This window comes from Psychrobacter sp. BI730 (assembly GCF_013414195.1).
In the GTDB taxonomy this organism is placed as follows: Bacteria; Pseudomonadota; Gammaproteobacteria; order Pseudomonadales; family Moraxellaceae; genus Psychrobacter.
On the sequence record NZ_JAATTV010000014.1, the window covers coordinates 57,672 to 109,312 of the forward strand.

Below are 51,641 nucleotides of genomic sequence, written 5' to 3' on the forward strand. Positions count from 1 at the left end.
TGCGCGTTTTCGGCATTGATACGACACTCAAAAGCGTGTCCGATAATGGCGATATCACTTTGCTTGTGTGCTAGCGTGAGCCCTGCCGCCACTCTGATCTGTTCTTGCACAATATCGACGCCCGTCACCATCTCAGTGATGGTGTGCTCAACTTGCACACGAGTATTCATCTCGATAAAGAAGAATTCACCGTTTTCATATAAAAACTCAAACGTGCCTGCGCCTCTATACTGCATTTGCTCGCAAGCTGTGACACAGGCTTGACCGATTTTCTGGCGCTGCTCTTCAGTAATACCAGGTGCTGGCGCTTCTTCAATGACTTTTTGATGACGACGCTGCATAGAGCAATCACGCTCGCCTAAATAAATCGCATTACCGTGAGTATCGGACATGACTTGCACTTCGATATGACGCGGTGCTTGTAGGTATTTTTCAAGATAGACAATGGAACTACCAAAATTGGCTTTGGCTTCTGTCTGTGTCATAGAGATAGCGGAGAGTAAGTCGGCTTCTTTTTCGACCACACGCATCCCACGACCGCCGCCGCCGCTTGCCGCCTTGATAATGACTGGATAACCGACCTCATTGGCGATTTTGATAACTTGCTCTGAATCAGCAGGCAATGCGCCATTCGATCCAGGTACACAAGGCACGCCAGCCATCGTCATTTGTTTTTTGGCTTCAACTTTGTCGCCCATGTTTCTGATATTGTCAGCCGTTGGACCAATAAACGTGAGACCTGAATCTTCAATCAAGGCTGCAAAGTCAGCGTTTTCAGACAAAAAGCCATAGCCTGGATGGATGGCTTGCGCGTTGGTAAGCTTTGCAGCAGACACAATCGCTCGTTGGTTAAGATAACTGTGTGTGGCATTGGCAGGCCCGATGCATACTGCTTCATCGGCTAGGCGCACGGGTAACGAGTCTTTGTCTGATTCAGAATGCGCAATGACTGATTGGATGCCTAGCTGCTTACAAGCTCGGATAATACGTAGAGCAATCTCGCCGCGATTGGCAATTAAGATTTTTGTGAACATGTTTATTCCCTTAAAAATATAGTGTCAAATACAGTGTTTGTGCAGCGTCTATACAATATTGAGCGGCTATTGAGTGGCTTTAACTGTTTGGCTCTATAACAAATAAGGGCTGGGCGTACTCTACGACATCACCTTCATCGACCAAAATCTCTTTAAGCGTACACGCAGTTTCTGCTTTGACCTCGTACATCATTTTCATGGCTTCAATGATGCATAGTGTCTGCCCTACTTCCACCTTATCTCCTACCTGAAAAAACACTTCTGCTGTCGGCTCAGAGCGAAGATAAAACGTACCTAGCATAGGCGCTATTACTTGGGATTTCTCCACCTCTGTATTCGCAGTTTTATCACTACGATCACTGTCTACATTGGTATTATTATCCGTACTATTTTGAGTGGTTTCGGTTTGAGACTCTGAATGAGACGCCCTTGGGTTGGGAGTATGAGCGATATAATTGCCACTACTTTGGTTGTCGTCAGATTGGCAAACGATAGAAATACGTGCATCACCATCAATGACTTCTAAAGATTTTATATCGGCGCATTCTGCAAGTTTGATCAGTTTTTCCAGATCCGTGAAATTGATATTCATATGATTGGCTATTCCGTTAGAGTAAAAGTGAACAATTATTTTTTATAAAAAATTCGTACTTAGTGATGTATGTAAAGTGTGATTGTTGAATGATATGTGACAATTTATTGATTGGCTTATTGAAATAATGGTTTGAAATTAATTATCTCTATGCGTATTAAAAATACTGTTGTCATCAGAAATTATAGAACTGCCAAGTCTTCATCTCTTGGGTCGCAGATAAACATATGTCCTGGTGAATGCGTTATCATCAGCGCAGGCTTACTAGTCATAGCGATACTTTGCGGCGTCACACCGCAAGCCCAAAATACAGGGACTTCGCCTTCTTTTATGATGGATGCATCACCAAAATCAGGCGCATTAATGTCGGTTATACCGATGACACTAGGGTCTCCGATATGAATAGGCGCGCCATGGACTTGCGGAAATCGAGAGGTGGCTTGGACGGCTCTGGTGATTAATGGATAAGGTATTGGCCGCATGCTAACCACCATTTTCCCATGAAACTGTCCTGCAGGCTCAGTTTCTATGTTTGTGATATACATTGGCACATTGTGATTGTCTTCGATATGTCTGATAGGAATAGACGCATTTAGCATGGCAGACTCAAAGGAAAAACTGCATCCTAAAAGAAAGCAGACCAAATCCTCTCTCCAGTAGTCTTTCAGATCTGACACCTCAGCCACTAATTCGCCAAATTTGTATATCCGATACTTTGGGACATCAGATCTCAAGTCTGCGCCTTTTGCCATGAGACGTGGCTCTGCGCTACCGACATCTGTTACATCTAAAATAGGACAAGACTTTGGGTTTCTTTGTGCAAACAATAAAAAATCATAGGCCAAATTTTTGGGCACTATGACTAAGTTTGCTTGTATGTGACCTTTACACATACCGGAAGTCGGCTTGTTAAGTTCATTGTTACTGATTAACGCTCTGACCTCTGTCGGCGTCATATTTGCTAAATCTAACATTATTACAACCTCTTACGCTTTATTATTTTTAGCAGATAAAAGTTTATGATTTGTTTTATATTGGTATGGCTATTTATAATTTTATTTCATATATCGAGAACTATGATTATCGTTATGTAACTTATCAGAACACCTTCGATATGACAAGATATGAATACAGAAATATGTGATGAACATGATGAGTGATATTCTTGAACGCACAGTTAAGGATGCAAATTGAACTATGAACAATGTCAAAAAAAAGGGCTCAAGCGTCGAGCGAGTTTTGCAAATCGTAGAAGTATTGGCCAAATCCGCTAAACCTATGGGCGTTATTGACTTAGCAGAAACATTGGACATCCCTGTAGCTAGTATGTACCGATTGTTAAATCAGCTACAACCGCTTCAATTTGTCCAATTAGATTTGCATGGAAAAGTAACCTGCGGAAAAAGAATGCATGACCTAGCTTTAGACCTGTGGAAAAACAGTCCTTTTAAAGCGGAAAGGTTGGCGATATTACAACAGCTTTCAGCCAAAATTGGTGAGTCGGTAGGGATTGCGGTGTTGCAAGACTTAGAAGTGGTGTATATCGATCGTGTAATATCTGACTGGCCTGTCCAAATACAGTTACCTACCGGAACCAATATACCTATCTGGGCCTGTGCCAGCGGCAAATTATTGTTGACGCAGTTGGCAGACAATAAGTGCGAGCGTATTGTAGAAAAACTATCGTTACAGGCGCTCACGACCTATACTCAGACTGACAAAAAACAACTCATGACGTCCATTGCTGAAGTGCGTAAGACACAGATAGGGACGGATAATGAAGAATTTATTCCTGGTATGGTCGCCTGTGCTATCCCGATTCCGAATGGTGAACAGCCCGCATTTGCTACGGTATTTACTCATAGTCCTATCGTCAGAAAATCTTTGGATGAGCTACTGAGCTATGTGCCTGTCATGCAAGAGGCAGCCAATGAGCTATCTGTTATTTTCAATCAGGAATATAATGAGTAGCCTGTCATAATATTCTATGACGATTGTATCTCAAACCTCTTAGGTGTTGATACGAATATGAATGTAATGAGGTTGTAGATAGCACACTTCCCTTACATCAACGCTCACTTCCTACTTTTATCCTCTCAACCAAGAAATCGACGGCGGCTTTCACTTTTGGTACGAGATAGCGCTGCTTTTGATACAGCAGATATACGGCCATATCAGCGTGCTGCGTGATTGCTAATGGATGCTCAAATTTAATCTCTTGCAATGCGCCTGACTCAAGGTATGAGGATAGTGCCCACCGAGTGGACATCAAAATCCCTTCACCATTACAAGCCTTCTTGGCAAGCCATGGTCCATTGTTTGAAATTGCCACTGCTGGCCCTGAGACATCATGCCACTGATCATCCACATAGCAGAGCCAAGGCGTTGGCCCGTTTGGGGCTTTGAAATACAGGCCTTTATGTTCCTTTAATTCCATCACATGACTAGGTGCGCCATGCATCTCTAAATAACTGGGCGACGCAACCGGTATAAACCCATTGTCCATTAGCCTAATGGCAAGCACGCGCTCATTTGGCGCATAACCACCGCGAATCGCAATATCGACATCGTCACGTCCCAATGCGGATAATTCATCGCTGAGACTGACATCTAGCACAATCTCTGGATACAACTCACCAAACTCATCCAACAATGGTAGCAGTATCTTTTCACCAAAACCCACCATAGAGCTGATGCGTAAACACCCCATTGGCGTCGTTTGATAACTGCGTACTGTTTCTTTACTTTGTTCGAGCTGATCCAATACTTGCTGCATATCGTCATAATAGACCTGCCCTACTTCGGTCAATTTAACGATTCGAGTCGTACGCTTTAACAGTGTCACGCCCAAGCTCTTTTCTAAATCAGATACTCGTCTTGATAGTGAGGATGGCGGCACTTTGAATGCATTTGCCGCCTTAGTAAAACTTCCCGTTTCTACGACTTTGCTAAAATACTTGATGGCACGTAATTGATCCAACTGACCTCTCCATTTAGATAAATATGTGAGCATTTTCGCTTTATTATTGTCTTAAAAGCAATAGTGATTCACGTTATTCCTTATATATAACCACATTAAAACCAGTAATAATGTGTTTAACTTAGGGCGTGCTTGATATTCGACCATGGCACTGACAGAGACTATTTTTTAGACAGTTCGACGTTAAAAATAGTAAGTTTAGTCATTCTAAGCGTCTATGTTTTAACAATGAAGTGGCAAAAAATAGTCCTGTCTCCTTCTGTTTATATTGGAGCTGATGCTAAAACTGCCCCATACTGTGTTGTAAATCTAGTTAAGGCACGAGCATTACCGTCGTTTTACGCCTTGTCTGGAACCGTTTTAGCAATCAGCAGTGCCTATTTGTGAATATCAAACACGCCCTAAACGTTGCAATGAAAACACGATTAAAAATAACTTTTACGTCAACAATGGAAGAATGACTTATGATTACTTTGCACGGCTTTGCTGCAAGCAACTATTACAACATCGTAAAACACGCTCTTTTATATAAGGGTATCCCGTTCCAAGAGGACCTTTTGTACGCTGGTAGTGATGATCTGCTGACCGTCAGCCCAGTGGGTAAAGTACCTGCAATCACCATGCCTGACGGTTTTAATCTGTCAGAATCTAACGTGATTTGTGACTTTTTGGAAGAAACATATCCTGAAAAGCCGCTATATCCTACCGATGCAGCAGAACGCGCGACTGTACGTCAGATTATGAAAATAGCAGAGCTGTATTTTGAGCTACCAAGTCGTCGTCTGATTCCATATGTATTTTCTGGTACTCAAGCACCTAACGCAGTCAAAGAGGAAGTCCGTCAAGTATTGGGCCGCGGTATTATTGCTATGAATCGCTTATGTCAATTTTCGCCTTGGATTGCAGGCGAGCAATTCACCATGGCTGACATCTATGTGCATCACGTCAACACTATTGTCAACGCTTTTGGAGCGACTCAGCTTGAGTGGGATGTACTGGCAGAAGTGGACGGTATGAAAGAATGGAACAAAGCCATGAGTGAAACCGACATTGCAAAAAGCGTTCAGGCAGACAGTCAAGCAAACATGCCTGAGTTTATGCAACACGTTAAAGCTCTAATCCAAGCCGCAAACGCTAAATAACTTGTGGCAATGTGAGCAATAAAAATGAGCCACATTAAGAAAATTACTAAAATTCAATAACCTAAAGAACGACCAATGCCATAAAGGGATTGGTCTAAAAATCCAACTATTTGCAGGGGCAAATCTTATGACCGATAAAAATAAACAACTGGTTTCAACCATCAGTGATGACAACAAATTAACCCTGTCTTTAAAAGATATCGAGATGCCGCAACCCGGTGCTGACGAAGTTGTCGTTCGCATGGAAGCCATGCCATTGAACCCCTCTGATTTTGGTGTGATGTTCAGCGCCGCTGATATGTCAACCGCTGTACAATCAGGCACTGATGACAGCCCGATCATTACTGCTGATGTGCCTGCGAAATTCATGCCATCACTCAAAACGCGGGTAAACAAAGACACGCCTGTCGGTAACGAAGGCGCTGGTACAGTCGTCGCAGCAGGCTCATCAGAAGCCGCACAAGCACTCATGGGCAAAATGGTTGCAGTGATTGGTGGCGGTACATATCGTCAATACCACTGTGTCAATGTAAGGAGCTGCATAGAAATGCAAGACGGCACGACAGCTACCGAGGCCGCATCGTCTTTTGTAAACCCGCTCACCTCACTGGCAATGGTCGAAACCATGCGCGCTGAAGGCCACAAAGCCATCGTACATGCCGCAGCAGCATCTAGCTTGGGTCAAATGCTAAACCGTATCTGTATGGCAGACGGTGTTGATTTGGTGAATATCGTCCGTAAAGACTCGCAAGAAAAGCTATTGCGCGATATGGGCGCAAAATATGTGGTGAACTCAAGCAGTGAGACGTTCCTTGCTGATTTGACCGCCGCAATTACTGAAACAGGCGCTACGATTTCGTTTGACCCTATCGGTGGCGGTAAGCTCACCAGCGATATTCTAAACTGTATGGAGGCAGCTATTACTCGTGACGTAGAAGAATACAGCGTCTATGGCTCAAATACCTTTAAACAAGCTTATATTTATGGCGCCTTAGACCGTGGTCCGATCACCTTAAACCGTAACTTTGGTTTTGCGTGGGGCGTAAATGGATTCTTATTGTTCAATGCACTTGGCAAGCTTGGTAGTGAAACGGTTCAGTCCATGCGCAAACGCGTGGCAGAAGAAATCACCACCACCTTTGCGAGCAGCTATACGCATGAAGTGACCCTAGAAGAAGCGCTACAGTTAAAATCAATCGCCGCTTATGGCAAACAGGCGACTGGTGAGAAATACTTAATCAAGCTTCAAGTCTAATAGTTGTTTGAAGCATCATCTAGAAGCAGCCTTGTAATAATAGAAAAGCAGATATCTATGATGTCTGCTTTTTTATGTCTGACTAAAAGTCATCGTCACTTCGTATTTACTCACAATTTGCATAAACTTCATCAGAAAAACCATGCAATACCTATACTCGAACAAGGCAACCAGATGCCAAAAGTAATCAATTAACATTATTACTAAACTTTTGGTTGCATCTACTCCTTATTACGCCTAGTATTTCGTCCCTTCAAATAACTCTATTTCTCAAAATATAGCGGATTCAGTTTGAAAGAGAGACAATGCAACCGAGCGCAGATGTAACTGTCATACTTCAAGTGAGGTTAATGCTGTCACTCTTCTATAGAGAATTGACTATAGAGTCTTAATAGATGTACCTATTCACTATAAAGAGGGACTTATTATGTCAATTGACGCAATCACAATTATTGACGGCGGCTTGGGTCGAGAGCTAGCCAAACGTGGCACACCATTTCGTCAGCCTGAGTGGTCGGCGTTGGCAATGATAGAAGCGCCTGAGATCGTCCGTGACGTGCATCGCGCCTTTATCCAAAGCGGCGCAGCGGTCATTACCACTAACAGCTATGCGCTAGTACCTTTTCATATCGGCGAGGAACGTTTTGCGGCGCAAGCACAAGTTTTGGCAGCAGCGTCAGGTGAAATGGCACGTGCAGCAGTGACACTAGAAGGCGCAGCAACCAAAGTAGCTGGATCTATACCGCCACTGTTTGGCTCCTACCGTGCAGACTTGTTTGATGCTGACCACGTAGAGGATATCGCTACCCCACTGATCAAAGGTCTAAATCCGTATGTCGATTTTTGGCTCGCTGAGACTCAGAGTCTAATCGCCGAGTCTATCGCTGTTCGTGAGCTACTTAATACGCTAGATACAGACAATAAACCGCTATGGGTTTCATTCACCCTAGAAGACAGCGAGCATCTCGATGTACCGCGTTTGCGCTCAGGTGAGACGGTAAAAGAAGCCGTTACCAAAATGGCAGATATCAATGTAGAAGCAATCTTATTTAACTGCTGTCAGCCAGAAGTGATTGATCAAGCGCTTGATGTAGCGCAAAGCGTGTTGCAAGACAAGAATGCCATGCACATCAAACTTGGCGCGTATGCCAACGCTTTTCCACCACAGCCAAAAGACGCCACCGCTAATGATGGCCTCGATGAAGTGCGCGATGACCTAACCCCGCCTGCATACTTGGTTTGGGCAAAAAAATGGCAAACCCAAGGCGCATCACTGATTGGCGGTTGCTGCGGTATTGGCCCTGAACACATTCAGGCATTGAGCCAGCATTTCACAGGTACTTTAACAACAGATACTTTGACGACAGGCACCTCAACAAAATAGAGATCGCACGATGCAAAATGGACAAAAAATTGGGCTAACCATGCTCACTGCCATCGTGTTTAGCTCGATGGTCGGTGCGGGTATTTTTAGCCTACCGCAAAACATGGCCGAAGTGGCAGGCGTGAACGCCATCATTACGGCATGGATCATCACAGGCGTAGGTATTTTATTCCTCGCGGGCTGCTTTTTGCATTTATCACGCCTCAAGCCTGAACTGGATGGCGGTATTTATACCTATGCCAAAACAGGGTTTGGCGATTTGGCAGGCTTCTTTTCAGCATGGGGTTACTGGCTGTGTGCGACGATTGGTGTAGTTGGCTACTTGGTCGTGGCGTTTGCCGCGCTGGGCAGCTTTATTGATACACCAACCAGTATTGTTTTTGGTGAAGGCAACACGCTGTGGGCGCTGGTCGGTGAGTCTATCATTTTATGGCTGGTGCATTATTTGGTACTGCGCGGCGTTAAGCAAGCGGCCTTTATCAATTTGCTGGCAACCTTGGCAAAAAGTTTACCGCTCATTGCTTTTATTGTGTTTGCCTATTATGCCTTTGATATGCAGACCTTTAATGCTGACCGCGCGGGAACGACTTTGGACGTGCCCTTTATGGAGCAGGTCAAAGGGACAATGCTGATCACCCTATGGGTATTTACGGGTATCGAGGGCGCGATTGTCTTATCGCAACGTGCGAAGAGGCGCGCTGATATCGGCCGAGCCACTTACATCGGTGTATTGTTTGCGTTGGTACTATATGTTGCCATTACCCTGCTCTCTCTCGGGGTCATGAGCCGTGTAGATGTGGCAGCGCTTAGTAACCCATCGATGGCGGGCATCATGGCGCAGATGACGGGCGATGTGGGTAAATGGGTCATTAGTATTGGGCTTATCGTTTCGGTATTGGCCTCTTATCTGAGCTGGATTCTTTATTCTGCTGAAGTGCCGTTTACCGCGGCGAAGTACAATGCGTTTCCGCGTATCTTTACCAAGCAAAATGCCCAAGGTACGCCAACGGCATCATTACTACTAACCAGTTTGACCGTGCAGCTGTGCTTACTGATGATCTTTTTGACCGGTAAAGGCTACAACACCTTAGTAATTATCTCCACCTCGATGATTTTGATTCCTTACTTTTTGGTCGGAGCGTATTTGGTCAAAGTATCATTTGCACAGTCAGAACGCTGGAGCATCAAAGCCATCGGTTTGGGCGCGAGTGTCTACGGTATTTGGCTAATTTATGCTGCTGGCGTGGACAACCTATTACTATCACTCTTGCTATATATACCTGGCTTAGCGATTTTTTATTACAGCCGCTATCAGTCAAGAGCACTGCCGAAACAGACACATTAATTATTGTTTTTACGTTGAGCAAAGGAGCGGATATAGCTTTTAGTATATTTTTAAAATAACTGTGATACATAAAAACAAGTCCAAAAAACAACGACTTTTTGGACTTGTTTATTCAGTTGTAAGGCATATCAGTAGTTATCATTCAGGTAGTTGCATGAATCTCAAGCACTGAGTATTGAGCAGGGAAAGCCACTACATAGTCGTCTTTATGCCATAGCTAAAACTTAGTCAATAACGCTTCAAAATCCTATAAAAAGATATATCTTATTGCCGAGACTCTAATTCGATCATCTCAGGGTAATCATTGGCGTACTGGTAACCATCTAATCTATTGCAGACTTTGACCGCGACCGAATAGATAAAGTTGATTTATTATGCGAATCAACGCTAACGTTTGCTCCAGACTATTATCTCGTTCGCAAGAAGAATTCGTTATCAACATCGACTGTCGACGATGTCTGGAGCTGGTGTGTCACTCATTTAGCACTGGCTTAACACTGACTTGATTTAGTCAGGGCTAGCTAAGCATCAACATAAATAACCTAATCTCAAACTTATTAACGTAGTTAGCTTCTGAAACTAACTACGATTTCAGTCGTGTTTTTCTATCCTACTACAGTCGTGCTTCAGCATAATGATGCAGACCTTCCTGCTTTTTTATCCTCGTCTTCTTTCCTCGTTTTATCCTTTTACTAACTACCCTAACTCAAAAATAAAAAACAGTTACCTACCCCCTTCTCAATCAAAAAACGCCCTATTTTTACGTGATTAAAATACTAAGTTTTTATGTCACATTACGTACAACTTACACAGTTAATTTATCACAAACAATTATCGGCTAAATCATTACTTAATTCTGTATTAGCATGCATTGGTATTCATTAAATGACTGAAGATACAAGTACTTACATTACCCATAAGCATACTATTCTTTATATAAATTTCACTTGTTGTACATGCTTAAGGACCAGACATGACTGCTAACACACAAGAAGCTTTGACTAGCGCAGCACTCAGTTTTCAGTTGATGACGCGAGCTGAGCCTCCAGAGTTGGTTATTGCCACAATAAAGTCGTTATTAGCAGTAAAAGAAGCATGCGATGAGATATTGATTATCGATAATAATAATAAAGAGACGTCGTTATATAAGCCGTTAGCAGCATTTTGCCAAAGCTTAAACGCTGATTTGAATGTCCATTTTTATCATATTGATCGTGTCGAAGGATTCAAAGCGGGTGCTTTAAACTTGGCACTTGGGTTAATGTGTCCAGACTGTAGTCACATTGTGGTGGTCGATAGTGATTACCAAGCATTACCACATGCTAGAGCCTCTATTACGCAGGCTATCGCTCAATATCCTGAGTATACCCTACTTCAGTTTCCGCAGTTTTATCGTAATGAAGGACAGCTCGATGCGCATAGCGAGTTGAATCACTATTTTAACCATCATTTGTATCGTCCTTTTAATCGCAATCGCGCCTTATCAACGGGTACTTACGCAGTCATTCGACGCTCAGATCTTTTGAGCATAGGAGGCTGGTCAGGTGCTTCTATCACTGAAGATGCTCAAATGGGCGTGCTTATGCATCGACAAGGTTTTCGCAGTCAGTTTGTGCCAGAAGTCATTGCCACGGGTTTGCTGCCCAACACACTAGATGACCTAATATGTCAACGCCGACGCTGGATCTACGGCAATATGCAAGTGCTCACGGATTACCTGTCAGTCCCGTACCACTCTCCAGTTCAGTATGTCTCGCAATCTAAAAGTATGAGTGAACGCCTAGCATATATACGCGCTCATCTGTCTCAACTGAGTGCTTGGGTCAATTTTACAGGGTTCTTTATCCTTTTGCATATCTGTTCATTATTGGTGATGGTTGATATGCTTTTAATAAATAACGCTGAAGTGTCGATGCTTGCACCTTTATATCTGGTTTATGCAGGCTATGCATTTTTTATCCTTAGACGTCTATGGGCTTACTGCCGTGATCAATCGCCTCTCAATAAACAAATAGATGACGACCATCAGCCACGTTTTGGCAGAAAAGTACGAGCATGGTTGATGCACTTAAACTTTTGGGTGATTGGCGCCTTGTCATGGCTGCCGGTACTGTGGGGACGAGAGAAACCTTTTGTCTGTACGCCAAAACAAAACTATATCCAAAGTCGTCGTTCATTATTTCTTAAGAATATAGCAGCGTTACCAAAACTGCTGTTGGTGCTAAATATCATTACAGCCATAGTTGTAGCGCCATTTTCACCGCTCTATTCGCCAGTACTATTTATCTGTGCAGCGGTAGTTTGTATTCTCAAACTAAGCGCAGCCAAGGTAGCAATGGATAATTTCTCTGATGCTCGAGCAGACATACCAAGTATGAGTAAGGTTCTGAGACAGACTCTAAAAGTAGCCCATGAAAAGAAGACGACTATCACGACATCTTATGCAACGTCTTTATTTAAAGATAAAAAACCATCGACTCGTAAGAATCAGTACTGATAAAACTAGTACTTATAAAGATAGCGGTTTATATAAGCCAATTTTGAAACAAGGTCATTCTATTGTCTTTTATCGTTTCTATACTAGGTTCCCTATACACCACTCTACTAACCAAAACGCTTATAGCCATGGTGCTTATAACTATAAAGGTCTTAAAAACATGATTAGGTCTTCGAATTCACCGCTACGTATTGCCATTATCGCGCATTCACTGTATCCCATTGCCCAGCCTTACGCGGGTGGTCTAGAAATGATTACCCAATTGATTTGTGATGAGCTAGTGGCGCAAGGCCATGAGGTATTGCTTTACGCTCATAAAGATAGCGAGACGAAAGCAACGTTGGTGCCATTATTGACTCGTCATGAGTTTAACAAGATGGTCTATGATAATGAGCATGAAACGGTCGCCATGGGCCGTGAAGAGATGTATCAATATCTCACCTATCAGATAGCCTTACGGGATATTATCGAACGTGATGAGCGCGGTGAAATTGATATCGTACATAACCACAGTTTGCATCATATTCCGATGATGACAGGCCAAGCATTTGGCGAAAGGTTTTTTACCACTTTTCATACGCCTATTTTTCCACAGTTACGTTTAGCGCTTTTAACACTGCGCGCTGGTACAACCACTCAATTTACAGCGATTAGTAAGCACCAACAGCAGTTATTCGCTGAGTTTGTCCCTTCACAAGTGGTGTATAACGGCATTGATGTCGAATCCTTTACTGCCAATACAGAATCGCTTGGCAATACTAATGATAGCGATGACGAGGTATATTTTTGGTATGGACGTATTTGCCCTGAAAAAGGCACTCATTTAGCCATGCGGTACTGCATGGAAGCTGGGAAAAAACTTATCATAGCAGGACCTAAAAGCAACGAAGACTACTTCAATCAAAAAGTAGCCCCTTTGTTATTTAAAGACAGTAAGAGTGGCGATGACAAACTATTCAGTTATGTAGGTCATGTCACCAAGGACGAGATTAACAATTACTTGTGCCGAGCAACTGCCATGCTATTTACCAATACTTGGGACGAGCCATACGGATTGACCTTAGCTGAGAGTTTGGCATGTGGCACACCAGTCATTGGTTTTGATGCAGGAGCCAGTGCCGAAATTATTACTCCAGAGACAGGAGTCATCGTACCTAAAAAAGACAAAGCCGCCTTTATCAATGGCTTTGCTACGATTAAAAATATATCACGCCAAGCTTGCCGTGACCGTGCTTTGCAGTTTTGTTCAGTGTCAGCCATGGTAGACGGCTATCTGGAACTGTACCGAGCAGCGTTAAAAAATAGAACTGTGTTGATAGAAAATAATTCAGAAAGCTACATCAACAGTATCAACAGCTATGAGCTGTCTGATTTAACAAAAGACTCCCTGCAATTTTTCAATCAAGCGCCAGTTGAAACTGATAGCAGTCTTGTTAGCTTTTCTGAGGGATCATAATGATGCGTATCGGATATTATGCGCATCATCATGGCTCAGGACATTGCCGACAGGCAGACAAACTGGCTGCATTGCTACCTAATGATGCAAGAGCGCAATTAACGGTATTTACGAGCTTAGATATAAATAGCTATCGTTTTACCGCTATTGATGAACAACAAATCGTACGTTTAAATGCAGAAGATGAACGACCCAACGACATATTAGCAGGTCGTGCAGGAGAATATTGGCAACCAGCCAGCCTACATTACTCGCCCGTAGGCAATGGCGACATTCAAAAACGCAGTCACCAAATACTAGACACTATCTTTCAATGTAAGATTGATCTGATGATTATCGATGTCAGCGTCGAGGTGGCAATGCTCTGCCGTGCGGCAAGTATTCCTTACCTTTACGTTAGGCTTCCTGGTATTCGCGATGATGCGCCACATTTGGGTGCATTTGCTGGCGCACTTGCCTTACTAGCGCCTTATCCTAAAGCGTTAGAATCTGCCCAGACATCTGAGTGGATCTGTGATAAAACGCTCTATCTTGACTTTATCTACTCTCAAAAATCTGAGTCATATACTTATGAGAGCTTTATAGATATCTTGGAAAAATTAAGCGTTGATCAAGAAACTTTTGTTCCTGAAACTACAAGCTTACCATCTGACAAGGCTAAGTTAACAGACAAGTCCAAAGCTACAACACCTATTATCACCGTCATTAAAGGCTACGGTGGACACAAAGCGATTGACGAAAAATTACCAGAGTTGCGCTCACTGCTACCTGATACATTAATTGTCTCTCTCGGGCCTATAGACGATGACAAACGATGTTATGTCGATATCTCAGCTGAGGTAGATGACGTCACACCATTCATTTGTCATAGCGATTATCTAATGATGGCTTGTGGCCTAAACGCTGTCGCGCAAGCATATCATTACGATACGCCGCTCATAGTAGTGCCTGATGATAGACCTCATAATGAACAAGCCGTCATGGCTGAAGCGTTAGTTACTCAAAATAAAGCGCTAAATTGGCAGCAGTTTAAAACCTTAATGAGCGTCAATGACGGTCAACCTGAATCTATTGCCCAAACAATTCATAGCCGAAGCAAGCAACACCCTACTACATCGGTTGATAGCATTGAAGAAAAGAGCAGTGAGGAAGATAGCAGCGAGGAAACCAACATGGCTACGACAACAGGCGCTCAAGTGTTTATGCATAGCATCACTGATTATCCCACTACTAAGCTTTGGTTTGAAAACTGGTTGCTTCTTCGACTCAACTTAACACCTGAATCAACAATTAAATACTGACTTATTAAATACTGATTTATTAAAAGTAACAGGCAACCTGATAGCGAGGTAAAGATAAACGATGACCATTCAGCCAACAAGTAACGCTAGTACGACTTCTGATTCTGTACCGATGACCGTCATTACGACTTGCTATGGTCGTAATCGTCATCTCTATAACCTACTTAGTAGTCTAGAAAATAGTAGTGTGAAGCCAGCCGAAGTCATTATCGTCAACGACGACGCCGATCACAATCGGTTAGCTGAATTCTCATTAAACATTGTGAAGTTACCGACTACGGTTAAATCGACTGTGAATGATGGTGGTGATACTACAACTACAGAGTTTGATATCGGACATAACCGTAATCTTGGGGCATTGCAGGCAACTCACGATATGCTAATTTTTTTGGATATTGATTGTATCGTAGCGCCTACGTTTATTGAGCAAATGTATAAGAAGCTTCTGCAATATCCTAATGCGCTTTTGATGGGTCAACCGCGCTATCTAACGCGACCTTTATCACCAGAAGAAAGTACGCAATTAAAAATCAACCATCTGCCTGTCTCTATTTTAGACGAGCTGTCTGTCTATAACCCTTATCGTTATAATTTTGATGAAGCTGACTCATATCCTACTGAAACAGAGCAAACAGCTATCAAACAGACTGATGATTACGGTGCATTCTGGAGTCTATGCTTCGCTCTCAATCGACAGACTTTTGATAAAATTGGCGGTTTTGACACCCAATATACAGGTTATGGCGCAGAGGATACCGATTTTGCTTTTACAGCACGTCGATTAGATATCGATTTTTACCTTACTGCCGATATCGCTTATCATCAGCAATGGCACTGTTGGCCCATGGCAGGATGGCTGTCCCAATTTTCCGACATGAGGCTAATTGATTGGACAGAGGAACAGTCGTTACCGATAGCTATACTACGAAATCCTAGTGACAACGAGATAAAGCGCGCTCATTGTCCCGACGCTCCTTATGTTTAACTACTTTTAGCTAAACATAACTTAGTTAATCAATATTCTAGTACCGATGAATAGTCACTCCTATAAGTGGTCGACTCATTTCCTGACGTTCAAAATCCCAGTTATGCCCGTGCCAAAAGTGAGCAGTTTTATCATTGTCATTGAAACCAATCATTACTATCTCTAACGGTAGTTTCGTGTTTTGAATATGCTGTAAGTATGCTCGAGCTACCAGCATCAGCCGATACAATAGAAAACCTGATGAAGGTGCTGACGAATGAATATCGGTAAAGCATGGATAGTCAGCAACGACTTTATGATGCTCTGATAGCACACTGTGATAGGTAGGGCTTGATAATAGTTTTTGCATGTTCGAAGGAATATCTAAGATGCGATGAGCAGTGATAGGATCGTCATTAGGGCTTGGGTCATCAGCCAATGTTGGAAACTGATAAGGCTGGTTGCTCGTCAATACCCCTAGCGGGGCGGTCTCGGCCATTTGCTCCACTACTGATATATGATTGCTTCTAGGCGGTAGGCCAAAATGCAGCTTACTGTCACCAATCTGCCGAAAAAACAGCAGCTTAGGCAGTAAACTAGCTAACTGATGGCTGGCAAAGAAATCAGCGTGAATAAAGTGATTAAATAACACCAAGACATCATCGGGCTGTAACAACATCTCAAGCTGAGCCGTGGTGACAGCAGGATTATTTGTAATTAGCACGACTCGTTTAGCTTGCTCTAGTGCAGTTTGTATAACGACTGGTAGTGTTAAGAAAGCAGACTTCGCTGTGCTTATATCATCAAATGTATATTTGCTATTCTCTGACAGTGCGATACTCTGTTTAAGTATTGGTTTTTCTGTATTGGACTCTATATTAGACATAGCAACCTTAGTTAATGTGAACTTTTGATTGCTACTTTAGCATTATTAGCGATTTTTATAGAAAAATTGACGATGTTAGTATGCCTATTACTTTTGCCTTAAATAAGTAAAGCCCTTAAAACTTATACTTGATCAAATTTTTTCACGCTTATATATGAAGCCTTCTTCATCATAAATTTGATAAGTAACATCTAATAACGTTTCCAGTAATTCAGACTTATCGAAATGCCTGACACTCATCACGATTGGCGAAGTTAATATCCCCTCTTCAAATGGGATATAGGTTATCTCTTGATGACGTAAATGCTCAAGTGTCTTTGGTACGATAGTCAACCCTTCTCCTGCTGCTACTAACCCTAGGGCAATATGCAATTCACGTACTTCCATGAAATAATTCGCCTTCAAATTACGATTTTCAAATAGTTCTAATACGTAATCAATGAAACTCGGCCTCGGTGCTGTTGGATAAAGTAAGAGGTTTTCATTTGTTAAATTGATCAAGCTTAAACTGTCGCGTTTTTCTTTTGATAATGGGTGTTCGATAGGAACAGCAACTACTAAATCTTCCTCTCTAAGCACCATTCGCCTAATAGAAGCATCTTCAAATAATAACCTGCCAAAACCTACATCTATCTTACCTTCTGTCAATGCTTGCATTTGTTGCCAAGAGTTTAGCTCATACAATTTAACTTCGATATTCGGATGAACTTCTCTGAAACGGGATATTACTCTCGGCAATATGCCATACAATATAGATGATACAAAGCCTATTGAGAGCGAATTATCAAAATTTCCCTTACGAATAGTCATAGTACGCAGATCGTCTGATTTTTTTAAAATTTGAATAGCATGATCATAAAAAAATTCGCCAGCCTCAGTGAGTTTCAAGGGACGATTCTCCCTATCGATAAGCGTAACGCCAATCTCTTCTTCCAACTGTTTTATCTGCCGGCTAAGTGGTGGCTGCGAGATGTATAAACGAGCAGCTGCTTTATTGAAGCTTTTTTCTTCTGCCACGGCTATGAAATAGCGTAAATGCCTGAGTTCCATTATTCTTCCTTGATTGACTTCCTATTGTTTCTATCCTAAGTCGTTCTAATTTCTTCCCTTTTATCCATCACCTACTTCATATACAAAACATCCATACCTAAAGAACATAACATACCACCTACCTTTCGACAAAATACCTAAAAAGTATTAAAAAAGACTAAATAGGTCTTAGACATGTCGATATTTAACACCTATAGTTCTTATTAAGCATAAGGAAGCCAAAATTTTATACTAAGGACAGATATGATTCGTTCAATTAATACTTTACTAGTACCAATACCTACTATTCGAGCGCATAAACTGGCTTGTACCGTGATGAATGAACAAGTATTGGTTCTGGTGCATATCCAAACCGAAGATGGCTACGAAGGTTGGGGCGAAGCAACGACGATTGGCGGCTTAAGTTATGCTGAAGAAAGTCCTCATAGTATCAAAACTAATATCGATACTTACTTTACCCCTCTCTTGATGAAAGAAAAGCCTACAAGCACAGCAAAAGCAATGCAGCTATTGAATACCCACATCAGCGGCAATCGTTTTGCAAAATGCGCGATTGAAACTGCTCTACTCGACATCGAAGGCAAAAGACTCAATCTACCTATCAGCGAGCTCATCGGCGGTCGCGTCCGTGATCGTATCGAAGTGGCATGGACGCTTGCTAGCGGAAATACTGATACCGATATCGCTGAAGCTCATCAAATGATTGAACAGAGAAAGCATCGGATTTTTAAATTAAAAATAGGCAGCAACCCTATCCTTGATGATGTCGCCCATGTGTTAGCTATTAAACAAGCCTTACCTGATTGCCGCATCACCGTTGATGTCAATCAAGCATGGACAGAGCTTGAAGCTATGAAAGGTATAAATTTATTACAGAATGGCAGTGTTGATTTAATCGAGCAACCAGTATCAATGCGTAATACATCAGCGCTGAAGCGTTTAACTGAGCACTTTGACGTGGCTATTATGGCTGACGAAGTCGTGCAAGATCCACATAATGCGTTCCAATTGGCAGCGGATCATTGTGCTGATGTCTTTGCTGTAAAAATCAATCAAGCTGGTGGATTAAAAGCTGCCTGCCTTATCGGACAAATGGCACATCTAGCAGGTATCGAGCTTTATGGCGGGACGATGCTAGAAGGACCCATTGGTACTGCTGCATCAGCGCATGTGTTTTCTACTTATCCTAGCTTGAACTTTGACACGGAGCTGTTTGGCCCGTTGCTATTAACAGAGAATGTTTTAGTTCAACCGCTTGATTATCAAAATTTTGGTTTGACTATTCCAACTGGTGCTGGCCTAGGTATCGAGGTAGATAGCGACAAAGTCTATCACTATGCCAGACAAGCAAACTTATCATCCTCAAATCCTATAACGTGAGGAACTTACTTAAGCGACTCTCACGCTGGGGCTTGATAGTGCTCTGCCAAAAGCTCCGTAAAATAAATGCTGATGTAGATCAAATATCAGCCATATGACTAACCATAAAATATAAGGACATAATTATGTTATATCACGTCAGAATGGATGTGTTGTTACCGACAGATATGAATGCTGATCAAGTTAATGAGCTTAAGCAAGCTGAAAAAGCGCTATCACACAAACTGCAGGAACAAGGTAAGTGGCGTCATATTTGGCGCTTAGCAGGAGAGTATTCTAACTTTAGTATTTTCGATGTCGAAAGTAATGAAGAACTACACGACATTATGATGTCGCTACCACTTTACCCTTATATGAAAGTCGAGGTCACCCCTCTACTTCGTCATCCTTCTTCTATTCGCGATGATGATAGTTAGTGCCTCATAACGCTATTACTAGATTTCATTATTACTTTTGATGCTAATCAAATAATAGCGCCTTAACCCATTTTTTAATAATTATTGGTCTATACCAGACCAACGGGCACCTGTTTCCAAAAATAAGCAGTGAATGAATAAAATTTGAGTAAGAGTACTCGTTATAACTACCTTTTAAATAGTCCTCAACAAGGAGAGAGACATGGAACGCAGCCAAATTGAAGCATTAGCCACTCAGTTCATCAAAGGCAAAATCGACTTCCCTGAGCAAGTAAATCCACGCGTACAAGAGATTGTCTTGCGTATCGTGACCGACCTTATGCAAACCATTAACGACTTAAAAATCACCGCCGATGAATATTGGTCTGGAGTTGAATTCATTGGTGATTTAGGCAAAGAAGCCGGTTTGTTATCACCAGGTCTTGGTTTTGATCATTTTATGGATTTGATGATTGAAGAAGATCTCAAAGCAGCAGGTCTTGATGGCGGGACTGTACGTACTATTGAAGGTCCACTCTATGTCGCTGGTGCGCCAGAAGAAAAAGGCTTTGCGCGTCTAGATGACGGCACTGACCTTGACAATGGTACCGTGCTATTTATGCAAGGCACTGTTTATGGTGAAGACGGAAAACCTCTTCCAAATGCCAAAGTTGAAGTATGGCATGCCAACAGCTTAGGTAACTACTCTTTCTTTGATGAATCACAGTCTCATTTCAACTTGCGTCGTAGCATCATTACAGATGAGAACGGCAATTATGCATTCCGCAGCATCGTTCCGCTAGGTTACTCGGTACCACCAGAAGGAATGACGCAAAAAGTATTGGGCGCGCTAGGACGTCATGGTCATCGCCCAGCTCACATTCATTTTTTCGCTAGTGCAGACGGTTATCGTAAATTAACCACCCAAATCAATATCGACGGTGATGAATATCTATGGGATGACTTTGCATTTGCTAGTCGTGAGGGTCTAGTTCCCGAAGTAAATATGATTGAAGACGCTGATAAGTTAAAAGAGCAAGGTCTTGATAAGCCATATGCCAGTATCGATTTTGATTTTCATTTAGTAAAAGACATTGACCAAGCTGTACAAGGCAGTGAAGTTGAACGACGCCGTGCGCAAGGTTAATGAGCACTCATATTAAATAGCATTAATTAATTGATCACTACTAGCGACTTACGTTTGATATGCCCTCAGTTGCCGTATCAAACGTAAAATTCTAATCTCATTTTATACCGTCATTATACAAGGAAGGCAGCCATGAGCGAGCGTATCAATCTAGTACCTGAAGGATCAGACATCACTATTGATGATTTTTTAGAAGAGAACAGTGAAAAAGGGATTTATCGTCTGCATCGTAGCGCCTTCACTAACGAAGAGCTGTTCGAGCTTGAGATGAAGTACATCTTTGAGAGCAACTGGGTCTATTTGGCTCATGAGTCTCAAGTTCCTGATAACAATGACTACTACACCTCATACATCGGTCGTCAGCCCGTGATTCTTGCCCGCAATAAAGAAGGCGAGCTGCATTGCATGATTAACTCATGCTCACATCGTGGTGCACAGCTCTGCCGTCATAAGAAAGGCAATAAAGCCACTTACACTTGCCCGTTTCACGGTTGGACTTTTAACAACTCAGGTAAGCTGCTTAAAGTTAAAGACCCAAGACACGCCGGCTACCCAGAATGTTTCAATAAAGAAGGTTCACACGACCTAAAACAAGTGAAAATGGCCAATTATAAAGGCTTTATCTTTGCTAGCTTAAATGATGATGTTCAGTCAATTGAAGACTGGCTTGGTGGTTCTACCAAAATTCTTGACATGATTGTCAATCAGTCGCCAGAAGGTCTAGAAGTTCTACGCGGCACATCAACCTATACCTTTGATGGTAACTGGAAACTGCAAGCTGAAAACGGTGCTGATGGCTATCACGTATCAGCTGTGCATTGGAATTATGCGGCTACCACTGCACGTCGTAAAGAACAAGAAGCAGTCAAAGAAGACAACATCAAAGCCATGAACGCTGGAAAATGGGGACGTCAAGGTGGCGGTTTCTACTCTTTTGAAAACGGACACATGCTGTTATGGACACAGTGGGAAAACCCACAGGACCGTCCAAACTATGCCTATCGCGATGATTATGTCGCTAAATACGGTGAAGCAATGGCGGACTGGATGATTGGACGCTCACGTAACTTATGCCTATATCCAAACGTCTACATTATGGATCAGTTCAGCTCACAAATTCGTATGCTCCGCCCTATCGCGGTTGACAAAACTGAAGTCAGCATATGGTGTATCGCACCAAAAGGCGAAAGCGATGAGTCACGTGCACGCCGTATCCGTCAGTATGAAGACTTCTTTAACGTAACTGGTATGGCAACACCAGATGACTTAGAAGAGTTCCGCTCATGCCAAGAAGGTTATAACGGTATCAAACTTGAATGGAATGATATGTGCCGAGGCTCCGAGCACTGGATTCAAGGAGCAGATGAAGGCGCTGCCGCTATTGACCTAAAACCTTTAATGAGCGGTGTTAAGACTGAAGATGAAGGGCTATATACCGTCCAACATCGCTACTGGCATGAAGAGATGAAAAAAGCTCTAGAGCAAGAGCAGCAGCTACACGGTGCTAATAGCGACTAATACATTTTTATTATTACTCTGCTATTTATTGTAGAACTGACAAAAAATAAGGATATCAATCATGAAAAACACAACTGTTAACATTGAAGACATTAGACAGTTTCTATACCGTGAAGCGCGTTTATTGGATGAGAAAAAATGGGAAGAATGGCTCACTTATTACGATGAAGACTGCCCTTTTTGGATGCCAAGTTGGGATGATGATGGTCAGCTCATCAGCGACCCACAACGAGAAATTTCGCTGATTTATTATCCGGACCGCCGTGGTCTTGAAGATCGTATCTTCCGCATCGAGACTGAGCGCTCATCAGCGACCATACCTGATACACGTACCACGCACAATTTATCAAATATTGAATTACTCGAAAACAATGACGGTATTGTGACGGTGCGTTTCAACTGGATCAACAAGTCCTTTCGCTATCACGAGACCAACACGTATTGGGGTTACTCTCAGTACAAAATAGACATGACTCAAGACCAACCAAAGATTTTAGATAAGTATGTGGTCTTAAAAGACGACTATGTTCATCAAATCATGGATGTCTATCACGTCTAATCATTATTCACTCATTACTTAGTCACTAGCTTTTAATTAATACGTGTTGAAAAGGGATATTTCTCATGGAATATAATATTGCTCTACAGTTCGAAGACGGCGTCACGGGCTTTATCAAGTGTGAAGCCGACGAAACAGTTGCCGAAGCAGCGTATCGTCAAAAATTTAATATCCCTGTGGACTGCCTAGATGGTGCTTGCGGTACTTGCCGTTGCCATTGTGAATCTGGCAGCTATGACATGCACCCTGATATGTATATCGAAGATGCACTCACAGAAGCTGAAGCTGAAGAAGGTTATGTACTCACCTGTCAGATGATTCCTGAAAGCGACTGCGTGATCAAAGTACCAACCTCCTCTGAAGCTTGCAAAGTTGGCAAGTCTGTATTCAAAGGCAAACTACAGCAGCTGAATGTACTGTCTGAGTCTACCATTCACTTTGGCGTCGAAGTCGATAATCCAGATGCGCTAGTATTTTTGCCAGGACAGTATGTCAATATCAGCATTCCTGATTCTAACGAGACACGCTCCTACTCGTTTAGTTCTATGCCTAGCACTAAAGAGGCAGAGTTTGTCGTACGTAATATCCCTAACGGTAAGATGAGCACATTCTTGTCAGACATTGCCCACATTGGTCAAGAGATTGACTTTGAAGGTCCATTCGGCAGCTTTTATTTGCGACCAGTCGTTCGTCCTACTTTGTTTTTGGCAGGCGGTACAGGTATCGCACCTTTCCTATCCATGCTAAAAAGCTTAGAAGTATCGGGCGCTCATCATCCTGTCAGGATGGTCTACGGCGTCACCAACGATTTTGATCTGGTAGAAGTCGAAAAATTAGAGGAGGTCAAACAAAACCACCCTTGGTTTGACTACCGCACCTGTGTCGCCACAGAAGATAGTAGTCATGAGCGTAAAGGTTATGTTACCGGTCATGTTGATAATGAGTGGCTGAACGATGGTGACGTCGATGTGTACTTGTGTGGTCCGTTAGGGATGGTGGATGCGGTGAGTAATTGGTTAGACAGCAGTAATCTAAAACCGTGCAATTTTTACTATGAAAAATTCACGCCCAGTGAACAATAACATAGCTTAGCCGTATTACTCTACTAGCAAAGCATGAGCAAGATTTTTAGGAGACTGTCATGAGTAAAAGATTTGATAATAAAGTATGTATCGTTACTGGTGCCGCCCAAGGCATCGGGCGCGGGGTTGCACTACGCTTGGCAAGCGAGGGCGGCAAAATCGTCATGGCAGACTTCTCTCCACTTGTAGAAGAAGTGTTGGCTGAAATTATTGCCAATGGTGGACAAGCCGTTACCATTCAAGCTGACCTTGAAACCCGTCAAGGTGCTAAAGAGGCTATTGATAAGGCACTTGATAGCTATGGGCGTATCGATATATTGGTCAACAATGTCGGCGGCGCTATATGGATGAAACCTTTTACCAGCTTCTCTGAAGCAGAGATTCAAAAGGAAATCAGCCGCTCATTATTTCCAACATTATGGTGTTGCCATGCAGTATTGCCATCGATGGTCAAACAGCAATCAGGCACTATTGTTAATGTGTCCTCTATCGCAACGCGCGGTATCAACCGCATACCCTATTCGACAGCGAAAGGCGGCGTGAACGCCATGACCGCATCGCTCGCTTTTGAGTATGCAAACGATGGTATCCGTGTGAATGCTGTGGCAACTGGCGGTACTGAAGCGCCGCCCAGAAAGATTCCACGTAACGCCAAACCATTAACTGATGATGAAAAATCATGGATGAATGCGGTGGTTGATCAGACCATTGATCGCACCTTTATGAAACGCTACGGCACGATTGATGAGCAAGTCAATGCCATCTTGTTTTTAGCATCCGATGAGTCTTCTTATATTACTGGTAGTACCATTCCTGTGGGCGGTGGCGACGAAGGCTAATAATAAATCTGCCAATTAGTAGCATGCATCTTAATTTGCAACCCCGTAACGAATGCTAATTTGCAAGGAAGCAATATGGCCTCTGTAATCCAAACCTTAAAAAACGACTGGTCGCTATCTGCATCGGTTGCAGGGTTCTTAGCGGTTCTTATTTCTTATGCGGGTCCTTTGATTATTTTTTTTCAGGCCGCACAAGCCGCACAAGTTTCAGATGCCATGATGGCGTCTTGGATTTGGGGTGTCTCCATCGGTGCTGCCATTCCTGGTATTTATTTATCTATTAAATATAAAACACCGGTTATTACAGCATGGTCCGCCCCTGGTACCGCTTTACTGGTTACCCTATTTCCACAGATGAGTATTAATGAAGCTGTTGCCGGTTATATCATCTCAGCGATTGTCATATTTATTGTTGGAGCGACCGGTTACTTCGACAAAATATTAAAATGGATTCCTAACGGTATTGCCGCTGGCATGATGGCAGGCATCCTATTTCAATTCGGCTTAGAATTATTTAAAGCCACTGATAGCATGCCATTTATCGTCTTTAGCATGTTGGCTTGCTACCTATTAGCCAAACGCTTTTCGCCGCGCTATACGATGATCTGGGTATTGATATGCGGTGTTATCTTAAGCGTCTTACTTGGCAAAATGAACCCTGTCCATTTCGATTTAGCCGTTACCATACCTACTTTTATTGCCCCTGAATGGTCGTGGAACTCAACGTTTAACCTCGCTATACCACTCATCCTTGTGAGCTTAACTGGCCAGTTTTTACCCGGCATGGCTATTTTAAATCTAAGTGGCTATGACACGCCAGCCAAGCCTATTGTGAGTGTTACAAGCCTCGCCTCTTTAGCAGTTGCATGTGTCGGCGGTATTACTATCGTACTTGCCGCTATCACAGCCGCGCTTTGTACTGGCAAAGATGCGCATGAACTTAAGGAAAAGCGCTATATCGCAGGTGTTGCTAATGGCATCTTCTATTTATTTGGCGGTTTATTTGCTGGCAGTATCGTGATGGTATTTAGCTTGCTTCCAAAAGAGCTTGTCGCGGCACTGGCCGGTCTTGCATTAATCGGTGCCATTTCTGCCAATATCACCATTGCTATGAAAAATGATGAGCAAAGAGATGCAGCGTTAATTACCTTTTTGGCGACAGCATCGGGTATGAGCTTTTTGGGATTAAGCTCTGTGTTTTGGGGCATTCTTATCGGCATGATTGCTCACTATATTCTGACCAAAAAACGCTTACTACCAACATCATCTATCTCATTAACGACCTCTAATAATGAAGCCAATTAAGAGCAAGTCTCTTACGAAAAAAATTAAGTAGTGTCAGAGCAATGAGTCTAACCCATGTACCACTTATTAATTTTAAAGACACTACCTCATATGACTTTTTATAGGATATAAACATGATTAATAAAGCTGATAAAAATATAACTGACGTACTTAGTCAAATCAAAGATGGCGCCACCATCATGATTGGTGGCTTTGGCACAGCGGGTCAACCTGCTGAACTGATTGATGGGCTTATTAATTTAGGCGTAAAGGATTTGGTCATCATTAATAATAATGCCGGTAACGGCGACCATGGCCTTGCCAAGCTCTTAAAAACAGGTGCTGTGCGTAAAATCATTTGCTCTTTCCCGCGTCAATCGGACTCTTGGGTATTTGATGAGCTTTATCATGCTGGCAAGATTGAGCTGGAGCTCGTACCACAGGGTAATCTGGCTTGCCGTATTCAAGCAGCAGGTATGGGACTCGGTGCGGTATATACGCCCACAGGCTTTGGCACTTTACTCGCAGAAGGTAAAGAGACTCGAGAAATCGATGGTAAAGACTATGTTCTTGAATATCCGATCAAGGCTGATTTTGCTTTAATCAAAGCTTCTAGAGGCGATCGTTGGGGCAACTTGGTGTACCGCAAGTCTGCCCGTAACTTTGGTCCTATCATGGCAATGGCAGCTGAAGTAACTATCGCCCAAGTCTCCGAAACAGTTGAGCTTGGCGCGCTTGATCCTGAACACATTATTACACCGGGTATTTTTGTGCAGCATGTAGTGCAAATTCAGCCTGCTAGCACTGAATCTGCTAGCGCTTAACTTTCTAGCACAGCTACTACAGCCACCGCTTAATACTGCTAATTATAAGGATCATAATCATGAGCCATACTTCCTACACTGTTTTGACCCGCGATCAAATCGCTGAGCGCGCTGCACAAGATATTCCAGATGGTGCCTATGTCAATTTAGGCATCGGACTACCGACCAAAATTGCAAAATACCTACCGGATGATAAAGATGTCTTTTTGCATTCAGAAAACGGCTTATTAGCTTTTGGACCACCACCTGCTAAAGGCGAAGAAGATCCCGAGCTGATTAATGCCGGAAAAGAGTACGTTACCATGCTCGACGGCGGCAGCTTCTTTCATCATGGCGACTCTTTTGCGATGATGCGTGGTGGTCATCTTGATATCTGCGTACTAGGTGCATTCCAAGTGGCTGCCAATGGCGACTTAGCCAATTGGAGCACGGGTGCGCCAGATGCAATACCTGCAGTTGGCGGCGCTATGGACTTAGCCGTCGGTGCCAAAAAAGTCTTTGTGATGACCAATCACACCACCAAAACTGGCGACCCTAAAATCGTCAGCGAGCTTACTTATCCTGTGACTGGCAAAAACTGCGTTGATCGCATTTATACTGATTTATGTGTCATTGATGTCACCGATAAAGGCTTAGCAGTCACCGAAATGGTCGATGGCATTAGCTTTGAAGACTTACAGGCCTTGACGGGTGCCACACTGACTGACGCTACTACAGTAAAATAATAAAAAGGATAATATCTACAATGGATAACTTAACAAACGCTTATATCATTGACGCCATTCGCACCCCTTTTGGACGCTACGGCGGCGGTCTAGCACTCGTACGTGCAGACGACCTAGGCTCTATCCCTATCAAGGCGTTAATGGAACGTAATGCTAATGTCGACTGGGTACAAGTAGATGACGTCATCTATGGCTGTGCCAACCAAAGCGGCGAAGACAATCGCAACGTCGGACGTATGTCGTCATTGCTAGCCGGCCTACCTTATCAAGTGCCTGCGACAACTGTTAACCGCTTGTGCGGCTCGTCGATGGATGCGTTAGCGATAGCGGCGCGTGCGATTAAAGCTGGTGAAGCCAATTTAATTATCGCAGGTGGTGTTGAGAGCATGAGCCGTGCGCCATTTGTGATGGGCAAATCAGGTCAGGCATTTGGTCGTAGCCAAAATCTTGAAGATACTACTATGGGCTGGCGCTTTATCAATCCAAAGCTTGATGAGCTATATGGCACAGAGACTATGCCGCAAACCGCCGAAAATGTCGCAGAGCAATTTAATGTTAATCGAGCTGACCAAGATGCATTTGCATTACGGAGCCAACAACGTACCGCAGCGGCTCAAGAGACAGGATTTTTTAAAGATGAGATTACCCCTGTCGTCATCCCGCAGCGTAAAGGCGAGCCTGTCACCGTCGATACTGATGAGCATCCTCGCGCTGATACTACTCTTGAAAAGTTGACCAAACTGCGTCCTATCGTCACTGCAGATGGCACGGTAACAGCTGGTAACGCCTCTGGGATTAATGATGGCGCAGCAGCCTTCCTAGTAGCCTCAGAGCAAGCGGTTAAAGAGTTTAATCTAAAGCCGCGTGCACGTATTATAGGGGCAACTACCGTAGGCGTTGAACCACGTATTATGGGTTTCGCCCCAGCACCCGCAATGAAAAAGCTGCTTAAGCAAACCGGACTGTCTCTCGATGAGATGGATGTCATTGAATTAAACGAAGCCTTTGCTGCACAAGCTCTAGCTTGCACACGTGACTTAGGGTTAGCTGATGATAGCGAGCGCGTCAATCCTAACGGCGGTGCGATTGCCCTTGGTCATCCACTCGGCGCCTCAGGTGCACGTTTGATCTTAACCGCCCTTAATCAACTGGAAAAAACAGGTAAGCGTTATGCTATCTGCTCAATGTGTATCGGAGTTGGACAAGGTATCGCGATGATTATTGAGCGTGTTGAGAGCTGATTAATCGTTCAAAATAAAATAAAATAGACACCCAGCTCAATAAGTCAAAAAGAAGACCTTAATCACCCGACAGTTAAAACAAGGACGTTCATCATGCCTGTATTTGAAAATAAAGGTGTCACGCTAAACTATGCCACCTTTGGCGATAGCAGCAACCCTGCCCTAATATTCTCCAACTCTTTAGGTACTAGCTATCATATGTGGCAACCACAAATCGATACCTTGCAAGCCGATTACTTTATCATCTGCTATGACACTCGTGGCCATGGTAAATCATCAGCACCCAGAGGTCCTTATAATTTAAACCAGCTTGGGCAAGATGTGATTAATTTGTTAGATCACCTGCATCTTGATAAGGTGTTTTTTTGTGGCATTTCTATGGGCGGCATAACAGGTCAATGGCTAGCTATCAATCATCCCGATCGCTTCCACCACTTGATGTTATGTAATACCGCCGCGAAAATTGGTAACGAAATAGCATGGACGGAGCGGGCACAATTGGTACGAGAGCAAGGTCTAGCTCCTATCGCGGCTACAGCCGCCTCGCGTTGGTTTACCGAGGGCTTTATCAGTAACCATCCTGATATCGTCAACGCCTTATCTGACACTCTTGCCGCTAGCAGTAGCAAAGGTTATGCCAGCTGCTGTGAAGCGCTGTCTACCGCTGATACTCGCGAGCAGTTAAAAGATATCGATGTCACGATTACGGTGGTGGCAGGATCGGAAGACCCAGTGACGACGGTTGCCGATGGTCAATATATGGTCGATCATATCCCAAATGCCACACTCGCTACTATTGAAGCCTCCCACATCTCAAACATTGAGCAGCCTGAGGTATTCAATCAGCTTGTGCGACAGTATTTAACCTACTAATCACGCCAAATTTATTGAGCAGTTAAGCGCTATTATGAAAAAAAGTCACCACACGGAAGTAATTTCAGACAAGGAAGCAACATGAAAAAGTCATTATTATCATTGGTTGTTAGTATTGCGGCCTGTAGCGCATTTAGTGCTCATGCCGATATTAACATCGATGAACAGGTAAAAAGCGTTGAAAATAAGGTGATTGAATGGCGTCGGGACATTCATCAACATCCTGAACTGAGCAACAGAGAAACCCGTACTGCCGCTATCGTTGCTAAGCATTTAAAGTCACTCGGTATGCAGGTTGAAACTGACATCGCGCACACGGGGGTTGTGGGTTACTTAAAAGGTGCCAAACCCGGCCCCACAGTCATGCTACGGGCAGACATGGATGCATTGCCAGTCACTGAAAAAGCAGATGTGCCTTTTAAATCAACCATTGTGACTAAGTATATGGGTGAAGACGTTGGGGTCATGCATGCCTGCGGACACGATACTCATGTTGCTATGCTAATGGGAACGGCTGAAGTACTGGCTGGCGTACAAAACGAATTGCACGGTAATATTATGTTCGTGTTTCAACCGGCAGAAGAAGGCCCCCCTACAGGTGAAGAAGGTGGCGCCAATCTGATGTTGAAGCAAGGCATATTTAAAAAATATAAACCAGACGTTGCATTTGGACTTCATATTATGTCTAGTTTAAACACTGGTCAAATTGGCTACCGAAGCGGCCCTATCATGGCTAGTGCGGACACCTTTGATATCACCGTAAAAGGCAAGCAGACTCACGGTTCAGCTCCTTGGAATGGGGTGGACCCTATTGCCGCTGCCTCGCAAATCGTTACAGGAATTAATCATATAGTCAGTCGTCAAGTGGACATTACTAAAGAGCCTGCCATCATCTCATTTGGCAAAATAAGTGGTGGAATACGCGACAATATTATTCCAGATAGTGTCAATATGATTGGTACTATTCGTAACTTTGATATGGATAATCGCGATCAAATTTTTAATAACATAAAAACGACTGCCACTCATATAGCGATGGCGTCAGGCGCAGAAGCAGATGTCAAAATCATCAAAGGTTATCCTGTTACGATCAATAATCCAGCGCTTACTGCGCAGATGCTACCCACTCTTAAAAGCGTAGCGGGTGCGGACAACGTATTTGACGTCCCTAAACTAACAGCATCTGAAGATTTCTCGTTTTATTCCCAAGAAGTACCGGGATTATTTATTTTCTTAGGCGGTACACCTGCTGGTCAAGACACTAGTAAGGCACCGTACAATCACTCTCCCTACTTTTACGCAGACGAAGCCTCATTTAAAGTGGGTACTAAAGCGTTGAGTCAATTGGCCATAGACTATTTAGCCATGAACAAATAACGCTTTCATAGAAACCTAAGTAGCTCATATATCTAAAAGATATATGAGCTACTTTTTTATTAGTGTTTTCAAAAAGACTATCTATGATCAGTAAAGGCATTATTTTCTTGAACAATAGTAATATTTTCGGAGTCATCGGCGTATAAATCCTTACAGTGTATTCTAGAGAAAGGTCTCGCTTCTTCTATTCTACCAAAGTAAAAACCATACCTTTTAGGTATAAATTTATACTTAGATGGTTTTTGACTTAGTACCAGTAAAACCCTAACTTGTAAAGCACGTATAAGGATATTACCCACGGAGAAAAACGAATGGAATCTCAAACCTTAAACATCAATAAAGTTATTGATGAAGCCAAATTTTCACCTTTTCATTGGAAAGTCCTATTTTGGTGCTTACTGATTATTATCTTTGACGGCTACGACCTCATTATTTATGGCGTGGCTCTGCCATTGCTTATGGAAGAGTGGTCATTGACTTCGGTACAAGCAGGTTTTCTTGCTAGCGCAGCACTATTCGGCATGATGTTTGGTGCCATGATTTTTGGCACTTTATCTGACAAAATCGGTCGTAAAAAAACAATTATGATTTGTGTCGCTCTATTCAGTAGCTTTACTTTTTTTGGTGCTTTCGCTAGCGGGCCTATGCAGTTTGCGGCTTTGCGCTTCGTTGCAGGTCTAGGTATTGGCGGCGTGATGCCAATCTGCGTGGCACTAACATCTGAATACGCACCGAAACGTATGCGTAGTACTTTAGTCGCTATTATGTTCAGCGGTTATGCAATTGGTGGTATGACGTCAGCATTATTAGGATCTTTTTTGGTGCTAGATTTTGGCTGGGAAATTATGTTTTATATTGCGGGCATCCCTACTTTACTATTGCCAATTATCTGGAAGATGCTACCTGAATCCTTGATGTATTTGGTCAAAGAAAAGCGAGAAGACGAAGCTAAAAGCATCGTTCAAAAATTGGCTCCTCAAGAAAAAGTTACACCCTCTACTACGTTAGTACTAGACGAACCCACCAAAGGTGATGATGCCCCAATTAAAGCGTTATTTCTGAACAGACGTGGACTCACTACTATTATGTTTTGGGTAGCATTTTTTATGTGTTTGCTGATGGTTTACGCTTTAGCAAGCTGGTTACCAAAGCTAATGATTCAAGCCGGTTACTCATTAGGTGCTAGTATGTTATTTCTATTTGCACTTAATATTGGTGGGATGATTGGGGCTATTGGCGGTGGCGTACTGGCCGATAAGTTTCATTTAAAACCTGTACTAACTATTATGTTTGTCGCTGGGGCAGTAGCATTAATTTTGCTTGGCTACAACAGTCCTCAGATTGTACTATATACGCTCATTGCGATTGCTGGCGCTACCACTATCGGCTCACAAATTCTGCTCTATACTTTTGTGGCTCAATATTATCCTACCGCTGTACGCACGACTGCCATGGGCTGGGCATCAGGTATTGGGCGTATTGGTGCTATTGTAGGTCCAATCCTAACTGGTGCGCTTCTCACCTTAGAGCTGACCCATCAGATGAACTTCCTATTTATCGCTATACCAGGTATTATCGCAGCCATCGCTATCTTCTTAGTAAATCTGAGCGCAGCAGTGGACAGTAAAGAAAGCAAACTGCAACCAACAAGATTAGATATGTCAGCAGCGTAAAAGTAATATTGTTTTTAAAATTGTATTACTGTTACTGTAGCAAACACATAGTACACTATCTTTTTATAAGCTAATATAACTGGCGTTTCGACTCTTACAATTGCAACGTCAGTTATATTTATAAAAAAGTTCCTAGTATATATTCTAATACCTGAATAACATGATAAGTATTGATAAAAAATCATTAATCAAGATAATACATCTCCACTATAACTATGGAGATGCCCCATCGTATCGCTTACTTCTCTAAACACTTCAACTCAAAAATCATATTTTGCCATTATCTCAATTTGCTGACCTGCTGGCATCCATGGGAATGTCGTTACGTCCTGATTTCTCCACTCAATACCCAAATCTAAATCTGGTAGATACTCATAGATAAGATTTGCGCTTTTTACATTAGCAGAAGTGTCTGCCGCATCGTCTACATTTACCTCACCATAACGCAAGTTGCCGCGCAGCTTTTGGGTAAATTGATGCTTATATCCTACGCTATAGCCAGTTTGCGAAATAAGCTTCCCATCCTCGGCATCACAGTCTACGCCGCCATTCATAATTAGCGGCCCGCCAACACAGATGGCAGAATAGGCACCCATGCCTTTACCATTGTATATACTGGCATGGAGCGAATCTTTGCCCAATGTCAGCTTGCCCGCTAAAGAAACACCGATACCCACATCTGAACCATCTCCGTTCTCAGAATCACGAGCCATGACAGCCACGTTATAGTCAAAGTTAGATATCTTATCTTTGTAGCTTACCACCATATCAGGTAAGCTCGCATTATCATAAACAGGGTCTTGCGCCGTAAAACGCAGCCCCTTATAAGTATAGTGCAACGTCAAATCTGGCCGAATATAAGAACCACCACCAGAGACCGTGCCCAAACCAGTGCCCCAAAAATCAAGCTGCTCCGTAGAAAGAGGTGCCACTGCCAAAAACTGACCGTTCCAAGTCTTACCCACTGTCAAATCATCAATCTGAACATAAGCATGACGCAAGCGCAGATTTGAGCCGCCCTTGGCGTAATCGCCATAAAAATCACCTTCGATAAACCCCGTGAGTTTTCTATCATCTACCGACTTGGTCGTCTTAACATTGATACGAGACTGGCGTAAATTACCCTTAAATTCCGACTCGCCTTCATCAGGAGAGTTAAAAGCACCTTCTGCTTTGATATAACCACCAATACTCAAAGTCGTGTCGCCTGTCGTCACAAGATCGATTGCTTGTGCAGATACGCATGTTATAACCGTAGCAAAACCTACAGATAGCCTTTTTATATAAAGCATCATTCATCTATTCCCTGTTTTATGTTGATATCCTTATCAATCCCAATTGCTACTACGTTTTCTTTAATCCATAAAAATAAATAATCCTTTTAAATGAGAATTAACTTCTACTTAATAAGTACTTCCTAATTAAAAACCCAAACCATAATTTGACCGATATATTGGGTGTTACGCTTCTTGGTCAATATTCTCTAATGCAGCAATCGCTTCTTTTTGCGACTCATCGATCGGCTTTTTTTGCCCACTCAATTTATCGAGATATACCAACACTGACTCACCGATTGCAACGACTGTTTGCTGCACCGTACTGTAATAGGTATATTCATGAATCAGACTTGAATTACCGATTTTTTTGACCTTGACGCCAATCCATAATTCATCAGGATAGGCAACCGATTTGAGGTATCGACATGAAGAGGCTGCCATCACCGAAGACGTCTGTTCGTTAAATAAACCAAGCCGCCTGTTGTAGTAGATACGAGCGTTTTGAGAGTATTCGTAATAGACAACGTTGTTAACGTGACCAAAAGTATCCATATCACCCCACTCCACTTGCTGAGGATAAATAACGGTAAAGTCATGCAATGGGTGATTGTCATCGCTTGTGACAATCTCTTGTATTTCTGGGAACGTAGGCGCAGCTTCCATAGTTTCTCTCTTTTTGTTAGACAGGTTTTGTTATAGAGATAATGAGTGTGACTCAGGGTACTCGTGACTCACACACCTTCCCCATTCCTAGCATTTAGTCAAAAGCTAGGGTTTATACAAGTTCTCACTTTTGTCAGAGTCGATTTGATGGTGACCGGATTGTTTGACTAGATGAGATTTTCTGAGTACATCGAACGCATACGTTTTTTATCGAGTTTACCGACGCTGGTTTTTGGCATGTCTGGCAAAAACCTCACTTCACTTGGCACACCGTATTTTGGCAGATGACCTCTCTCTACTGCTTGATGACCCAATGCCAAAATATCTTCCATTTTTGTGTCGACATGGTCTGGTTTTAGCACGATCAATGCCAAGGGACGTTCGCCCCAACGCTCATCTGGCACACCAATCACCGCGATATCAGCCACGCTGGGATGAAAGGACAAAATGGTTTCAACCTCAAGCGAAGATACCCATTCACCGCCAGATTTAATGACATCTTTGAGCCTGTCTGTGATGCTTAGCGTGCCATCAGCAGTCATGCAGGCGATGTCTTGAGTATGCATCCAGCCGCCTTTCCATAACTCGTTACCTGCATCAGGATTTTTGAAATAACTTTGTGTCAACCACGGCGCGCGTATCACAAGCTCGCCTGTCGATTTGCCATCCATGGGTTGTGGCTTACTGTTTTCATCCCAGATTTCCATCGAAACTAGCATAATGGGTGAACCTGATAGGCAACGATAATTGAGCTGTTCTTCTATGGACATTGCAGTTGTTTTATCATTGAATACTGCTCTAGCTAATACTGGACAAGATTCTGACATTCCAAAACCAGGCATAAACTCTACACCCATATCAATAGCATTCTTAGCCAAGCCTTTATTTATTTTAGAACCACCTACCATCAGCTTAAGACCATTAAATTTGCGTCCTCGGGCTGCCATCTCCTTGAGTAACATTTGTAAAATTGTTGGAACGCCATGTGATAATGTAACCTTATGATTTTCAATCAGGTCAACCAGTGCCCCTGGATTGTATCGCCCTGGATAAACTTGCTTGAGTCCTATCATGGTGGCACCATATGGCCAGCACCATGCATGAACATGGAATAACGGCGTCATTGGCATATAGACATCGTTATAGCGAACACCTTGACCTTCAGCATTGAGCGCTGTTGATAGCGTACTTGCCATCGTCTGTAGTACAATCTGTCGATGGGTAAAGAAAACGCCTTTTGGATCGCCTGTCGTCCCACTGGTATAGAATGTCGTAGCAATAGTGTTTTCGTCAAAGTCTGGGAAGTCAAACTCGTCACTAGCAGCTGCTAATAGCGCCTCATATTCGCCATCGACATAGTCAGGCAGCTCAGCTTCATTACCGCCTGCTTTATCATTCTCTACATCATCCGCCCAAATTACATGTTCGATAGAAGGCGTGTCGTCGCGGTAGTTTTTAATCATCGGCGCAAATTCAGCATTCAATAACAAGGCTTTTGGCGCAGCATGATTGACGGTGTATAGCACTTTTTCTTCAGACAGACGCACATTAACGGTTTGCAAAATCATGCCCGACATTGGTACTGCAAAGTATGCCTCAAGGTAACGATGACTGTCCCAATCCATGACCGCGACCACATCACCTGCCTGCAAACCCATGTTTTTTAAGACATTGGCCAAGCGATTAATACGCTTAAAAAACTCAGCATAGGTATAAGTGACTTTGTCCGCATAGCTAATGGTTTGGTTGGTGGAAGCAATCTTAGCGCGGTTTAGTAGCTGTTTGATAATTAACGGAAACTCATACGCTTCTTCGGCTTGATGGTAATTATCGTGTTCGTTGAGTATGGTTGTCATAGTATCTTCCTTGATAATAAATTTTTCTTGATATAGTCAATTTTCTATAAAAGAGTGACAGCGTTAACCTCACTTGAAGTATCACAGTTACATCTGCGCTCGGTTGCATTGTCTCTCTTTTAAACTGAATCAACTATAATCAATAATGGGGCGAGCGTGTTTTTGAGTCTTAGACGCGTTCTATCACCATGGCAAGCCCTTGCCCAATACCAATACATAAGCTGACCACGGCATATTTGCCACCCGTACGCTGTAGCTCTCGAGCGGTACTCAAGGCGATTCTTGTACCTGATGCGCCAAGCGGATGGCCGACAGCGATGGCTCCACCATTGGGATTGACACGCTTATCATCAAAGTCAATATCCAACCCTTTTAGACAACCAAGCACTTGAGAAGCAAATGCTTCATTAATCTCAATAACAGACATGTCCTCGAGGCTCAAACCAGCACGCTTTAGTGCCAGCTTGATCGCTTCAACAGGACCCACGCCCATGATATTGGGTTCAACACCCATTGCACCTGATGATAGGATCTTGGCAATCGGTTTAAAGCCTAGCTTTTTCTCTGCTTGCTTTGAGCCGATAATGAGCGCAGCTGCACCATCATTGATGCCAGACGCATTACCTGCGGTGACGATTCCATCTTTGTTTAAAGGCTTGAGCTTTTGTAGTGCTTCAATATTAGAGCTGGCACGCGGATGCTCATCATCTATGACTACTTTTGCGGGCAATTTCTTACCTTGGGGTACGGTGATAGGTGTTATTTCATCGTTAAAAAAACCTGCTTGCTTGGCAGCTTGGTACTTGGCTTGCGATGCTGCTGCAAACTTATCGGCTTCCTCGCGCGTAATACCATACTTCTGCGCGACATTATCGCCCGTCTGCGGCATGGTATCACTGCCAAACTGCTCAATAATTTTTGGGTTGGGGAAACGGCTACCAATGGTTGTATCAAATACTTTGAAGTCACGGCTAAAAGGCTGTTCTGTCTTGGCAAATACAAACGGCGCACGCGTCATCGACTCGACCCCACCTGCTAAAATAATATCCCCTTCGTTGCACGTAATACTGCGAGCAGCATCGACAACAGTAGACAGACCTGATGCACATAGACGGTTTACTGTCTGACCTGGGGTAGTTACATCCAACCCTGCTAACAAAGCCGCGTTACGCGCGATGTTACGAGAGTCTTCACCTGCTTGGTTGGCACTGCCTAGCAACACTTCATCAAAGATATCAGCAGATAGTTGGTGCTTTTCGACCAACGCTTTCATCACGGTAGCAACCAAATCATCAGCACGTACGGTTGCTAATGCGCCAACATAGCGACCAAAAGGACTTCTTAATCCATCATAAATATAGGCATCTAACATAAAGTTTCCTTGTCGTATTTTTAACTCTGAATAATAGTTTTATGGTTTGGCAATATTGCTGTGTCGTCAATATTAGTATTTGGTCTGCTGAGTAAACAATGACATATCAAGCTTGGCGCGGCGTTGCAGCCAAGGGCTTGGACGATAACGTGGGTCACCTGTCAGCCCGTAGATGCGCTCTAAAATAAGCAGCACACGCGAGGCCCCAAGATGATCGCCCCAAGAAATAGGACCATATGGATAACCTAACCCAAGCTTGACAGCATTATCGATGTCTTCAGGTGAAGCAATCCCTTGCATGGCAATGTCACAACCGAGATTAATCACCATAGCGACCACACGTTGTGCCACAAAGCCGATGCTTTCGGAAATCAGCGTGGCACCGACCATAGGCTGTGTGGTTGCTTCACTGTCATCCAAGCTTTTACCAAATAACGTATAGGCTTGTGCGATAAATGTCTCCTGCGTGACGAGACTTGGCATCAAAGTACGATGCTTTGCTAGTCCAGTGAGCATATCAATGGCAACGGCTTGCTTAGGATTAACTTGATAACGAATGGCAGCATTGGTCGTATCTTCGCCATAGGGTGCGAGCAGCACCAAACTATCAGGGTTTGGCTTGTCGTTGTCATCGATAGTGATACCCTGAGATTTTAGGTAATCGACCAACTGAGTTTTGTCTTCTACCAGATCAGCCCCAACCCAAACTGAGGTGATGACGGCATCAGATATGAGTGCTTCGGACGACTGATCTTGAGCAGTGGCCGTTGACAACTTCTGACCGTTTTCATAGTGATAGAACCCTGCACCAACCTTACGACCAAGCTTTTTACCTACTAGCATTTGACGGGTCAATGGATGCGGGCGATAACGCGCTTCGTGATAGAACTGGTTGTAAATCGACTCCATCACGGGGTGCGATACATCGATACCAGTGAGGTCTAATAGCTCAAACGGCCCCATGCGAAATCCTGCGCCTTCACGCAAAATTTGGTCAATATTCTCAAACGTGGTTACCCCTTCACCCAATATTTTTAACGCTTCTGTGCCGTACGCTCTACCGCCATGATTGACGATAAAACCCGGTGTGTCTTTTGCTACCACACCTAGATGACCCATACGTTTGGCCAAATCGGAGAGAACGTCAATCACTGATTGCTGAGTAGACAGACCTGGAATGACCTCTACAATTTTCATTAAGGGGACTGGATTAAAGAAGTGAAATCCTGCCACGCGCTCCGGATGATCACAGTCAGCAGCAATTGCGGTCACTGATAAGGATGAGGTATTGGTTGCCAAAATAGTATCGGCAGTGACCACACCTTCTAACTGGGCAAAAAGCTGTTTTTTGATGTCTAGATTTTCGATAATGGCTTCAACCACTATCTCAGCAGTCGCAATTTGGTTAAGCTCCTGTAGTACCGTCAAATTACTTAAAGTGTTCTGTAACTGCGCATCGGTAAACTTACCTTTAGCAGTTAGTTTTTCTAGGGTACTTTGCAAGGATTGTCGTCCTTGTTCAGCAGCGCCTGACTTAGCGTCATACAAGAGTACTTGGATGCCAGCTTGAGCAGCAATTTGAGCAATACCCATGCCCATAATACCAGTGCCGATAATGGCAATTGTGTTCACAGTCATAATAACTCTCTACATAGTGTGCTATGAAATTTTGGTTCAAAGGTGATAACTTGCTTCAAAAGCAATCACAATGTGGCTCTGAATTCACGTGCCTATGAATTCACGTGCCTATGAATTCACGTGCTTATGAATTAACGCGGCTAGGGATTAATGCCCTTTGTACTCCGCAGGACGCTTTTCTAAGAAGGCTTTAGCGCCTTCTTTTTGGTCGTGAGTATTGAACAAAATCTGGAAAGCCTTACGCTCTAAAGCCAATGCACCTTCTAAAGGCATATCAACACCTAGATTTGCCACTTCTTTGATTTGCGCTAAGGCAATGGGAGAGTAATGTGATAGCTGCTCAGCAATCTCAATGGCGCGTGTGATAGTAGCCTCATCTTCAACGACTTCAGATACCAGCCCCATTGTGTCCGCCTCATCAGCGCTGATCATATCGCCCGTTAGTACCATTTTCATGGCCTTATGTTTGCCAATCGCGCGAAACAAACGCTGCGTTCCGCCAGCACCTGGCATGAGTCCTATCTTGATTTCGGGTTGACCAAATTTGGCAGACTTGCCTGCGATGATGATGTCAGCATGCATGGCCAACTCACAGCCACCGCCCAGAGCGTAACCATTGACGGCAGCAATAATAGGCTTTCGGCAGTTAGTGATGGCATTCCAATAGCGTTCACTATGACGCAAGTACATATCCACTGTGCTAGTAGTCAAAAAATCGTTGATATCCGCACCAGCGGCAAACACCTTGTCACCACCAGTAAGGACGATCGCTTTGGTTTGTGAGTCATCATTTAATTGAATGAACAGGTCTGCCATTTGTTGGCGTAGCTCACTGTTTAGTGCATTGCGCACTTTGGGGCGATTAAGTCTAACGACACTCACGCCCTCTCCTTTTTTCTCACAAATAATGAGCGGCTCTTCCATGATCGACTCCTTAAACATCATTTTTGTATAAAATACAAACACTCTAGCAAAGCATTTATTTTAAATATTAAATATCGCTATGCGGTATTTAATATCAATATATACTGTTTATTTTGGTTTGTGAAGTAGAAAAAATAGATAATTTAGAATAAAATCGGGATAAAAGGTTGTATTAAATTATATAAATACCGCAATGCGGTTTTTTAAACCAAAACTATTGTAATTTAATAATTCATCGATTATGCTGTTTATCCAAGGACGTCACATTATTTATTACAGTCACAGAGCCGATATTGATATCAGGCATCAATCAAACAAGGAAGATTCATATGATTAGAGATAAAGAGACCCTCGACCACATCACCCAAACCATTCGTAACTTCGTTAACGATCAACTTGTCCCTATGGAACATTGGGTTGCAGAAAATGATCGCCTTCCAGAAGAGATCATTGAGCAAATGCGAGAATTAGGGCTTTTTGGACTGACCATACCCGAAGAGTACGGCGGACTTGGTGTCACTATGGAAGAAGAGGTCACGCTGGCATTTGAGTTAGGACGTACCTCCCCTGCGTTTCGCTCATTAATAGGGACAAATAATGGTATTGGCTCATCTGGCCTAGTGATTGATGGCACTGAAGCACAAAAGCAGAAGTATCTACCTCGGTTGGCCAGTGGTGAAATCATCGGTTCGTTCTGTTTGACCGAGCCGGAGTCAGGATCAGATGCCGCCTCATTGAAAACAACGGCTATTAAGGATGGTGATACTTATATCATCAATGGCACCAAACGTTATATCACCAACGCCCCGCAGGCTGGTGTATTCACTGTCATGGCACGTACTGATCCACAGAACAAACGCTCTGGCGGTATTTCAGCATTTATCGTTGAAAGCGACACGCCTGGTATTACTTTGGGCAAAATTGACAAAAAAATGGGGCAAAAAGGCGCGCATACCTGTGATGTGATCTTTGATAATTGCGTCGTACCAGCGGATGCGCTTATTGGCGGTGTTGAGGGGGTTGGCTTTAAAACGGCTATGAAAGTTCTTGATAAAGGGCGCTTGCATATTGCAGCCGCCAGTACTGGCGCCGCCAATCGCATGCTAAATGATGCGCTCAACTATGCGGTCGAGCGTAAGCAATTTGGGCAGCCTATTGCCAGTTTTCAGCTCATTCAAGGCATGCTCGCTGACTCAAAAGCAGAAATCTATGCTGCCAAATCCATGGTGTTAGACGCTGCACGTCTGCGTGACGAAGGCAAAGATGTCGTGACTGAATCCTCATGCGCCAAAATGTTTGCCACTGAGATGTGTGGCCGTGTTGCTGATAGAGCGGTACAAATTCATGGCGGTGCCGGTTATATCGCAGACTACGGTATTGAGCGTTTTTATCGTGATGTACGTCTATATCGTTTGTATGAAGGTACCACACAAATTCAGCAAGTCATCATTGCCCGCAATATGATTAAAGAAGCCAGCGAGTAATCCCTACTACTTTTTCATCCACCAAAATGCACGGCGGTATTTGCTAGGATGCTGATACCGTTCCCCTCTATTTTTACCACTACGCATCAAATTAGTTTTTCATTCTCACAACGTTAAGGATATAAATTGTGAAAAGTGTCGCTATAACTGCAGATCCAAGTATGAGCTCCACCCAAAAACAACCTTGGAAACTGGCTTTTGTTTTTTGTTTTTTGGTTTTATTATGTGATGGAGCCGATGTCGGTATCCTTGCATTTACTCTTTCTAGTTTAAAACTAGAGTTTGGATTGACTAATGTACAAGCTGGCGCTTTGGGTAGCTGGTCGTTAATTGGCATGGGAATTGGTGGTTTTTTCGGTGGTTGGGCCTGTGATCGCTTTGGACGGGTGCGTGTTATGGTGACTGCTACAGCCCTGTTTGCATTATTGTCTGGCTGTGTTGGATTTGCTCAAACTTACGAGCAGTTCATAATTCTACGAGTAGGCGCTTGCATAGGTCTTGGCAGCTTATATGTTGCTGCTAATACTTTAATGTCAGAAATGGTACCTACCCAGCATCGAACCACTGTGCTCGCAACAATAATGACAGGTTACACTTTAGGGTCTCTAGTTATCAGCAGTCTTTCAGCTTGGATCATTCCTGATTACGGTTGGCGTATGATTTATTTCATATCATTTATACCAATTATTTTATCAGTCTTAATGCATTTTACATTATCTGAACCACAGTCTTGGAAAGAGTCTCGTGCCCTAAAACTCAAAGGTTTGAATAGTACTATTGAAAAGCGTAAAAACTCTTATAGAGCTATATTTGAAAGTCCTAGACATCGCATAATGTTTATTTTGTGGACTATGAGCTCAACTCTTTTACTCTTTGGTTATTTTGGTGTCAGTAACTGGCTACCTACTTACTTAGAAACCGAATTAGGTATCAATTTTAAAGAAATGGCTATCTACATGGCAGGTACCTATTTGACTATGATGTTTGCAAAAGTAATAGCAGGTCTACTGGCTGATAAGATTGGACGTAAAATAGTATTTGCCTTTGGTACGATGGGCACAGCCCTATTTATTCCAGTATTAATCTATATGCACACTCCAGAAAATATTGGTTGGTTAATGATTGCTTTCGGTTTCTTATATGGTATCCCCTATGCCATTAACGCCACCTATCTAACCGAAAGTTTCCCTACAGCTATTCGAGGTACCGCAATGGGTGGATCATATAATATTGGACGTATAGGATCAGCTCTTGCCCCTCTTACGATCGGTTATATGGCCATGCATAACTCTATTGGCGCAGGTTTATTACTTATGGCAGGTGCATACTTCTTATGTGGTCTTATCCCTACTTTATTCATTAAAGAAAAGCAGTACGATCCACAAGAAGCCTAACCATACCTCTTATAACGACTATTGCTACCGTTCATACTGCATAGCGAAACAATATATCTTCGTTATGCTATGCTGAGAATGTGAATGTGAAAGTAAATTGATATAATATAATTAAAGAGACAGTAGGTAACTGTGAGCTGATATTAGCTCACAGAATGCTATGAATAATAAAGTTTTGTGATTTTATAACGCTTGTATGAATTTGATTGGGGATAATAGACGACATATGACTAATGATACCCTTACCGATGAAGACGCTAACAACGAGATGCATATTGAACTGTTAGAACCCATTGCAGAGATGAGAGATAAAAATGACCGACAGTTTGTCACAGCGTTGGCTCGAGGGTTAGAGCTGCTGCGTTGTTTTACCCCGCAGCGACCTTATCTAGGCAACCAAGACCTAAGTCAACTGACAGGCCTTCCTAAAGGCACCATTACTCGTCTGACCTATACGTTGGTCAAATTGGGATATTTAAAACAATCGACCAATAGTAGTAAGTACCAGCTTTCGACAGGGGTACTAAGCTTTGGTTATACCATGATGACTAATATCTCTATCAATAACCTTGCGACTCCTTATATGGAAGAGCTCGCAGACTATGCCAATAGCGCCGTTGCCATGGCTACTCGTGATCGACTGATGATGGTGTATCTCAACGTTGTGCAAGGCCAAGGGACCACGACCATGCAACGCAATGTCGGCTCTTATTTGCCTATTCATTTAAGTTCGATGGGGAGAGCCTGTTTGGCGAGTATGCCACCTGCTGAGCAAGAGTTTATCCTTAATGCCATTCGTAGTAAGTATAAAGATGATTGGCTAAAGATTAGACGAGGATTAGATAAAGCCTTTCAAGACTATGAAGACTATGGTTATTGTTTTTCAATTAGTGAATGGCAAAAGGATGTCAACGCGGTAGCCATTGCGCTGATGCACCCGACAGAAGGCTTGCTCACTTTTAACTGCGGCGCACCAAGTTTTATCCTTAGTCGTACCAAACTAGAAGAAGACATCGCCCCTCGCCTGCTGCATATGAAAAACATGATTGAGAGTAATCTATATATCAGCTAGCCTCACTTAAATGTAACCTATAAAAACAACCATTCATCCCCATCATGCATTCAAGCGCTAATCGTATAAGTCATTTATATTGTTTTTGTATTTTATTTTCCATGCCTTTAGGCACGTTTTTAAGGATTTACCATGAGCCAGCTTTTTTCGCCTTTGCAACTTGGGCAACTCACATTAGATAACCGTATTATCATTGCTCCTATGTGCCAGTACTCTGCCAATGACGGCGCGGCAAGCGATTGGCATACGATTCATTTGGGCCAAATGAGTTTGAGCGGCGCAGGACTACTTATTTTAGAAGCAACAGCGGTCAATCCACAAGGACGTATCAGCTATGCTGATTTAGGTTTATGGGATGACAGGACGCAAGCGGCACTGGATAAAACGCTAACAGCAATCAGACAGTACAGTCCTATGCCAATAGGCGTACAACTTGCCCATGCTGGGCGTAAAGCGTCAACCGAAAAGCCATGGGACGGCGGCGGTTCGATTGCCCCTGATCAGTTAAATGGCTGGCAAACGATCGCACCGTCGGCGCTTGCCTATGACGAAAACTTTACTGTACCCACAGCAATGGAGCAAAATGACATTGATGCGCTAGTAAGTGATTTTGTGAATGCGGCAAAACGTGCAGATGCGTTGGGCCTTGATTTGATTGAACTTCATGGGGCGCACGGTTATCTATTACATCAGTTTTTATCGCCACTTTCTAATAACCGTGATGATCAATACGGCGGCAACCTTGAGAACAGAATGCGCTTGTTACTTGAGGTGTTTACAGCGGTTCGGACTGAGTTTTCAAACAATAAGCCAGTGGGTGTGCGTGTGTCTGCAACCGATTGGGTTGAAGGCGGCTGGGACCTCAACCAAACGATTGAGCTGGCTAAAGCATTGGAGGTATTAGGCTGTGATTATATCCATGTGAGCACCGCAGGACTTAGCCCAGACCAACAGATCCCTGTAGAGCCTAACTTCCAAGTGCCTTTCGCAACCGCCATAAAAGAAGCCGTAGATATACCCGTCATCGCAGTGGGCTTAATAACTGAAGCCGAGCAAGCGGAAGGCATTATTGTTGAACAGCAAGCGGACGCGGTCGCATTGGCACGAGGCATACTTTATGACCCGCACTGGCCTTGGCACGCTGCTGCCGAGCTTGGTGCAACCGTCAAAGCGCCCAAACAATATCTGCGCTCAAGTCCGCATGGTAGGCCCTCTCCGATAGAGTAACTGTGTAGGCAATACTGGCTCAATTGGTTGTGACCGATTGAGCTTTGATGTTATGAATAGGGTCGTTAGCGAGTACTTTTCAGCGTAGAAGTGGTTAAAACGCGAGGTTATGCTGTTTTGTAAGATTAAAAGAAAAGTAAAGATTCATACTATTTAAGTATTGACGGTTGGCTTAGTGCCAAAAGTAGGCTGTGGTAACGCCTTGCTAGGAGGAAAAATAATGATTGGCTAAAATTACAAGTCGATGGCCAACAGTTATTTTTCTTTATTGAGCAACTTGTTAGACTCTGTAAGTATTGACGGCATACTGGATAATGCCAAAAATGCAAGTTGCTCTATATCTAAAGCAGGCTCAGAGTTGAAGTGCTTGTAATATCGCATATAATCAGGCCACTCTTCAATAAACCGACTTCCTCCATGTACCAGCTCATTTCGCAAGTCGAATAGCCACGTAATTTTTTCTTTCCAACCATTATTTTGTGGGAGTTCTGATACACCATTCACAATAGATTTCTCAACAGATCCTCTGTTCCCATAAAGCGCATCAAGAGCTACAAAATATTGAATATATGACTCGATATCTTTTGAATTCATACCTTTGTTAATAAAATGTGCGCATTTATTAATTCGATCTCTCTGTCCTTTTGGTAACCTAGCTTCCAGCTCATACCATGCTTTAATTTTATTTATGTCCTCAGCGTTTAATACCTTTTCCTCTAAATAGTATGGTAAGAGTTTACCTATTTCAGAGGTTGTAAACATATTAATATTTGAGTCTTTATGCGGAATTTGCATTGAATGCGAGTAAGCTCTTGCCATTACTTTATGAAGTCTATTTTTAGTGGATACAGCGTAAATGACAGAAAATAACTTTCTGAGTTTTAATGATGATGAAAACCTACTACCACTTAGTGTGCCTCTTGACTCAGTTATAAATAAATACTCATAGCTTAAGCGACTAAATTGAGTTGTCTCTCTATCTTTATAATTGCCAGTTTCAGGGTTTATATCATTGGTTACATATCCAATATCAGATAGTCTACTCCAATAACTTTTATCAGATTTATGTATGACATGGATTCTTTCTGACTCAATGAAAAATGTGTCTCCCGATATTCTTGGTGCGGTGTATATAACACACCAATCTGTAATAGAGGATTTGACATTTTTTATTATTTTTTCTAATAAGTACTTTGCAAAGTATTCAGTATTAGAAACTGAACGACATTCAAATAGTGTTTTCTTTCTGCCAAAACAGACATCGTCACTATTAAAAACATGCTTATCCACACATATTTCACGTAAAGTACTTCGTACGCTAGTTTGAATAGATTTATGATCACAGTCAGAAAATGAAGGATATTCAGTGATAATCATAAAAGATATATTTTCTACAAGTTTATAGGCTGCTTCTGTATACCACCACTCAATACCAAACCCACCAAAACTAAATGGATCGGTTCTCCCTGCGGAAAACTGTTCCATACCAAGCTTTTTATCTTCAGGTTCATTTAGGAGAATGTTCTTGGTAAGGGCAATAACTTGACCAATTAATTTTTTCATTACGCGAATACCATTTTGGAATGAGAATAATCTAACGTCTCACTAAGAGGCGAAAAATGGTTGGCTAAAATTAACAAAAAAGGGAAAACCAACTGTTTTTTCGTCCTTATTTGACACTTTATTAAACCACAATCTCCTTAACAACTTCAGTTTTTACCGAGTTCGCGATAAAGCATTGCTCATGCGCTTGATGATGCATTTTTTCAAGCTGCTCCATGGTCGGCTGCTTATCACCCGAAAATGTAACCTGCGGTTTTAATATCACTTTAGTCATTGAGATTTTACCATCGCTGTCTTTTTCCATAGTGCCTACCGCATTGTCTATGTATGAATCAATCACATATTTTCTTTTTGCGGCAATAGATAAAAAGAATAGCATATGACAGCTTGAAAGAGAGGCAACAAAAGCTTCTTCAGGATCTACATTTTCCTCAACAGAATAAGGCACCGGAACAACGTGAGGAGAAGACGAGGCTTGCACGACGACACCCCCATCAAAAACCCATTCGTGCTCTCGGCTATATTTATTATCAATATAGCTTTCTTGGCTGTCTCTCATCCAGTTGATTTTGGCAAAATACTCTGACATTTGAACTCCGTGTTGCAAATAGCCTAAATTTTTAGTGTTTATGCGACACACAGTTTTTGTTACATCACCGCTTATTGGGCTAAAGCGCTATCTGCTCGATGTATCAAGACTACAACCATATTCTTTAGGAACTAAGTTATCTTGGCGCTCATCTGTCTGTTCAGGCCAAGGACCTTTAAGGTCGAAGCAGAGTCTGGCGGTCGCCTCGTGTTCGATGCTGAAAATGCAAAACTCATAGCAGCAGCCAAAGCAAAAGGCGACACTATGATAGACATTCCTAATCCATTAAATGACCCACAGTGGAAAGGCCCATTAGAAGCGGGTACTAAAAAGTACCTAAACGATGTCGCAGCATTGGGTTTAGACCCTCAAGCTGTCTATGAAAAAGCCAAAGAAGCTAGTGCGGCTTATAAGGTTTAAACGACATTACTCATTTATTAATCATTTAGGAGAGTAAATCGTGAAAGCCGCTATGAAATGGGGAGTGCTGTTTGCTTTAGCCAATGATCTTGATGAATACTGAGTTGATAATAGTCTGGTTTATTGAAAAATAATTAAACTTTTTTAATCACTAATGCATCTAATATACCTACATAAAAAGGGGCGACTTATCTTAAGTCGCCCCTTTTTATGTCTCATCACTTTTAGTCGCTTAAACCCTTTCAAGTCCACGCAAAAACTACCATACCTCTCGTATCATAGCTATGACTTCAGATGAAGTTGAGTAAGTATCATCTCTAAAGTGTTGCTAGCCTGCCGACCCTTAGCAAAAAGCTCCTAAGATTGTATTAATGGTTCAGTATCTGCTAGAAAAAGTCACCTTTCTTTAACTTTCATAAAAGTACGTAACGCTATAACTCGCTATTATCGATTTATTCAATCAAGCGACGTTCAATTCAGATATCTTTAACCATTCAATAAACACGCTTACTTATAATCCGCCTAAAAGGACCTTACTATGAAAAACTTCAACATGAAAAAAATCGCGATCAGCTCATTATTGGCCGTATCTACTTGCTTTGCTATGATTGGTCCAGCAAATGCGGCCCAACAAGTTGTCGTGGTCAAAGACAAGCATCAGACAAAACAAGCGGTCGTCGTTAAAGCAAAGCCCAAAGCGAAACAAGTGGTCGTGGTTAAAGCTAAACCTAAGGCCAAGCAAGTTGTCGTAGCGAAAGCAAAACCTAAAGCCAAAAAAGTAATCGTTGTTAAAGACAAACATCCAGCACAAAAGGTAGTCGTTGTGAAATCAAGATAGACCAAACAAGACCGAAACCGTATACAGCTTATATAGAACCCACTATATTAAGAAGGGAACACCACTACCTCATCGTCTTCCTGCCATGGCTGAAACTTAGTCATGGCTTGTACAAATAACGGGTGTTCCAACCAATGTTGTAGCCACAGCTGTAGCTTGGGATAAGGCAATTCATAAAAGACATCACGATCTACATGGGCAAACTGGCGAACAAACGGCATGATACCAATATCAGCAACCGTCACGTTATTACCTAGTAGATAGGTATTCTTAGTCAATAGCGCTTCTAAATCCTGCAGAAAAATCTCACCCTGTTGCCGGTACTCTGTCTGAGTCATTTCAGGGTGACGATCAGCATACTTGTAGCGATCGAGCCACTGCTTAAACTCATTGTCGTTTTTTGCTATTAGTGCATTAGCCTCAGATAAAACCTTTTCATCTAGCAGTCCTTGAGGATCGTTTTTCTCAAGCGCCCACATCATAATCTCTGCACTCTCTTCAATGACTGATCCATCTGAAAGCTGTAACACAGGAACCGTGCCTTTTGGACTAATCGCTAGCATCTGATCTGGCTTATTCTTTAGCGTGATTTCTCGTAACTCTACTGGCAACTCGGCGAATATTAGACCGAGACGAGCGCGCATAGCATAAGGACAGCGACGAAAAGAGTACAAGCGAGGCAACGAGGTGTTCATAGATTCCTCCATAGTTGAATAGGAATTAAGCAATAGGTAAAAAGCAAACGAAGAAAAATTAGCAGACGCAAACCTACTGACATCGATAGTTATTAAGGCGCTGTTGAATAGGTGACAGACTTATAATTGGCCATAGTTTCTACCAACGACTGTGGCAAATAGGCATTTTTCAGGTGCGCGTTCGGATAATGCTGCTCAATCCACGACTGATAGTTGTAGACAGTTAGCGTACCACAATATAGCAAATATAAAACCTGCACGCCGATGCTACGTGATAACCCCATCACGCAATGGAAATTGATAAGCGTGATAAAGCTACCCTCTACTTTATCTTTATTATTGGTGACAAATGCCTGTGTCTCAGCTGATCGTATCAACGCATCAATTTGTTGAAATAAATCAATATAGTCTTCAAGCAATACGTCATTTAATGGCTGCAAATCCAGTAAAGGCAAATATAAGTAATGAACAGGCATCTTAGTGATATCGTTAGCAACTACTTCAAGATGATAAACATGGCTAGATATCTCAGCAGCTAAATCAACAACGATAACCTGATGGCGAGCTGAGGGCGATGATTGTGCTAGCGAGTGCGACCGCTCTAGTGAATCGTAGCCAAACAACCAATACGTTAAGTGGCTATGCAAATCAGCCTGCCTCAATCGAGGGGAAGCCACAACTTTGACCCTATCATTAATAGCATATGGTGTGAGCAGATGTCTTTGACCTTTTGAAAAAACTTTAAAATACCACTGTCCCAAAAACGACATACCATTATAAATGATAATGATTGGCCCAAACTTCATCCAAGTATATATGGTGAATCTTCCACTATTCGACTTTTGAAACCAGCGTGTATCCTGTATTGATTTAGCCTGTTGATAAGCACAGGCCAACATTGTAAAAATGATCAGCCAATATGCAGCAATGATGATGGCTAAGGTTTCTATAGACTCAAACGCTATCATACTCATATTAGCAAAGCAAAACCCTGCAATCGCTATCAATAAGAATCCTATTACTCCCAGTGTCAGATGCTTGATTACCAATGCATTTCGGATTCGATTTGAGAGTATCAGCACCAACACTGCCAACACTGCCCCGCCGAACATATCTAACAAATGATGTTGATACGTCAACACTGTCGACAGGGCAATCAATGTACATATGCCAGTCAGCAACAATCGATAAGCCGCTGAAATCCATCTCTTTTTAGACGCTACAACATCCCATAAGGATACGCCAAGCAACATGGCATAGCTGACATGCAATGATGGCAACTGATTAAATGGCTTGTCCACCAACTGCAAAAACTGGTAACCAAACTGCGTCCAATCATCAGGAATCGAACGACTAAATGAGAAACGAGCAGGATAAAAATAGAAGATTAAACAGGCAAAGATGGTCGCTAAGATTAGCCGATAGGTCAATAAGGATAATTGCGTAGACGTCCGTACTAAGAAAAAACTAGCCATAAATAAAATCAACGACCAGCTATAAGGAACAATCATAGCGGGAATGAAAGGAATCATACTGTCAAATGGCGTGGCAAGATTATGAATTTTCGATGGGTAGAGTGTGTACAAAGATACACTATAAACAGTCGTCAAATTATAGAGGAGATAAAATATCGATAACGCAAGACCTAGGTGCTTGAATCGATTTAAATTTGATGGAGTTTGCAACACCTAGTACCTCATTTAACTATTGAATAAACATTTCAAAAAAATTTGGCAATATAATCATAGTTAGACCTCTTGCAAAAGTCATAAGCTAAGCTCGAAATTAACAAGACCGGCGAACAGCTTCATTCTAAGATCATAGCG

At 42.7% G+C, this 51,641-nt stretch carries 44 protein-coding genes and 1 pseudogene (1 of these 45 only partly in view); 29 read left to right on the forward strand and 16 right to left on the reverse strand.

Annotation, left to right across the window (positions count from 1 at the left end):
* The 3 genes from accC to HCZ91_RS10990 form a co-directional block, all read right to left on the reverse strand.
* On the reverse strand, positions 1-1,034 hold the 5' portion of the coding sequence (accC, locus tag HCZ91_RS10980) for an acetyl-CoA carboxylase biotin carboxylase subunit (RefSeq protein WP_179799416.1). Its footprint begins 313 nt before the window's first position; 1,034 of the gene's 1,347 nt are visible here — the first part of the coding sequence; it begins with the start codon at positions 1,032-1,034; its stop codon lies beyond the left edge, outside the window.
* Positions 1,035-1,113: 79 nt separating this feature from the next.
* Positions 1,114-1,626 (reverse strand): acetyl-CoA carboxylase biotin carboxyl carrier protein, encoded by a 513-nt coding sequence (gene accB / locus HCZ91_RS10985; RefSeq protein WP_179799417.1) that lies wholly within the window; start codon positions 1,624-1,626, stop codon positions 1,114-1,116.
* 182 nt (positions 1,627-1,808) lie between these two features.
* Complete coding sequence (locus tag HCZ91_RS10990; RefSeq protein WP_179799418.1) at positions 1,809-2,600, reverse strand: putative hydro-lyase; 792 nt, start codon at positions 2,598-2,600, stop codon at positions 1,809-1,811.
* A 223-nt stretch (positions 2,601-2,823) separates the two neighbouring features.
* Between HCZ91_RS10990 and HCZ91_RS10995 the strand changes: the two genes are divergently transcribed.
* Positions 2,824-3,597: an IclR family transcriptional regulator gene (locus HCZ91_RS10995; protein WP_179799419.1), complete on the forward strand. Its 774-nt coding sequence runs from the start codon at positions 2,824-2,826 to the stop codon at positions 3,595-3,597.
* Between the two features lie 97 nt (positions 3,598-3,694).
* Here the strand turns inward: HCZ91_RS10995 and HCZ91_RS11000 are convergent, their stop codons facing one another.
* The gene (locus HCZ91_RS11000; protein WP_179799420.1) at positions 3,695-4,606 is read right to left on the reverse strand and encodes a LysR family transcriptional regulator; all 912 of its coding nucleotides are present in this window, start codon (positions 4,604-4,606) and stop codon (positions 3,695-3,697) included.
* A 464-nt stretch (positions 4,607-5,070) separates the two neighbouring features.
* Here HCZ91_RS11000 and HCZ91_RS11005 point away from each other — a divergent pair, with 464 nt between their 5' ends.
* From HCZ91_RS11005 to HCZ91_RS11040, 8 genes are all read left to right on the forward strand, one after another.
* Positions 5,071-5,748 carry a glutathione S-transferase family protein gene (locus HCZ91_RS11005; RefSeq protein ID WP_179799421.1) on the forward strand — a complete coding sequence of 226 codons (678 nt, stop codon included), beginning with the start codon at positions 5,071-5,073 and terminating at the stop codon, positions 5,746-5,748.
* A gap of 127 nt (positions 5,749-5,875) precedes the next feature.
* Complete coding sequence (locus HCZ91_RS11010; RefSeq protein ID WP_179799422.1) at positions 5,876-7,003, forward strand: zinc-binding dehydrogenase; 1,128 nt, start codon at positions 5,876-5,878, stop codon at positions 7,001-7,003.
* Positions 7,004-7,445: 442 nt separating this feature from the next.
* A complete protein-coding gene (locus HCZ91_RS11015; RefSeq protein ID WP_346342195.1) occupies positions 7,446-8,387 on the forward strand; it encodes a homocysteine S-methyltransferase family protein in 942 nt (313 codons plus the stop codon).
* 10 nt (positions 8,388-8,397) lie between these two features.
* Entirely contained in the window at positions 8,398-9,732 is a 1,335-nt protein-coding gene (locus tag HCZ91_RS11020; RefSeq protein WP_179799424.1) for a basic amino acid/polyamine antiporter, read from the forward strand.
* 973 nt (positions 9,733-10,705) lie between these two features.
* On the forward strand, positions 10,706-12,229 hold the full coding sequence (locus tag HCZ91_RS11025; RefSeq protein WP_179799425.1) for a glycosyltransferase family 2 protein: 1,524 nt from the start codon (positions 10,706-10,708) through the stop codon (positions 12,227-12,229).
* A gap of 160 nt (positions 12,230-12,389) precedes the next feature.
* Entirely contained in the window at positions 12,390-13,685 is a 1,296-nt protein-coding gene (locus tag HCZ91_RS11030; protein ID WP_179799426.1) for a glycosyltransferase, read from the forward strand.
* Positions 13,685-14,986 carry a hypothetical protein gene (locus HCZ91_RS11035; RefSeq protein WP_179799427.1) on the forward strand — a complete coding sequence of 434 codons (1,302 nt, stop codon included), beginning with the start codon at positions 13,685-13,687 and terminating at the stop codon, positions 14,984-14,986. The genes HCZ91_RS11030 and HCZ91_RS11035 overlap by 1 nt, the downstream gene beginning before the upstream one ends.
* Before the next feature lie 61 nt (positions 14,987-15,047).
* On the forward strand, positions 15,048-15,971 hold the full coding sequence (locus HCZ91_RS11040) for a glycosyltransferase (protein WP_179799428.1): 924 nt from the start codon (positions 15,048-15,050) through the stop codon (positions 15,969-15,971).
* 37 nt (positions 15,972-16,008) lie between these two features.
* Here the strand turns inward: HCZ91_RS11040 and HCZ91_RS11045 are convergent, their stop codons facing one another.
* Together HCZ91_RS11045 and HCZ91_RS11050 are read right to left on the reverse strand one after the other, a co-directional pair.
* Positions 16,009-16,836, reverse strand: a complete 828-nt coding sequence (locus HCZ91_RS11045) for a hypothetical protein (RefSeq protein WP_179799429.1) — start codon at positions 16,834-16,836, stop codon at positions 16,009-16,011.
* A gap of 132 nt (positions 16,837-16,968) precedes the next feature.
* Positions 16,969-17,886, reverse strand: coding sequence for a LysR family transcriptional regulator (locus tag HCZ91_RS11050; protein ID WP_179799430.1), 918 nt, complete (start codon positions 17,884-17,886; stop codon positions 16,969-16,971).
* Positions 17,887-18,129: 243 nt separating this feature from the next.
* Here HCZ91_RS11050 and HCZ91_RS11055 point away from each other — a divergent pair, with 243 nt between their 5' ends.
* The 14 genes from HCZ91_RS11055 (at position 18,130) to HCZ91_RS11120 (ending at position 32,803) form a co-directional block, all read left to right on the forward strand.
* On the forward strand, positions 18,130-19,266 hold the full coding sequence (locus HCZ91_RS11055) for a muconate/chloromuconate family cycloisomerase (protein WP_179799431.1): 1,137 nt from the start codon (positions 18,130-18,132) through the stop codon (positions 19,264-19,266).
* A gap of 125 nt (positions 19,267-19,391) precedes the next feature.
* Entirely contained in the window at positions 19,392-19,682 is a 291-nt protein-coding gene (catC, locus tag HCZ91_RS11060; RefSeq protein WP_179799432.1) for a muconolactone Delta-isomerase, read from the forward strand.
* 202 nt (positions 19,683-19,884) lie between these two features.
* Positions 19,885-20,808, forward strand: a complete 924-nt coding sequence (gene catA, locus HCZ91_RS11065) for a catechol 1,2-dioxygenase (RefSeq protein ID WP_179799433.1) — start codon at positions 19,885-19,887, stop codon at positions 20,806-20,808.
* A 132-nt stretch (positions 20,809-20,940) separates the two neighbouring features.
* Positions 20,941-22,326, forward strand: a complete 1,386-nt coding sequence (gene benA / locus HCZ91_RS11070) for a benzoate 1,2-dioxygenase large subunit (RefSeq protein ID WP_025643599.1) — start codon at positions 20,941-20,943, stop codon at positions 22,324-22,326.
* A 61-nt stretch (positions 22,327-22,387) separates the two neighbouring features.
* Complete coding sequence (gene benB, locus HCZ91_RS11075; protein ID WP_025643600.1) at positions 22,388-22,885, forward strand: benzoate 1,2-dioxygenase small subunit; 498 nt, start codon at positions 22,388-22,390, stop codon at positions 22,883-22,885.
* A gap of 65 nt (positions 22,886-22,950) precedes the next feature.
* Positions 22,951-23,967 carry a benzoate 1,2-dioxygenase electron transfer component BenC gene (gene benC / locus HCZ91_RS11080; protein WP_179799434.1) on the forward strand — a complete coding sequence of 339 codons (1,017 nt, stop codon included), beginning with the start codon at positions 22,951-22,953 and terminating at the stop codon, positions 23,965-23,967.
* Between the two features lie 59 nt (positions 23,968-24,026).
* A complete protein-coding gene (locus HCZ91_RS11085; RefSeq protein WP_179799435.1) occupies positions 24,027-24,806 on the forward strand; it encodes a 1,6-dihydroxycyclohexa-2,4-diene-1-carboxylate dehydrogenase in 780 nt (259 codons plus the stop codon).
* Between the two features lie 75 nt (positions 24,807-24,881).
* The gene (gene benE / locus HCZ91_RS11090; protein WP_179799436.1) at positions 24,882-26,111 is read left to right on the forward strand and encodes a benzoate/H(+) symporter BenE; all 1,230 of its coding nucleotides are present in this window, start codon (positions 24,882-24,884) and stop codon (positions 26,109-26,111) included.
* 113 nt (positions 26,112-26,224) lie between these two features.
* Positions 26,225-26,914 carry a 3-oxoacid CoA-transferase subunit A gene (locus HCZ91_RS11095; RefSeq protein ID WP_179799437.1) on the forward strand — a complete coding sequence of 230 codons (690 nt, stop codon included), beginning with the start codon at positions 26,225-26,227 and terminating at the stop codon, positions 26,912-26,914.
* A gap of 59 nt (positions 26,915-26,973) precedes the next feature.
* Positions 26,974-27,639, forward strand: coding sequence for a 3-oxoacid CoA-transferase subunit B (locus tag HCZ91_RS11100; RefSeq protein WP_179799438.1), 666 nt, complete (start codon positions 26,974-26,976; stop codon positions 27,637-27,639).
* 20 nt (positions 27,640-27,659) lie between these two features.
* The gene (gene pcaF, locus HCZ91_RS11105) at positions 27,660-28,880 is read left to right on the forward strand and encodes a 3-oxoadipyl-CoA thiolase (RefSeq protein ID WP_179799439.1); all 1,221 of its coding nucleotides are present in this window, start codon (positions 27,660-27,662) and stop codon (positions 28,878-28,880) included.
* A 93-nt stretch (positions 28,881-28,973) separates the two neighbouring features.
* A complete protein-coding gene (gene pcaD, locus HCZ91_RS11110) occupies positions 28,974-29,753 on the forward strand; it encodes a 3-oxoadipate enol-lactonase (protein WP_179799440.1) in 780 nt (259 codons plus the stop codon).
* Between the two features lie 81 nt (positions 29,754-29,834).
* Entirely contained in the window at positions 29,835-31,130 is a 1,296-nt protein-coding gene (locus HCZ91_RS11115) for a M20 family metallopeptidase (RefSeq protein WP_179799441.1), read from the forward strand.
* 311 nt (positions 31,131-31,441) lie between these two features.
* Positions 31,442-32,803 carry an MFS transporter gene (locus tag HCZ91_RS11120; RefSeq protein ID WP_179799442.1) on the forward strand — a complete coding sequence of 454 codons (1,362 nt, stop codon included), beginning with the start codon at positions 31,442-31,444 and terminating at the stop codon, positions 32,801-32,803.
* 260 nt (positions 32,804-33,063) lie between these two features.
* On the opposite strand, the gene HCZ91_RS11125 is transcribed toward HCZ91_RS11120, so the two are convergent.
* The 6 genes from HCZ91_RS11125 to HCZ91_RS11150 form a co-directional block, all read right to left on the reverse strand.
* Positions 33,064-34,098, reverse strand: a complete 1,035-nt coding sequence (locus HCZ91_RS11125; protein ID WP_257020050.1) for a hypothetical protein — start codon at positions 34,096-34,098, stop codon at positions 33,064-33,066.
* 165 nt (positions 34,099-34,263) lie between these two features.
* A complete protein-coding gene (locus HCZ91_RS11130; RefSeq protein ID WP_179799443.1) occupies positions 34,264-34,743 on the reverse strand; it encodes a thioesterase family protein in 480 nt (159 codons plus the stop codon).
* Between the two features lie 167 nt (positions 34,744-34,910).
* Positions 34,911-36,599 carry a fatty acid--CoA ligase gene (locus tag HCZ91_RS11135; protein ID WP_179799444.1) on the reverse strand — a complete coding sequence of 563 codons (1,689 nt, stop codon included), beginning with the start codon at positions 36,597-36,599 and terminating at the stop codon, positions 34,911-34,913.
* Positions 36,600-36,768: 169 nt separating this feature from the next.
* Positions 36,769-37,971 carry a 3-oxoadipyl-CoA thiolase gene (locus HCZ91_RS11140; protein ID WP_179799445.1) on the reverse strand — a complete coding sequence of 401 codons (1,203 nt, stop codon included), beginning with the start codon at positions 37,969-37,971 and terminating at the stop codon, positions 36,769-36,771.
* A gap of 72 nt (positions 37,972-38,043) precedes the next feature.
* The gene (locus HCZ91_RS11145) at positions 38,044-39,609 is read right to left on the reverse strand and encodes a 3-hydroxyacyl-CoA dehydrogenase (protein WP_179799446.1); all 1,566 of its coding nucleotides are present in this window, start codon (positions 39,607-39,609) and stop codon (positions 38,044-38,046) included.
* Between the two features lie 147 nt (positions 39,610-39,756).
* The gene (locus HCZ91_RS11150) at positions 39,757-40,533 is read right to left on the reverse strand and encodes an enoyl-CoA hydratase (protein ID WP_057759956.1); all 777 of its coding nucleotides are present in this window, start codon (positions 40,531-40,533) and stop codon (positions 39,757-39,759) included.
* A gap of 329 nt (positions 40,534-40,862) precedes the next feature.
* Here HCZ91_RS11150 and HCZ91_RS11155 point away from each other — a divergent pair, with 329 nt between their 5' ends.
* From HCZ91_RS11155 to HCZ91_RS11170, 4 genes are all read left to right on the forward strand, one after another.
* Positions 40,863-42,017, forward strand: a complete 1,155-nt coding sequence (locus tag HCZ91_RS11155; RefSeq protein ID WP_179799447.1) for an acyl-CoA dehydrogenase family protein — start codon at positions 40,863-40,865, stop codon at positions 42,015-42,017.
* Positions 42,018-42,178: 161 nt separating this feature from the next.
* Positions 42,179-43,411, forward strand: coding sequence for an MFS transporter (locus tag HCZ91_RS11160; RefSeq protein WP_179799448.1), 1,233 nt, complete (start codon positions 42,179-42,181; stop codon positions 43,409-43,411).
* A 226-nt stretch (positions 43,412-43,637) separates the two neighbouring features.
* Positions 43,638-44,483 carry an IclR family transcriptional regulator gene (locus HCZ91_RS11165; protein ID WP_101204500.1) on the forward strand — a complete coding sequence of 282 codons (846 nt, stop codon included), beginning with the start codon at positions 43,638-43,640 and terminating at the stop codon, positions 44,481-44,483.
* 132 nt (positions 44,484-44,615) lie between these two features.
* Complete coding sequence (locus HCZ91_RS11170) at positions 44,616-45,710, forward strand: NADH:flavin oxidoreductase/NADH oxidase (protein ID WP_179799449.1); 1,095 nt, start codon at positions 44,616-44,618, stop codon at positions 45,708-45,710.
* Positions 45,711-45,965: 255 nt separating this feature from the next.
* Here HCZ91_RS11170 and HCZ91_RS11175 read toward each other — a convergent pair whose 3' ends face one another.
* Entirely contained in the window at positions 45,966-47,273 is a 1,308-nt protein-coding gene (locus tag HCZ91_RS11175) for a HEPN domain-containing protein (protein ID WP_179799450.1), read from the reverse strand.
* A gap of 121 nt (positions 47,274-47,394) precedes the next feature.
* A complete protein-coding gene (locus HCZ91_RS11180; protein ID WP_179799451.1) occupies positions 47,395-47,862 on the reverse strand; it encodes an OsmC family protein in 468 nt (155 codons plus the stop codon).
* 234 nt (positions 47,863-48,096) lie between these two features.
* Between HCZ91_RS11180 and HCZ91_RS11185 the strand changes: the two are divergent.
* Both HCZ91_RS11185 and HCZ91_RS11190 read left to right on the forward strand, forming a co-directional pair.
* Positions 48,097-48,282, forward strand: a pseudogene (locus HCZ91_RS11185) (C4-dicarboxylate ABC transporter substrate-binding protein); the annotation flags it as partial.
* 538 nt (positions 48,283-48,820) lie between these two features.
* On the forward strand, positions 48,821-49,120 hold the full coding sequence (locus HCZ91_RS11190) for a hypothetical protein (protein WP_057759939.1): 300 nt from the start codon (positions 48,821-48,823) through the stop codon (positions 49,118-49,120).
* Positions 49,121-49,167: 47 nt separating this feature from the next.
* Here the strand turns inward: HCZ91_RS11190 and HCZ91_RS11195 are convergent, their stop codons facing one another.
* On the reverse strand, positions 49,168-49,815 hold the full coding sequence (locus HCZ91_RS11195; protein WP_179799452.1) for a glutathione S-transferase: 648 nt from the start codon (positions 49,813-49,815) through the stop codon (positions 49,168-49,170).
* A 92-nt stretch (positions 49,816-49,907) separates the two neighbouring features.
* Positions 49,908-51,401, reverse strand: coding sequence for a phosphatase PAP2/dual specificity phosphatase family protein (locus HCZ91_RS11200; protein ID WP_179799453.1), 1,494 nt, complete (start codon positions 51,399-51,401; stop codon positions 49,908-49,910).
* Positions 51,402-51,641 lie beyond the last annotated feature (240 nt).

What these genes read in the sequence shown, in the direction of transcription:
- HCZ91_RS11005 (WP_179799421.1), top strand. Translation starts at nt 5,071, where the DNA reads ATGATTACTTTGCACGGCTTTGCTGCAAGCAACTATTACAACATCGTA.
- HCZ91_RS11050 (WP_179799430.1), bottom strand. Translation starts at nt 17,886, where the DNA reads ATGGAACTCAGGCATTTACGCTATTTCATAGCCGTGGCAGAAGAAAAA.
- HCZ91_RS11115 (WP_179799441.1), top strand. Translation starts at nt 29,835, where the DNA reads ATGAAAAAGTCATTATTATCATTGGTTGTTAGTATTGCGGCCTGTAGC.
- benE (WP_179799436.1), top strand. Translation starts at nt 24,882, where the DNA reads ATGGCCTCTGTAATCCAAACCTTAAAAAACGACTGGTCGCTATCTGCA.
- HCZ91_RS11045 (WP_179799429.1), bottom strand. Translation starts at nt 16,836, where the DNA reads ATGTCTAATATAGAGTCCAATACAGAAAAACCAATACTTAAACAGAGT.
- HCZ91_RS11020 (WP_179799424.1), top strand. Translation starts at nt 8,398, where the DNA reads ATGCAAAATGGACAAAAAATTGGGCTAACCATGCTCACTGCCATCGTG.
- HCZ91_RS11085 (WP_179799435.1), top strand. Translation starts at nt 24,027, where the DNA reads ATGAGTAAAAGATTTGATAATAAAGTATGTATCGTTACTGGTGCCGCC.
- HCZ91_RS11130 (WP_179799443.1), bottom strand. Translation starts at nt 34,743, where the DNA reads ATGGAAGCTGCGCCTACGTTCCCAGAAATACAAGAGATTGTCACAAGC.
- catC (WP_179799432.1), top strand. Translation starts at nt 19,392, where the DNA reads ATGTTATATCACGTCAGAATGGATGTGTTGTTACCGACAGATATGAAT.
- HCZ91_RS11150 (WP_057759956.1), bottom strand. Translation starts at nt 40,533, where the DNA reads ATGGAAGAGCCGCTCATTATTTGTGAGAAAAAAGGAGAGGGCGTGAGT.
- HCZ91_RS11165 (WP_101204500.1), top strand. Translation starts at nt 43,638, where the DNA reads ATGACTAATGATACCCTTACCGATGAAGACGCTAACAACGAGATGCAT.
- HCZ91_RS11025 (WP_179799425.1), top strand. Translation starts at nt 10,706, where the DNA reads ATGACTGCTAACACACAAGAAGCTTTGACTAGCGCAGCACTCAGTTTT.
- HCZ91_RS11170 (WP_179799449.1), top strand. Translation starts at nt 44,616, where the DNA reads ATGAGCCAGCTTTTTTCGCCTTTGCAACTTGGGCAACTCACATTAGAT.
- HCZ91_RS11040 (WP_179799428.1), top strand. Translation starts at nt 15,048, where the DNA reads ATGACCATTCAGCCAACAAGTAACGCTAGTACGACTTCTGATTCTGTA.
- HCZ91_RS11155 (WP_179799447.1), top strand. Translation starts at nt 40,863, where the DNA reads ATGATTAGAGATAAAGAGACCCTCGACCACATCACCCAAACCATTCGT.
- HCZ91_RS11125 (WP_257020050.1), bottom strand. Translation starts at nt 34,098, where the DNA reads ATGATGCTTTATATAAAAAGGCTATCTGTAGGTTTTGCTACGGTTATA.
- HCZ91_RS10995 (WP_179799419.1), top strand. Translation starts at nt 2,824, where the DNA reads ATGAACAATGTCAAAAAAAAGGGCTCAAGCGTCGAGCGAGTTTTGCAA.
- HCZ91_RS11140 (WP_179799445.1), bottom strand. Translation starts at nt 37,971, where the DNA reads ATGTTAGATGCCTATATTTATGATGGATTAAGAAGTCCTTTTGGTCGC.
- benC (WP_179799434.1), top strand. Translation starts at nt 22,951, where the DNA reads ATGGAATATAATATTGCTCTACAGTTCGAAGACGGCGTCACGGGCTTT.
- benA (WP_025643599.1), top strand. Translation starts at nt 20,941, where the DNA reads ATGAGCGAGCGTATCAATCTAGTACCTGAAGGATCAGACATCACTATT.
- HCZ91_RS11035 (WP_179799427.1), top strand. Translation starts at nt 13,685, where the DNA reads ATGATGCGTATCGGATATTATGCGCATCATCATGGCTCAGGACATTGC.
- pcaD (WP_179799440.1), top strand. Translation starts at nt 28,974, where the DNA reads ATGCCTGTATTTGAAAATAAAGGTGTCACGCTAAACTATGCCACCTTT.
- HCZ91_RS11190 (WP_057759939.1), top strand. Translation starts at nt 48,821, where the DNA reads ATGAAAAACTTCAACATGAAAAAAATCGCGATCAGCTCATTATTGGCC.
- HCZ91_RS11175 (WP_179799450.1), bottom strand. Translation starts at nt 47,273, where the DNA reads ATGAAAAAATTAATTGGTCAAGTTATTGCCCTTACCAAGAACATTCTC.
- HCZ91_RS11120 (WP_179799442.1), top strand. Translation starts at nt 31,442, where the DNA reads ATGGAATCTCAAACCTTAAACATCAATAAAGTTATTGATGAAGCCAAA.
- HCZ91_RS11135 (WP_179799444.1), bottom strand. Translation starts at nt 36,599, where the DNA reads ATGACAACCATACTCAACGAACACGATAATTACCATCAAGCCGAAGAA.
- HCZ91_RS11030 (WP_179799426.1), top strand. Translation starts at nt 12,390, where the DNA reads ATGATTAGGTCTTCGAATTCACCGCTACGTATTGCCATTATCGCGCAT.
- HCZ91_RS11010 (WP_179799422.1), top strand. Translation starts at nt 5,876, where the DNA reads ATGACCGATAAAAATAAACAACTGGTTTCAACCATCAGTGATGACAAC.
- pcaF (WP_179799439.1), top strand. Translation starts at nt 27,660, where the DNA reads ATGGATAACTTAACAAACGCTTATATCATTGACGCCATTCGCACCCCT.
- HCZ91_RS11095 (WP_179799437.1), top strand. Translation starts at nt 26,225, where the DNA reads ATGATTAATAAAGCTGATAAAAATATAACTGACGTACTTAGTCAAATC.
- HCZ91_RS11180 (WP_179799451.1), bottom strand. Translation starts at nt 47,862, where the DNA reads ATGTCAGAGTATTTTGCCAAAATCAACTGGATGAGAGACAGCCAAGAA.
- catA (WP_179799433.1), top strand. Translation starts at nt 19,885, where the DNA reads ATGGAACGCAGCCAAATTGAAGCATTAGCCACTCAGTTCATCAAAGGC.
- HCZ91_RS11100 (WP_179799438.1), top strand. Translation starts at nt 26,974, where the DNA reads ATGAGCCATACTTCCTACACTGTTTTGACCCGCGATCAAATCGCTGAG.
- HCZ91_RS10990 (WP_179799418.1), bottom strand. Translation starts at nt 2,600, where the DNA reads ATGTTAGATTTAGCAAATATGACGCCGACAGAGGTCAGAGCGTTAATC.
- benB (WP_025643600.1), top strand. Translation starts at nt 22,388, where the DNA reads ATGAAAAACACAACTGTTAACATTGAAGACATTAGACAGTTTCTATAC.
- HCZ91_RS11195 (WP_179799452.1), bottom strand. Translation starts at nt 49,815, where the DNA reads ATGAACACCTCGTTGCCTCGCTTGTACTCTTTTCGTCGCTGTCCTTAT.
- HCZ91_RS11055 (WP_179799431.1), top strand. Translation starts at nt 18,130, where the DNA reads ATGATTCGTTCAATTAATACTTTACTAGTACCAATACCTACTATTCGA.
- HCZ91_RS11145 (WP_179799446.1), bottom strand. Translation starts at nt 39,609, where the DNA reads ATGACTGTGAACACAATTGCCATTATCGGCACTGGTATTATGGGCATG.
- HCZ91_RS11160 (WP_179799448.1), top strand. Translation starts at nt 42,179, where the DNA reads ATGAGCTCCACCCAAAAACAACCTTGGAAACTGGCTTTTGTTTTTTGT.
- accB (WP_179799417.1), bottom strand. Translation starts at nt 1,626, where the DNA reads ATGAATATCAATTTCACGGATCTGGAAAAACTGATCAAACTTGCAGAA.